Genomic DNA, 45,391 nt, shown 5'->3' with positions numbered 1-45,391 from the left:
ATGGCCATCGGGATGGATATTAATCGATATTGTTTTTGTAAACCAACCCATAAATGGTTTTTGACACCTACGCGGATCATTTCTCGAATTTTCAAAAAGTATATATTAAAAAAGGCTTCCATTTTTTCAATGGAAGCCTTTTTTCTATCTGTAATTAAATTTCAGCTTTTTAATTAGAACCACCAATGGACAACGAGCCAATATCAATCAGTATCTAATATCAATGAATATCCACCGATATTTTCATCGGTCAAACCGTCATGATCTCATGTTCTTTTTTCACCAAGAGTTCATCGATTTTGGTGGAATAACCATCTGTGAATTTCTGGACAGTATCTTCTGCTCTTTTGATTTCATCTTCTGCAGCTCCGTCTTTTTGAAGTTTTCTAAGAGACTCGTTGGTTTCTTTTCTTACTGTCCTGATGGAAATTTTCCCTGATTCGCATTCATTTTTTGCCTGCTTTACCAGGTTTTTTCTTCTTTCCTCAGTCATTGGAGGAATCGTCAGGATGATGAGTTCTCCATTATTCTGAGGTGCAAGTCCAAGGTCAGAGTTGATGATAGATCTTTCGATTTCATTGATCAGGTTTCTTTCCCAAGGCTTGATTGCAAGTGTCCTTGCATCAGGCGTCGTGACCGAAGCCACCTGCTGCAGGGGAGTAGGTGAACCATAATAGGCTACCATCAGTCCATCAAGCAAGTTTGGCATTGCTTTTCCTGCTCTGATTTTCAATAATTCAGTGGAAGTGTGGTTGACTGCTTTTTGCATCAATTCTTTGGCTTCTTCCAAGTACATCTGAATTTCTTCCATAATTAATTCGGATTAGTTTGAAGTGATTAATGTTCCGATATCTTCTCCAAGGACAATTTTATCCAAATTGCCTGGCTTGTTCATGTCAAAAACGATGATAGGCAAGTTATTTTCCTGACAAAGGGTAAACGCCGTCATGTCCATGATGTTGAGGTTTTTGGCGTATGCTTCCTGAAAAGAAAGAGAGCTGTATTTGGTTGCGGTTTTGTCTTTTTCAGGATCTGCGGTATAGACGCCGTCAACTCTAGTACCTTTCAAGACCACGTCTGCTTCGATTTCTATCGCACGAAGTGCGGCAGTAGAGTCTGTAGTGAAATAAGGATTGCCGATTCCTGCTCCAAAAATAACTATTCTGCCTTTTTCGAGGTGTCGGATGGCTCTTCTTCTGATAAAAGGTTCGCAGACACTTTCTACTTTGATCCCTGACATTAATCGGGTAAACATACCAACTTGTTCGAGTGCACTCTGGAGTGCCATGGCATTGATCAAGGTTGCGAGCATGCCCATATAGTCCCCCTGCACACGGTCAATTCCAGCATTTTCTGCCTGAACACCCCTAAAGATGTTGCCTCCTCCGATGACGATAGCGAGTTCAACTCCCAATTCTTTTACCCTTTTGATTTCTTGGGCATATTGCTCTAGTCTTTTGGAATCAATACCGTAGTTTTTTTCTCCCATCAGCGCCTCGCCGCTTAGTTTCAGCAAAATCCTTTTATACTTCATTTTTGGTTTTTATATGTGAAAAAGACTAACTCAATCAGGTTGGTAAATTGATAAATCCGACAAATATAAAGTCTTACTTTAGAAATGAAAACCTGTTTTTTCTAAAATTGGATTAGGACCTGATTTTTCTCTACGCTTTGTCCTTTTTTGATTTTGATGGCTTTGACGGTTCCGTCTCCCGGAGATTTGAGGATATTCTCCATTTTCATGGCCTCGAGTATGAGTACGGCATCTCCTTTCTTAACCTCATCCCCCTCTTTGACTTTGATGTCAAAAATCAATCCAGGCATTGGTGCTTTGATATCCTTGGCTACTTTATTATGGAGGTTATTCATTCCAAGTTTTTCCAACAAAAGGTCGAATTTATCCTTGAGCGTTATTTCACAGGGTTTGTTGTTGAGCTTGAGTTTGACAGTTTTGGTTTCAATATCAAGACTTACCACTTCTAAGTTAAAGGATTTGTCATTGTAGATGACATTGTAGTGTCTTTCATTAATCTGGGATATATCCCAATCAAGGATATTCCCGTTAACAACAACTGTTTCTTTTGCTTTTTCTACTTCAAAAACCGAATTCTTGATATTAACTGAATACATTTCCTTTATTTTGCGCTAAATATACAATTAATCTTCAAAAAGCATTTTCATGGATTTCAATAAACCCAAAGCACTTTTGGCCATTTCTATTTTTTTGATTTGGTCTTGTCAGAGTTCCAAGCCCGTGTCAGATCAAGTTGCAGAAGTACCTTCATCGCAATTAGAAATCGAAACTAATAGATCGGATTCAAATGATGCTTCACAGCTAAAAGAATTGATTCCGGCATTAGAAAATAGAATTGCTTCCTATAAAGCTTCTGACACAAGATACTTTGACCTTTTACATACAGCGTTGGATTTGTCCTTTGACTATCAGAAGGAATGGGTAAATGGAGTCGCTGTCCTGACTTTTAAGCCCTATTTTTACCCTCAGCGTGAACTGGTCCTTGATGCACAGGATTTTGACATTCATGGTTTTTTATTATTAGAAAAAGGGAAAGAGAGTGAGTTAAATTTCCGCTATAATGGACAAACTGTTACAGCATATTTACCTCAAACATACACTTCCAAAGACACCATCACAGTCAGGATAAAATACACTGCCAAACCAAACGAAAACCCTGAACTAGGGAGTGCAGCCATTACTGACACCAAAGGGTTATACTTTATCAATGCTCGGGGGGAAGATCCCAATAAGCCCACTATGATTTGGACGCAAGGGGAATCCGAGCATAACTCCAAGTGGTTTCCTACGATTGATTCCCCCAATGAGAGAATGACTCAGGAAATCAAAATGACGGTCGATAAAAAACTAAAGACAATCAGTAATGGTCTTTTGAAATCAAGCAAAGTAAATGCTGACGGGACAAGAACTGACCATTGGGTGATGGACTTGCCACATGCACCCTATTTGGCAGCAGTGATTGTTGGCGATTTTGTAGAGATCAAAGATAATTGGGAGGGAATGCCTGTGAGTTATTATGTGGAAAAGGAATTTGAAGAAGGAGCCAAAACGGTTTTTCAAAACACGCCAGAGATGATTGGGTTTTTCTCAAAAATCCTCTGTGTACGGTATCCTTGGCAAAAGTATGATCAGGTTGTAGTCCGGGATTTTGTCTCCGGGGCCATGGAAAACACTACCATTTCGGTATTTATGGAAGACCTGAATTTGGATGCTAGGGCCGCTATAGATTCAGAATGGGATGGCATTATCGCGCATGAGCTTTTTCACCAATGGCTAGGGGATTATGTCACCAATGAATCATGGGCAAATCTTACTTTGAATGAAGCTTTTGCCAATTACTCCGAATACCTCTGGTTTGAATATAAAGATGGAAAGGATGATGCTGACATGCATCATATTTCTGAAATGGAAATGTACTTTGATGAATCCAAGGAGAAGCAAGTTGATTTGATCCGGTTTTATCACAATGATTCAGAAGACATGTTTGACAGCCATTCTTATGCAAAAGGAGGCAGAATACTTCATATGCTTAGAAGACACATTGGAGATGAAGCATTCTTTGCAGGTGTAAAACTTTATTTGAACAAACATGCATTTTCAAGTGTGGAAGTTCATGACCTTAGATTGGCTTTTGAAGAAGTTACCGGCCAAGACCTTAATTGGTATTTCAATCAGTGGTTTCTTTCCTCAGGCCATCCAACACTCGAATATGAAATAGATTACAGTCAGCCTGGGAACCTTCTGTTAACTGTTTCCCAAAAGCAAGATCTTACTTCCACTCCTTTATATAAAATACCTTTCAAAGTGAGCTGGTATCATGAGGGTAAAAGACATGAAAAAGAATTGGTTTTGGATAAGGCGTGGCAGCAATTTGCGATAGAAAACAAAGTCCCTTTAAAAGAATTGTACTTTGATGAGGCCATGGAATTACTTGCAGAAAAAAAATCCTCAAGGGGCGTAGATCACTTCAAAAAGCAATTTAGTATTTCGTCATTGGGAGTGTCAAGGTTTGAAGCACTCGACAGTCTGGCAAATATTTTTGCAGATGACCCCGAGGTTGCTTCTTTGGTAGGTAGAGCATTGAATGATCCGTTTTATGCGATCAGAGAAGCTGCGATCATGCACATAGCCCAACATCCGGATTGGTTGTTGGAGATTTCCGATTTGGAAGATCGTCTATTGGAAATGGCAGAAACGGATCCCAAGAATACTGTAAAGCAAGGGGCAATCGAAATGCTAAGTTTGCTAGATCCTGACAAATATGCCCCTAAGTTTATGGAGTGGATGGAGCATCCTTCTTACTATGTGGCAGGAGCGGCTTTGGCCGCATACTTGGAAAATGAAAACAACGCAGATAGAGTAGAAATCGCAAACCGATTTGAATCTGAGAAAAACATCAGGCTGGTTGTTCCTGTAGCTGAATATTACATCACAAACCTTATCAGTGGGAAAGCGGAATGGTTTCACAACAATCTAGAATTGCAGGGTGGACAATCACTTTACTATTTTCTAGGTTATTACAGTGAATACTTTGTACAAAATCCGGGTGAAGGAAAAGAAAAAGCAATAAATAATTTATATACCATTGCAAAAGAAAATAACTCAAATTATGTCAGGATCGGAGCCTTTATGGGCTTATTCGGATTTATCGATGAGCCTGGGGTTTTGGATAAGGCTAAAGAGTTATATTCTCTGGAGAAGGATGATTTAGCTAAAAGATATGAGGAATTTTTCCTCTCTCAGTACCTTGAAGAAAATTAAATGGTTGATTTTAATGTGATTAAAGTAGGCATCTAAAAAATACTTTGAAATTTTCAAACATAATTTTGAATGTTTAGGAAAAGGGTATAATTTTGCCATCCGTTAAGAATACAAAAATCAAAATTAGGTTTAAATCTTGACCAAAATCAGTTGGGGGAATACCAAAGCGGCCAACTGGGACGGACTGTAAATCCGTTGACTTATGTCTTCACAGGTTCGAATCCTGTTTCCCCCACAAGTGTGAATTGCAAAATATTTTATTACTTTTGCACAGCATTTCAAAAGCGGGAGTAGCTCAGTTGGTAGAGCGGCAGCCTTCCAAGCTGCAGGTCGCGGGTTCGAGCCTCGTCTCCCGCTCTATGCTTTTAATAAAGCAGGGCAAATGTTACCAGCCGACGTAGCTCAGGGGTAGAGTACTTCCTTGGTAAGGAAGGGGTCACGGGTTCAATTCCCGTCGTTGGCTCTGAAACATTGAAAAATTAAAATAATTATATAACCTTAACTAAAACAGAGGATTTTCACGCATGGCAAAAGCAACCTTTGACCGTTCAAAACCGCACGTTAACATCGGTACGATTGGTCACGTAGACCATGGAAAGACAACTTTGACTGCTGCCATTACTACCGTTTTGGCGAAAAAAGGTCTTTCTGAATTAAGAGATTTTTCTTCCATTGATAACGCTCCGGAAGAAAAAGAAAGAGGAATTACTATCAATACTTCTCACGTTGAATATTCAACCGAGAAAAGACACTACGCTCACGTAGATTGTCCTGGACACGCTGATTATGTGAAAAACATGGTTACCGGTGCTGCTCAGATGGACGGTGCTATATTAGTAGTAGCTGCAACTGATGGACCTATGCCTCAGACAAGAGAGCACATCCTTCTTGCTCGTCAGGTAGGTGTTCCAGCACTTGTTGTATTTATGAATAAAGTGGATATGGTGGATGATCCTGAGCTTCTTGAGCTTGTGGAAATGGAAATCAGAGAACTTCTTTCATTCTATGATTTTGATGGAGATAATATTCCTGTAATCGCAGGTTCTGCTCTTGGTGCACTTAACGGTGATGCCAAGTGGGAATCTACTGTTATGGAATTGATGAATGCTGTGGATGAGTTCATTCCAATCCCTGAGCGTTTGATCGACAAAGATTTCTTGATGCCGGTTGAAGACGTATTTTCAATCACAGGTCGTGGTACTGTTGCAACAGGTAGAATCGAAAGAGGTGTAATCAACTCTGGAGACGCTGTTGACATCATCGGTATGGGTGCTGAAGGATTGAAGTCTACTGTAACTGGTGTTGAAATGTTCCGTAAGATCCTTGATAGAGGAGAAGCAGGTGATAACGTTGGTCTTTTGTTGAGAGGTATTGAAAAATCCCAAATCAGAAGAGGTATGATTATCTGTAAGCCAAACTCTGTGAAGCCTCACGCTCTTTTCAAGGCTGAAGTTTACGTTCTTTCTAAAGAAGAAGGTGGACGTCATACGCCATTCTTCAACAAATATCGTCCACAGTTCTACTTAAGGACTACAGACGTAACTGGAGAAATTATGCTTCCTGAAAACGTGGAAATGGTTATGCCAGGTGACAACGTGACTATTGAAGTTAACTTATTGAATAAAGTAGCACTTGAGAAAGGTCTTCGTTTTGCTATCCGTGAAGGAGGTAGAACTGTAGGTGCCGGTCAGGTGACTGAAATTCTTGACTAAGAGTCTTAGAATTTATAAATTTTCAAATGCGATCCTGAATATTTTTTAGGATCGCATTTGTATCTTATCCCACTTCTGACTACCTTTGCGTTCCTTTTGGGGACTTAAAATTCTACGGGCATAGTTCAATGGCAGAATAGCGGTCTCCAAAACCGTTGATGGGAGTTCGAATCTCTCTGCCCGTGCACAAAATGTAGTAAACCATGAATATTAAGAGTTTTGTTATCGAATCAATCGACGAAATGAAAAACAAGGTCACTTGGCCTTCATACTCGTTTCTACAAAACAGTGCTGTTTTGGTAATAGTCGCATCTCTCATTTTTGCCTTGGTTATTGGGGCTATTGACTTGGGATTCGAGAATTTGATGAAATGGTTTTACGATCTATTCTAATTGAATAATACTGATGGCTGAACATAAGTGGTACGTACTTAGGGTGGTAGCCGGGCAAGAGAAAAAAACCAAGTCTTACTTGGATAATGAAATTGTCCGTCAAAAACTTGAGGATTATATTCCTGAGGTCTTGATTCCCTCCGAGAAAGTTTACGAAATGCGTAATGGTAAAAAGAGAGTTCGAGAAAGAAATTTCTTTCCGGGCTATGTTTTGATCAATGCGGATTTGACACACGGCGAAGCCAATCATGTAATTACAAGTATCCCGGGTGTCATCGGTTTCTTAGGATCAAACCAGGGGGGAGCTTCCAAAACCCCTGAACCATTACGCCAATCTGAAATCAACAGAATCTTAGGACGAGTTGAAGAGATTGACGAGTTTGCCGTGAAACTTGATACACCATTTATAATTGGAGAGACTGTCAAAGTAATGGATGGTCCTTTCAGTGGTTTCTCGGGGATTATTGAAGAGGTGTTTGAAGACAAGAAGAAATTGAATGTTATGGTCAAGATCTTCGGTCGAAATACACCGGTAGAATTAAACTTTATACAAGTAGAAAAACAAGATTAAGAAATGGCTAAGGAAATCACAGGTTATGTGAAATTACAGGTGAAAGGTGGCCAGGCAAATCCATCACCTCCGGTTGGTCCGGCTCTTGGTTCCAAGGGTTTGAACATTATGGAGTTCTGTAAGCAATACAATGCCCGTACCCAAGATAAAATGGGTCAGGTATTGCCTGTTTTGATTACTGTTTTCTCTGACAAAACATTTGAATTCGTAGTAAAAACTCCTCCTGCTGCAAATATGTTGCTTGAGGCTGCGAAGGTAAAAAGTGGTTCTGCAGAGCCAAACAGGAAAAAAGTAGGATCTGTTACCTGGGATCAGGTAAAAGAAATTGCGCAGGTGAAAATGCCTGACTTAAACGCTTTCAAAGTGGAATCTGCCATGAAAATGATTGCAGGTACTGCTAGAAGTATGGGTATCACTGTTTCGGGTAAAGCCCCTTGGGAGGTATAATAATACAACTATGGCTAAGTTAACAAAAAAGCAAAAAGAAGCTCTTTCTAAGTACGACTCAAGCCAGCTGTACTCCCTAGAGGAAGCTTCTTCTATCGTCAAAGATATTACCAACTCTAAATTTGATGCTTCTGTTGATATTGATGTCCGACTGGGCGTTGATCCAAGAAAAGCAGATCAAATGGTAAGAGGTGTAGTGGCATTGCCACATGGCACAGGTAAAGACGTAAAAGTATTGGTGTTGTGTACGCCTGACAAAGTAGAAGAAGCTAAAGAAGCTGGTGCAGATTATGTAGGTCTTGATGACTATATAGCCAAAATTGAAGGCGGTTGGACTGACATTGATGTCATTATAACTATGCCGAATGTGATGGCTAAAGTTGGTAGACTTGGTAGGATTTTGGGTCCAAGAGGCTTGATGCCCAATCCGAAATCCGGTACAGTTACTTTAGATGTTGGAAAAGCAGTTAAAGAAGTAAAAGCAGGTAAGATCGATTTTAAAGTAGATAAATTCGGGATTATTCATGCCAGTATTGGTAAAGTTTCTTTCAACCCTGAGCAACTTCAGGAGAACGCAAAGGAATTGATCAATACTATTTCAAAGCTAAAACCATCTTCTTCTAAAGGAACATATTTCAGGAGCATTCATTTGTCAAGCACACAATCTCCTGGAGTTAAAGTAGACAAAGGAAGTTTTCAAGGTATTTAATCATGACTAGAGAAGAAAAATTAGAAATAATCGATGGTCTTACCGAGAAGTTTAAGGAAAATCCCTACTTCTACGTCACTGATGCTTCAGGGTTTACAGTGGCACAGGTAAATGCCTTCAGAAGAGCTTGCTTTGATAAAGGTGTTGAGTATAAGGTTTTCAAAAATACGTTGATCAAAAAGGCGTTAGAAAATCTTGATACAGACTACACTGAATTTTCAGAGGTGGCTTTAAAAGGATTCTCAGGTATTATGTTCTCCAAAGAGAGTGGTAATCTTCCTGCTAAAGTGATCCTTGATTTCAGAAAAAAACTTGGTAAGAAAGAAGTAAGACCTTTATTTAAAGGTGCTTCAATAGATTCAGGAATATTCCTTGGCGAAGGTCAGTTAGATACACTATCTACCTTGAAATCCAAGCAAGAACTTCTTGGAGATGTTATTGCTCTTCTTCAATCTCCTGCAAAAAACCTTATCTCTGCCCTTCAAAGTGGACAGAATACATTGGCAGGCCTTGTTAAGACACTTTCTGAAAAGGAATAAAAAAATGCAGTTATCAAATCAGTTAAAAAAAAATCAACAATTTAAATATTAATACAATGGCAGATCTTAAACAACTTGCTGATCAGTTAGTAAACTTGACTGTAAAAGAAGTAAAAGAATTGGCTGATATATTGAAGGACGAATATGGCATCGAGCCTGCAGCTGCTGCTGTTGCTGTTGCCGCTCCTGCTGGTGGTGCCGGTGCCGGTGCCGCTGAAGTAGAAGAAAAAACCTCTTTTGATGTAATCTTGAAAGCTGCAGGCGGTCAGAAATTGGCTGTTGTTAAGCTAGTGAAAGAATTGACCGGTCTTGGCTTGAAAGAAGCTAAAGAATTGGTTGATAGCGCTCCAAAAGCTGTGAAAGAAGGTATCGCTAAAGATGAGGCTGATGCTTTGAAGAAGTCTCTTGAAGAAGCTGGTGCGGAAGTAGAGATTAAATAATTTGAAAAACCTTTCCTTCTAGGTAAAGGTTACGAATTAGGACCTGACTGCATAGTCAGGTCTTTTCCTGTTTGTGCACAGGTAATAAATTGCACTATTCTAAGCGAAAATTGTCGCATTTAGTTATCATTATCACTAAAACTTATACTGCCTTGGCTATCCAGAATCAAACCGTAAGGAAAAGTTTCTCATCTATTAAGGTAGTCAAAGACTATCCGGATTTCTTAGATATCCAATTACAATCTTTCAAAGACTTTTTCCAATTGGATACTCCAGCTGAAAGAAGAAGACAGGATGGTCTGTTCAAGGTGTTTTCTGAGAATTTTCCGATTTCGGATTCTCGTGAAAATTTTACCCTTGAATTTATTGACTACGCAGTCGATCCTCCCAAATATAGTGTGGAGGAATGTATTGACCGTGGACTTACCTACTCCGTTCCTTTAAAAGCAAAATTGCGACTTCTTTGTCATGATGAGGACAACGAGGATTTTGAAACAATCGAACAAGAAGTTTTCTTAGGAAATCTTCCTTACATGACTGAAAAAGGATCTTTCGTCATCAATGGAGCTGAAAGAGTCATTGTATCCCAGCTTCATAGATCGCCGGGAGTTTTCTTTGCCCAGAGCAAACATACCAACGGTACTAAATTATATTCAGCTAGAATTATTCCTTTCAAAGGTAGCTGGATTGAATTTGCCACAGACATCAACAATGTTATGTATGCTTACATTGACAGGAAGAAGAAATTTCCTGTGACGACTTTGTTGAGAGCTATTGGTTTTGGTTCTGATAAGGAGATCCTCGACCTGTTCGGTCTTTCTGAAGAAATAGATGCTACAAAAAATAACCTCAAAAAAGTTTCCGGAAGAAAATTGGCTGCTAGGGTGCTTCGTACCTGGGTAGAGGATTTTGTGGATGAAGATACTGGTGAGGTAGTTTCAATTGATAGAAATGAAGTTTTGTTGGAAAGGGATTCCATTCTGACAGATGAAGATATATCCATGATTTTGGAATCAGGAGCTAAGTCTATCATTCTCCACAGAGAGGATGTAAACGTAGCTGACTTCTCCATTATCTATAATACACTTCAAAAGGATAATTCAAATTCTGAAAAAGAAGCGGTAGAAGTGATCTACCGTCAATTGAGGAATACTGAAGCTCCTGATGAGGCAACTGCTCGTGAGGTTATTCACGGACTATTCTTCTCAGACAAGAGATATGATCTTGGTGAAGTAGGTAGATACAGAATAAACAAAAAATTAGGATTACAGATTGATCCTGAAAAAATTGTTTTGACAACTGAGGATATCATCAGTATTGTGAAGTACTTGATCGGTTTGATCAATTCTAAAGCAGTAGTCGATGATATTGATCACTTGAGCAATAGAAGAGTACGTACAGTTGGTGAGCAATTGTACAGTCAGTTTGGGGTTGGACTTGCCCGTATGGCAAGAACAATCAGAGAAAGAATGAACGTCCGTGACAATGAAGATTTCAAGCCTGTTGATTTGATCAATGCGCGTACACTTTCTTCTGTGATCAACTCTTTCTTTGGAACCAACCAACTCTCTCAGTTCATGGATCAGACCAATCCACTTGCGGAACTAACTCACAAGAGAAGGTTATCAGCATTGGGTCCGGGCGGTCTTTCTAGAGAAAGAGCAGGATTTGAAGTACGTGACGTTCACTACACGCACTACGGTCGTTTGTGTACTATCGAAACTCCAGAGGGTCCAAACATTGGATTGATTTCCTCTCTTTGTGTTCACGCTAAAGTGAACTCTATGGGTTTCCTCGAAACCCCATATAGAAAAGTGAAAGAAGGTAAAGTAAGCATGAATGCCAATGATATTGTTTTCTTGACTGCAGAAGAAGAGGATGACAACAACATTGCGCAGGCGAATGCCCCATTGGATGCCAATGGAGTCTTTATCAATGAAAAAGTAAAAGCAAGATTTGAAGGTGATTTCCCAGTCTTAGAACCAAAGGAAATCAGTTATATGGATGTTGCTCCTAATCAGATTGTATCAGTTGCAGCATCTTTGATTCCTTTCTTGGAGCATGATGATGCCAACCGTGCCTTGATGGGATCTAACATGCAACGTCAAGCCGTACCATTATTGAAGCCTGAGGCTCCGATTGTCGGGACTGGTTTGGAAGCAAAAGCAGCTACAGATTCTAGATCTTTGGTATTGGCAGAAGCAAACGGTGTAGTAGAATACGTCGATGCAAGCAAAATCACGATCAAATATGACCTTACTGAAGATGATCTTTTGGTCAATTTCAGTGATGAGTATAAGACGTATGAATTGGTAAAATTCAGAAGAACCAACCAAGATACTACCATTAACCTTACTCCTTTGGTATTAAAAGGAGAAAAGGTACTTAAAGGTCAGGTTCTTGTCGAAGGTTATTCAACCAATAACGGTGAGTTGGCTTTGGGTAAAAACCTGATGGTCGCTTACATGCCTTGGCAAGGTTATAACTTCGAAGATGCGATTGTAATTTCCGAAAGAGTAGTAAGAGAGGATGTATTTACTTCAATTCACATTGAAGAATTCCAACTTGAAGTAAGAGATACCAAAAGGGGTGAAGAAGAATTGACTTCTGAAATTCCAAACGTTTCTGAAGAGGCTGTGAAAAACCTTGATGAAAATGGAATCATCAGAGTTGGTGCTGAAGTGAAGGAAGGAGATATCATCATAGGTAAAATCACTCCAAAAGGCGAAACTGATCCAACTCCTGAAGAGAAATTATTGAGAGCGATCTTTGGAGACAAAGCAGGCGACGTAAAAGATGCTTCTTTGAAAGCTTCTCCATCATTGAATGGGGTTGTAATCGAAACCAAACTCTTTTCAAGACCTAAGAAAGACAAAGATCTTAGAGCTAAATCAAAAGCAGAGGTAGAAAAACTGAAAGGGAAATATGCAAAAGACCTTTTGGGAATCCGTGCGAGAATGATTAACAAGTTGGTTACGCTCCTTGACGGAAAAACTTCTCAAGGAATCAGACATAAGTTCGGTGATGAGATCATCAGCAAGGGAGTTAAGATCAATTTGAAAAATATTGAGCAAAATCTTTTCCCTGCTAAAAATCCATACAGAGATGAGTCTAACTACAATGTATCTGAAGAGGCAAACCTTATTTCTGATATCATTTTGGATGATTGGACAGAAGATGCACACACCAATGTGTTGATCCAAAAACTGGTTAAGAACTATGTGAATTCAAGAAATGAAATCTCGGGTAGATTCAAGAGAGATAAATTTACCCTTGAAGTGGGTGACGAACTTCCTGCCGGTATTGTTCAGCTTGCAAAAGTTTATGTTGCCAAAAAGCGTAAACTGAAAGTTGGTGATAAAATGGCAGGTCGTCACGGTAACAAAGGTATTGTAGCCAGAATCGTAAGAGAGGAAGATATGCCTTTCTTGGAAGATGGTTCTCCAATGGATATCGTACTTAACCCACTTGGTGTACCTTCTAGGATGAACATTGGGCAGATTTATGAAACTGTTCTTGCTTGGGCAGGTATGAAACTTGGGAAAAAATACGCAACCCCAATTTTTGACGGCGCAACAATGGAAGAAGTTTCTCATGAGCTGGATTTGGCCGGATTACCTTCTTATGGCAGGACCTATCTTTATGATGGTCTATCTGGTAAAAGATTTGATCAGCCGGTGACAGTAGGGATTACTTACATGTTGAAGCTTGGCCACTTGGTGGATGACAAGATGCACGCAAGGTCAATCGGTCCATATTCTTTGATCACGCAGCAGCCTTTGGGTGGTAAAGCCCAATTTGGTGGTCAGCGTTTTGGAGAAATGGAAGTTTGGGCATTGGAAGCATTTGGAGCATCCCATGTGTTGCAAGAAATTTTAACTGTGAAATCTGATGACGTGGTTGGTAGAGCCAAGGCGTACGAGGCGATAGTAAAAGGTGAAAACCTTCCTAAGCCAAATATCCCTGAATCCTTCAACGTATTGGTTCATGAGCTGAGAGGTCTTGCACTAGAGATTACCCTTGATTAATAAAATTTCAATGGGCCGCAAGGCCCTTCACATACTCTTCGACAATTATGGCGTTCAGAAAAAACAAAAAACTAAACAACGACTTTTCCAGAGTCACTATTAGTTTGGCCTCTCCAGAATCCATTCTGGATAGTTCACATGGTGAAGTAACGCAGCCCGAAACAATCAACTACAGAACTTACAAGCCTGAAATGGGTGGTTTGTTCTGCGAGAGGATTTTCGGTCCTGTAAAAGACTGGGAATGTCATTGTGGAAAATATAAACGCATAAGATATAAAGGTATCATCTGTGACAGATGTGGTGTTGAAGTTACTGAAAAGAAAGTAAGAAGAGAGAGAATGGGACACATCGAATTGGTGGTGCCTGTTGCTCACATTTGGTACTTCAAATCCCTTCCCAACAAAATCGGATACCTATTGGGTCTTCCAACCAAAAAATTGGATCAAATTGTCTATTATGAAAGATATGCGGTCGTTCAAGCTGGTTTAAAAGCAGAAGACGGAGTGCAATATCTTGACTTCTTGACTGAAGACGAGTACCTGGATATCATGGATAAGCTTCCAAAAGAGAACCAGATGCTTGATGATGACGATCCAAATAAATTTATTGCCAAAATGGGTGCAGAAGCAATTGAAATGCTTTTGTCCAGATTGGATTTGGATGACTTGTCATATAGCTTGAGACATCAGGCAGCTACAGATACTTCTCAGCAAAGAAAAGCTGAAGCTTTGAAAAGATTGAAAGTTGTAGAAGCTTTTAGAGAAGCAAGGACCCGAATCGAAAACCGTCCTGAGTGGATGGTGGTAAGAATGGTTCCTGTTATTCCACCAGAATTGCGTCCATTGGTTCCTTTGGATGGCGGTAGGTTTGCTACCTCTGATTTGAATGACCTTTATAGAAGGGTCATCATCAGAAACAACCGTCTTAAGAGATTGATCGATATCAAAGCTCCTGAAGTCATTTTGAGAAATGAAAAAAGGATGCTTCAAGAAGCTGTCGATTCCTTATTTGACAATTCAAGAAAAGTAAATGCCGTAAGATCGGATGGTAACCGTGCTTTGAAATCTCTTTCAGATATGTTGAAAGGTAAGCAAGGCCGTTTCCGTCAAAACTTGCTCGGTAAAAGGGTTGATTATTCAGGTCGGTCGGTTATCGTCGTTGGACCTGAATTGAAGCTACATGAGTGCGGTCTTCCAAAAAATATGGCCGCTGAGCTTTTCAAACCATTCATCATCAGAAAACTGATAGAAAGAGGTATTGTAAAGACAGTAAAATCTGCCAAGAAAATTGTTGACAGAAAGGATCCTGTAGTATGGGATATTCTTGAAAACGTATTGAAAGGACACCCTGTATTGCTAAACCGTGCTCCAACTTTGCACAGGTTAGGTATCCAGGCTTTCCAACCAAAATTGATCGAGGGAAAAGCAATCCAGCTTCACCCATTGGTGTGTACTGCATTCAACGCCGATTTTGACGGTGATCAGATGGCGGTCCACGTACCACTTGGACATGAGGCGATATTGGAAGCTTCCACTTTGATGCTTTCTTCACATAACATCCTTAACCCTGCCAACGGAGCGCCTATCACGGTTCCTTCTCAAGACATGGTTCTTGGATTGTACTATGTTACCAAAGGAAAGAGATCTACTCCTGAAGAAATTGTTCTTGGAGAAGGAATGACCTTCTACGGAGAAGAAGAAGTGATCATCGCATTGAATGAAGGTACTATTTCCCAGCATGCCTTTGTTAAGTGTAAAGTTCAGGTAAGAGAAGATAGCGGTGAATTAGTTGAGAAAATCATTGAAACTGTAGCCGGTAGATTGATTTTCAATCAATTTGTTCCTGAGGCGGTAGGTTTTGTCAATGAATTGTTGACCAAGAAAAAGCTACAGCAAATCATTTCAGAAGTTGTTAAGATTTGTGGTGTTTCAAGAACAGCACAATTTCTTGATGATATCAAACACCTTGGTTTCCAAATGGCGTATGCCGGCGGATTATCCATGGGATTGAACGATGTCATTATTCCTGTTGAAAAAGATCCATTGATTGCTAAAGCAAAAGACGAGGTTGATCAGGTTTGGAACAACTACCTGATGGGTTTGATCACAGACAACGAGAGATATAACCAAGTAATCGATATTTGGACAAGAACGAATTCCTTCCTGACCAATATTCTGATGAAACAGATGGAAGAGGATAAGCAAGGATTCAATGCCATCTATATGATGATGCACTCAGGAGCCCGAGGTTCTAGAGAGCAGATTCGTCAGTTGGGCGGTATGAGAGGATTGATGGCTAAGCCACAGAAAAACCTTCAAGGTTCTGTCGGTGAAATCATCGAAAACCCGATTCTTTCCAACTTCAAAGAAGGACTTGATGTATTGGAATACTTCATCTCTACTCACGGTGCACGTAAAGGCCTTGCCGATACTGCATTGAAAACTGCAGATGCGGGTTATTTGACAAGAAGACTCGTGGACGTTGCTCAAGACATGATCATCTCCGAAGAGGATTGTGGTACATTGAGAGGACTAGTCGTTCAGGCATTGAAGGACAATGACGAAATCGTTGAACCGCTTTCTGAAAGAATCTTAGGTCGAGTTTCTGTACACGATGTGTATGATGCGGTGACTGAAGAACTTGTCGTTCCTGCGGGAATTGAAATCACTGAGGAGATTGCAAGAAAAGTAGACGAATCTACTATAGAGGAAGTCGAAATTAGGTCAGTACTTACTTGTGAAACAAGAAGAGGTGTCTGCGCGAAATGCTACGGACGTAACCTTGCAACAGGCAGGATGGTACAAAACGGTGAATCTGTCGGTGTAATTGCCGCACAGTCAATCGGAGAACCGGGTACGCAGTTGACTTTGAGAACTTTCCACGTAGGTGGTACAGCATCTAATATTTCCGTTGAAGCGAGCATCACTGCCAAATTTGAAGGTGTTGTAGAATTTGATGAGGAATTGAGATGGATCGACACTACTACCAAAGATGGTGAACCAGTTTCAATGGTTATGGGTAGATCAGGTGAGATCAAGATCAATGATGCTAAATCCGGAAAAACCTTGGTTTCAAATCACGTGCCTTACGGTGCTACTTTGAATGTGAAGGATGGTCAAAAAATCGGTAAAGGTGAAGCGCTTTGTAAGTGGGATCCATACAATGCCGTAATTCTTTCTGAATTTGACGGTGAAATCGAATTTGACTCTATTATTGAAGGTATCACTTTCAAGGAAGTTGCTGATGATCAGACTGGATACAGAGAGAAAGTTATCATTGACACGAAAGATAAAACCAAAAACCCTGCTGTCGTTGTAAACTACGGTTCAGACGAAAGCAAGTTTTACAATATTCCTGTTGGTGCTCACTTGGCTGTTGAAGCCGGTGAAGTGGTGAAGTCAGGTCAAATCTTGGTAAAAATCCCGAGATCTGTTGGTAAAACCAGAGACATCACCGGTGGTCTTCCAAGAGTTACAGAATTGTTTGAAGCTAGAAATCCTTCCAACCCTGCTGTTGTTTCTGAAATTGATGGTGTTGTAACCTATGGTGGTATCAAAAGAGGTAACCGTGAGATCTTCATCGAATCTAAGGATGGCGTGAAGAAAAGATATATGGTTTCTCTTTCCAAGCATATTCTGGTTCAGGAAAACGACTTTATCCGCGCAGGTGAAGCTTTGTCAGATGGAGCTATCACCCCAAGTGATATCCTTTCTATCAAAGGGCCAACTGCAGTACAGGAATATTTGGTAAATGAAATCCAGGAAGTTTACAGACTTCAAGGTGTAAAAATCAATGACAAACACATCGAGGTTATTGTAAGCCAGATGATGCAGAAAGTTGAAATCCTTGATGCAGGTGATACGGGATTCCTTCAAAACCAGATTGTAGATAAGTGGGCATTCAGAGAAGAAAATGACACTATTCTTGATAAAAAAGTTGTAATGGATCAAGGTGATTCTTCTACATTGAAGCCTGGTATGATCATTACCTCAAGAAGACTGAGAGATGAAAACTCAAGCTTGAAGCGTAAGGATTTGAAACTTGTTCAGGTGAGAGATGCTGAAACAGCAGTTTCTCAACCAACCTTGCAAGGTATCACTGCCGCTTCTTTGGGAACTGAAAGCTTTATCTCGGCTGCTTCCTTCCAAGAGACTACCAAGGTATTGAGTGAAGCTGCCATCAGAGGTAAGCGTGATGAGTTGTTGGGCTTGAAAGAAAACGTAATTGTAGGACATTTGATCCCTGCAGGTACCGGACAAAGAGGATTCGCTGAGATCATTGTAGGATCTCAGGAGGATTATGACAGACTTTCTGCAGAGAAAGAAAGGTCATTCAACAAATCCAGAGAAACAGTTAGATAGAAATAATTAATTCAAACTTAAAAGGCCTGTATCTCCATACAGGCCTTTTTTCATCAAAATAACATTACCATGGAAGACGCTAAAAAACCGATAATTGATCAACAAATCAATGTGGAGCTTTCAGAAGAAGTTGCAGAGGGTATTTACAGTAATCTTGCTATGATAGCCCATTCCAATTCAGAGTTCGTAATAGATTTTATCAGATTGATGCCCGGAGTTCCCAAAGCAAAAGTAAAATCGAGGATCATCATGACGCCAGATCACGCAAAAAGACTTTTGGCAGCATTAAAGGATAACATAAATAAATACGAGCAGGCTTTTGGAAAAATAGAGGGAGGTTCAGAAGGACCAAGCTTTCCATTAAACTTCGGGGGAAACTTTGGAGAAGCATGACAAAAATATAACAGCTTAATTTTGTTTGTTTTACCTATTTGCATACCTTTGCAGTCCAAAATTCACAAGTTAAAGGAAGAAAAATAAATTTTATCAGTTAATGCCTACTATACAACAGTTAGTAAGAAAAGGTAGAACCACCCTTGAGACCACATCCAAATCGAGAGCTTTGGATTCTTGTCCTCAAAGGAGAGGTGTTTGTACCAGAGTGTACACTACCACGCCTAAGAAGCCTAACTCAGCGATGAGGAAAGTGGCCAGGGTAAGATTGACGAATGGTAAAGAGGTAAACGCCTACATTCCAGGTGAAGGTCACAATTTGCAAGAGCACTCTATCGTATTGATCAGAGGTGGTCGTGTGAAGGATCTTCCAGGTGTACGTTACCACATTATCAGAGGTGCATTGGATACTGCAGGAGTAAAAGACCGTAAGCAAGGTCGCTCTAAGTACGGTGCTAAGAGACCTAAGCCAGGTCAAGCTGCTAAAGGCGCCCCAGCAAAAGGTGCTCCAGCAAAAAAGAAATAATAAAAACTAGTTAAAGAAATGAGAAAAGCGAAACCAAAGAAGAGATATATTCTTCCTGATCCGAAGTTCGGCGATACCTTGGTAACCAAGTTCGTCAACTGTCTGATGGTAGATGGTAAGAAGAGTATTGCTTACAAAATCTTCTACGACGCAGTCGAGAAGGTAGAATCAAAAGTAGGTGAGAACGGTCTTGAGGTTTGGAAAAAAGCGCTTAACAATATAACTCCAGCCGTAGAGGTGAAGAGTCGTAGAGTTGGTGGTGCTACATTCCAGGTTCCAATGGAAGTTAGACCTGAAAGAAAAACGTCCCTAGGTATTAAGTGGATGATCACTTATGCTAGAAAAAGAGGTGAGAAGACAATGATGGACAGGCTTGCAGGTGAGATCATCTCTGCTTCAAAAGGCGAAGGTGCTGCAGTGAAGAAGAAGGATGATACCCACAGAATGGCTGAAGCAAACAAGGCATTCTCACATTTTAGATTTTAATCAGTAATGGCAAGAGATTTAAAATACACTAGGAACATTGGCATTGCCGCGCATATTGATGCCGGTAAAACAACTACTACAGAACGCATACTCTACTATTCAGGTGTCAGCCACAAAATCGGTGAGGTTCACGATGGTGCGGCCACAATGGACTGGATGGCACAAGAGCAGGAAAGAGGTATCACCATTACTTCTGCTGCGACCACCGTGTTTTGGAATTACAGAAATAATAAATACCAAGTTAACATTATCGATACTCCAGGCCACGTTGATTTTACCGTAGAGGTAAATCGTTCCTTGAGAGTTTTGGATGGGCTTGTTTTCCTTTTTAGTGCTGTTGATGGTGTTGAGCCTCAGTCAGAAACTAACTGGAGACTTGCCGATAACTACAAAGTAGCCCGTATCGGTTTTGTTAACAAAATGGATCGCTCAGGTGCAAATTTCCTTGAGGTGTGTAAGCAGGTTAAGGAAATGTTGGGAAGCTATGCAGTTCCACTGCAGCTTCCTATCGGCGCAGAAGAGAACTTCAAAGGAGTAGTCGACCTAATCAACAACCGAGGGATAGTTTGGAATGAGGATGACAAAGGAATGACTTTTACAGAAGTTCCTATTCCTGATGACATGCTTGAAGAAGTGGCTGAATACAGAGAGCACCTACTCGAAGCAGTGGCTGATTACGATGAGTCATTAATGGAGAAATTTTTTGATGATCCGGATTCCATCACAGAATCTGAGATTCTTTCAGCTTTGAGAAGAGCAACCATAGACATGAAAATTGTACCAATGGTTTGTGGTTCCTCATTCAAGAACAAAGGCGTGCAAACTATGCTTGATCTTGTGATGGAATTGCTTCCTTCTCCTTTGGACAAAGATGATATCGTTGCTACAGGACTTGATTCTGAAGAAGAAGTTGTCATCAGACCTGACGAAAAAGAACCATTTACAGGATTGGCTTTTAAAATTGCAACTGACCCATTTGTTGGTCGCCTTTGCTTTGTAAGAGCGTATTCAGGTATTTTGGAATCTGGTTCATACATTTTTAATAGCCGATCAGGTAATAAAGAGCGTATTTCTAGAGTATTCCAAATGCACGCCAATAAGCAAAACCAGATCGAGAGATTGGTAGCCGGTGATATTGGTGCAGTCGTTGGTTTCAAAGATATCAAGACAGGAGATACTCTTTGCGATGAAAAACGCAAAGTTGTACTTGAGTCTATGGTTTTCCCAGAGCCTGTTATCGGATATGCTATTGAGCCAAAAACTCAGGCAGACGTTGATAAACTAGGTATGGCAATCTCTAAATTGGTTGAAGAAGATCCAACTTTACAGGTTCATACTGATCAGGAAACTGGACAGACCATTCTTAGAGGTATGGGCGAACTCCATTTGGAAATCATCATTGACCGACTAAAGAGAGAATTTAAAGTTGAGATCAATCAAGGTGCGCCTCAGGTTGCTTATAAAGAAGCTCTTTTTGGTTCTGTTGAACACAAAGAAGTTTATAAGAAGCAGACAGGTGGTAAAGGTAAATTTGCCGACATCTTATTTGAACTTGGACCTAAGGATCCTGATCCGGTTACCAATGAAATTAAGGCCGGACTTGATTTCGTAAATGGTATCGTCGGTGGAGTTATTCCAAGAGAATTTATTCCAGCCATTCAGAAAGGTTTCAATGAAGCAATGAAGAATGGTCCATTAGCCGGATATCCAATTGAATCTATGAAGGTTAGGTTGTTTCATGGCTCTTTCCACGACGTTGATTCTGATGCCCTTTCTTTTGAATTGGCTGCGAGAATTGGGTTCAAAGAAGCGGCTAAGAAATGTAGGCCTCAATTACTTGAGCCTATCATGGGAGTTGAGGTGGTGACACCGGATGAATACACAGGTCCAATTACTGGTGACTTGAACAGAAGAAGAGGAATGATGAAAGGAATGGATACCAAAGGTACTTCCACTGTCATCAAAGCCAATGTTCCTTTGTCTGAGTTATTTGGATATGTTACCGACTTGAGAACAAATTCTTCAGGTAGAGCTTCTGCATCTTTGACATTCTCTCACTACGAGCCGGTGCCAAATAACATTGCAGAAGGTGTGATTGCAAAAGTAAAAGGTGAGAAAGCCTAAATTTTGACAGAAAATGAATCAGAAAATCAGAATAAAATTGAAATCTTACGATCATAGCCTGGTGGATAAGTCATCTGAGAAGATCGTAAAGGCGGTAAAAGCAACCGGTGCAATTGTGGTTGGGCCTATTCCTTTGCCTACTAAGAAAGAAAAGTTTACTGTGTTGAGTTCACCTCACGTAAACAAGAAGGCTAGAGACCAATACCAACTTTGTACATACAAAAGATTGGTAGATATCTACAGCAACAGTTCTAAAACCGTCGATGCATTGATGAAGATCGAACTTCCTAGTGGAGTTGATGTTGAAATCAAAGTCTGACGGAAAATCAACACATTGATGAAAAACCTGTACCAATCCGGTGCGGGTTTTTCTTTTGCCCCTTTAAAATTGAAAGTGTCTTTGGGAGTTTGTAGGTTATTTAGGCCTACCACCAAATTTATTTTCGTAAATAATTGAAAATATTAAAGTTGGGATTTGTAAGCTGAGGGAAAAATCCTAACTTTGCAGTCCTTAAAAAAGCACCTAAGCACATAAAGGCTTGGGTTTCAAGATTATTATACAACAGAAGATGTCTGGAATAATAGGTAAAAAAGTAGGAATGACTAGCATTTTCAGTGCCGATGGACGAAATGTCGCATGCACGCTAATAGAAGCTGGTCCTTGCGTAGTGACGCAAGTAAAAAATGTTGATACAGACGGGTACAACGCTGTTCAATTGGCATACGGTGAGCGTAAAGAAAAAAACACGCCAAAACCGCTGATGGGCCACTTTAAAAAAGCAGGCACCACACCAAAGCAGAAAGTTGTTGAATTCAGAGACTTCAGAATCGAATTTGAAGGTCAGGTTGATCTAGGGAAGACAGTGAAAGCTGACGAAGTATTTATTGAAGGAGACTTCGTAGATGCTATTGGAACTTCCAAAGGTAAAGGTTTCCAAGGTGTAGTAAAGCGTCATGGTTTTGCCGGTGTCGGTGGTGCAACCCACGGTCAGCATAACAGAGCGAGACACCCTGGTTCAATTGGTGCTTGTTCATGGCCATCCAGAGTATTCAAAGGAATGAGAATGGCTGGTAGAACTGGAGGAGATAGAGTGAAGGTGATCAATTTGAGAGTCTTGAGAATCTATCCTGACAAGAATCTATTACTAGTAAGCGGTTCTATCCCAGGTCCAAAAAATTCTTTCGTTATTCTAGAGAAGTAAGAAAATGGAATTAGCAGTATTAAAATATAACGGTGAAGACACAGGTAGGAAAGTTACTCTTTCTGATGACATTTTCGCGATCGAACCCAATGATCACGCGATCTACCTGGATGTAAAGCAATATTTGGCGAACCAAAGACAAGGTACTCACAAAGCCAAAAATAGGAATGAAATTTCCGGGTCTACTAAGAAGATCAAAAAGCAAAAAGGCACCGGTGGAGCTAGAGCAGGATCTATCAAGTCACCATTATTCAGAGGTGGGGGTAGGGTTTTTGGACCAGTTCCAAGAGACTATTCATTCAAATTGAATAAAAAGCTGAAGCAATTAGCCAGAAAGTCTGCTTTGACTTATAAGGCGAAAGAAAATAGTGTAATGGTTTTGGAAAACTTCTCATTTGATGCTCCAAAAACAAAGACATATATAGCCATGTTGAATGGACTTTCATTGTCTGATAAGAAAACCCTATTGGTTCTTCCAGAAGTTAGCAAGAACGTTTATTTGTCTAGCAGAAACTTGCAGAAGGCCAAAGTTATGGCTGTAGAAAATGTAAATACTTATGAATTGTTGAATGCTGACAATTTGGTATTGTGCGAAGGTTCAGTAAGTATGTTAGAAACCCTTTTATTAAAGTAAGAAGATGGCAACACTTAAAAAACCTTTGATTACCGAGAAGATTTCAGCAATGAATGAAAAAGGTGTTTATGGATTTGCAGTTGAAAAAACCGCAACCAAGCCTGAAATCAAAAGAGCCGTAGAAAAAATGTATGGAGTGAAAGTTGTGGATGTCCGTACCATGAGGTATGCGGGCAAGCCTAAGACTAGATATACCAAAACAAAAATTGTTTCTGGCTTTAGCGCTCCTTATAAAAAAGCAATCGTGAAGGTTGCGGAAGGTGAAATAATTGATTTTTACGGAGAAATTTAATTGAATCAGAATCATGGCAGTTAGAAAATTAAAACCTGTAACACCAGGGACCAGATTCAGAGTAGCGCCGGCATTTGATGAGATTACTACATCAAAGCCTGAGAAATCTCTTTTGGCTCCGAAACCAAAGTCAGGTGGTAGAAATAACACCGGTAAGATGACCAATAGATATATTGGTGGTGGACACAAGCAAAGACTTAGAATTATTGACTTCAAAAGAAACAAATTTGGTGTTCTTGCTGAGATTGTTTCTGTAGAATATGATCCAAACAGAACAGCCCGTATTGCTTTGTTGCAATATGCCGATGGTGAAAAAGCGTATATCATCGCACCAAATGGAATTAAAGTCGGACAGACTATAATTTCAGGCGAAAGCGTAGCTCCTGAGATCGGAAATGCGATGCATCTTGTTAATGTGCCCTTGGGTACCATTGTCCATAACATTGAGCTTAAGCCTGGAAAGGGTGGAGCAATGGCACGTAGTGCAGGTGGTTATGGTCAGGTAGTAGCAAGAGATGGTAAGTATGTGACTATCAAATTGCCTTCAGGCGAAATGAGACTCGTTCTCGGAACTTGTATGGCCACTGTAGGTACTGTTTCCAATGCTGACCATATGAATGTGGTCCTTGGTAAAGCTGGTAGGAACCGTTGGTTAGGAAGAAGACCTAGAACAAGGGGTGTCGCAATGAACCCTGTCGATCACCCAATGGGTGGTGGTGAAGGTAGATCTTCCGGAGGTCATCCCAGATCTAGGAAAGGTTTACTTGCCAAAGGCAAGAAAACCAGAAGCCCTAAAAAGTATTCTAACAAATTCATTATCAGTAAAAGAACCAAATAGATATGGCACGTTCATTAAAAAAAGGTCCTTATATAGAGCACCACTTATTGAAAAAAGTGGATGTAATGAACGAGACCGGAAAAAAATCTGTCATCAAGACATGGTCAAGAAGATCAATGATTTCTCCGGATTTCGTAGGCCATACATTCGCTGTGCATAATGGCAATAAGTTTATACCCGTATTTGTTACAGACAACATGGTAGGACATAAGCTTGGAGAATTTGCACCTACTAGAAACTTTAGGGGTCACATTGCCAAGAAAGATAAAGGAAAGAGATAATCATGGAAGCAATAGCAAGATTAAACAACGTTCCTACTTCTCCTCGCAAAATGCGATTGGTAGTCGACCTTGTAAGAGGAAAAAGAGTAGGACAGGCATTAAGTATTTTGAAGTTCACTCCCAACAGTGGAGCTGCAAGAATCGAGAAACTCCTACTTTCTGCTGTAGCCAACTGGCAGGCGAAAAATCCGGATGAGAAGATTGAAGAAGCTGATTTGTTTCTAAAGACAATCTTCGTAGACGAAGGACGCATGCTCAAAAGACTTAGACCTGCACCGCAGGGAAGAGCTCACAGAATTCGTAAAAGATCGAATCATGTAACTCTTATTGTAGATTCCTACAGTACAGATGTTACCGCTGATCAAGTTGAAACAACAGAAAAATCTAATTAAAATCAGACTATGGGACAAAAAGTAAACCCAATTGGTTTTAGACTTGGTGTAATCAAAGGTTGGGATTCCAACTGGTATGGCGGAAAAGATTTCGCTGAAAAGCTGTATGAAGATCAGCAGATCAGGAAATATGTAAACGCTAGGATTCCAAAAGGAGGAATCTCAAAAGTTATCATTGAGAGAACTTTGAAGAGAATCACTCTAACCATCCACACTGCCCGTCCTGGAGTAGTAATAGGAAAAGGTGGAGCCGAAGTTGATAAGCTTAAAGAGGAATTGAAAAAATTGACCAACAAAGATGTTCAAATTAACATTTTTGAAATTAAACGTCCTGAAATGGATGCCAAATTGGTCGGTGAATCTATCGCACAACAACTACAGGCACGTATCTCATTCAGAAGAGCAATGAAGCAATCTATTGCTGCGACAATGAGAGTGGGTGCAGAAGGGATCAAAGTAAAACTTTCAGGTAGATTAGGCGGAGCCGAAATGGCTAGATCTGAAATGTACAAAGAAGGTAGAATTCCTTTGCATACATTAAGAGCCGACATCGACTATGCCGTTTCTGAGGCTAATACTGTTTATGGAATCATCGGCATCAAGGTGTGGATATTCAAAGGTGAAGTTTACGGGAAGAGAGATTTATCTCCAAACGTAGGTGCAGCCAGCGAGCCAAAAACCAATGCTTCTGCAGCAGCGAGAGGAAAGCGAAGAGAAGGTGGTCCAAAGAGAAGAAAGAGAAATAACTAATTTTCACCCATAAGTGAGAAATCATGTTACAGCCGAAAAGAACGAAATTTAGAAAAATGCATAAGGGTAGAGTCAAAGGACTTGCTCAAAGGGGTCACGAACTTTCTTTTGGCAACTTTGGTATCAAATCCCTCGAGCCAGGATGGATAACTTCCCGTCAGATAGAAGCAGCTCGTATTGCTATGACGAGAGCGATGAAAAGAGAAGGTCAGGTTTGGATCAGGATTTTTCCTGACAAACCGATCACCAAAAAACCTGCAGAGGTTCGTATGGGTAAAGGTAAAGGTGCTCCTGAGTATTGGGTTGCCGTCATTAAACCTGGAACTATCCTTTTCGAAGCAACGGGTGTTACTCTTGAAGTAGCGAATGAAGCTTTGAGGTTAGCACAACAGAAACTTCCAGTAAGTACAAGATTCGTAGTACGTAGAGATTACGTAGGATAATAGAAACTATGAAAAACGCAGAAATAAAATCACTTTCCGAAAGTGAAATCTTGGAACGCATAGCCGCTGAGCAGGTCAATTTATCTAAATTGAACTTTGCCCATGCTATCTCTCCAATTGAAAATCCTAATAAAATTAAGGAGTCAAGGAAATTGATCGCAAGATTAAAGACAACCTTGACCGCAAAACAACTAGCTAAATAATATTAAGATGGCTACTGCTGAGAGAAATCTTCGTAAAGAAAGAACAGGTAAGGTAGTTAGCAACAAAATGGACAAGTCCATAACTGTAGCTGTAGAAAGAAAGGTTAAACATTCGATCTATGGTAAGTTTGTTGCTAAGACTACAAAATTTATGGTTCATGACGAGAAAAATGAGGCTAATGAAGGCGATACTGTCAGAATAAGCGAAACTCGTCCGCTGAGTAAGAACAAACGTTGGAGATTGGTTGAAATAATAGAAAAGGCTAAATAATCATGATACAACAAGAATCCAGACTAGGTGTAGCGGATAATTCAGGTGCCAAAGAGGTGCTCGTAATCCGTGTATTGGGAGGTACCAAAAAAAGGTATGCCTCCATTGGTGATAAAGTTGTCGTAACTGTTAAGTCTGCACTTTCTTCCAGCAGTATGAAAAAAGGTACCGTTTCAAAAGCGGTTATCGTGAGAACGAAGAAAGAAATCAGAAGAAAAGACGGTTCATATATCAGATTCGAAGATAATGCAGCTGTGCTTTTGAACAACAATGATGAGCCAAGAGGAACCCGTATTTTCGGTCCTGTTGCCAGAGAGTTGAGAGAGAAGCAATTTATGAAGATTGTGTCTTTAGCCCCAGAAGTATTGTAATCATGGAAAGAAAATTCAACAAGCAACCAAAATTGCATGTCAAAACCGGAGATGCTGTAAAAGTATTAGCAGGTGATGATAAAGGCAAATCAGGTAAAATACTTTCTGTCGATCCTACCAAAAGAAGAGCGATAGTAGAAGGTATCAATATGGTAACTAAGCACGTTAAGCCAACTGCATCGAATCCGCAAGGAGGAATTGAAAAAAGAGAGGCTTCCTTAGATCTAAGTAATCTGATGCTTGTAGATCCTAAAACAGGAGAAGCTACAAGGACAGGAAGAAAAGAAAATGACAAAGGTAAATTAGTTAGGTATTCTAAGAAAACTGGGGAGGTAATCAATGGCTAATCCTAGAGTAAAAGATAGATATATGGCTGAAATAGTTCCTTCAATGAAGGAGAAATTTCAGTACAGTTCAGTGATGGAAGTTCCTAAATTGACAAAAATAGTAATCAACAAAGGGATCGGAGCGGCAGTTGCTGACAAGAAGTTGGTAGATCAAGGTGTTGAAGAACTTTCCTTGATTGCCGGTCAAAAAGCAGTATCAACCAAAGCAAAAACTTCAGTTTCTAACTTTAAGTTGAGAGAAGGAATGCCGATTGGGGCTAAAGTTACTTTGAGAGGCAATAAGATGTATGAATTCCTTGATCGATTGATGACAATTGCTCTTCCAAGAGTAAGAGATTTCAAAGGAATCAATGACAAAGGATTTGATGGAAGAGGTAATTATACCCTGGGTGTAACCGAGCAAATCATTTTCCCTGAAATCAGCATCGAAAAGGTGAACAAAATTTCTGGCATGGATATCACTTTTGTGACTTCGGCCAAGACAGATGAAGAAAGCTATGCTTTGTTAAAAGCTTTTGGAATGCCTTTTATTAACAAAAATAATTAAGAAATATTATGGCAAGAGAGTCACTAAAAGCCCGCGAGCGTAAGAGAGAAAGTCTTGTAGCTAAATATGCTAAAAAACGTGCTGCATTAAAAGCAGCGGGGGATTTTGCAGGATTGGATAAATTACCGAAAAATTCTTCACCTGTCAGGTTACACAACAGGTGCAAATTAACAGGTCGTCCAAAGGGATATATGAGGAAGTTTGGCATCAACAGGGTAACCTTTAGAGAAATGGCTTCGGCAGGTAAAATTCCGGGAATTACTAAGTCTAGCTGGTAAAATTTTAACAAGAATTTTTATTCTTAAAATCATTGTGTAACTTTGCACTCCCTTAGCGGGAAAGTGCAGTTAGACTTATATAATTATGACTGATCCAATAGCTGATTATCTGACAAGATTGAGAAATGCCATCAAGGCAACTCATAGAATCGTTGAGATGCCTGCTTCTAACATAAAGAAGGAGATCACGAAGGTGCTTCATGATAAAGGTTATATTCAAAATTATAAATTTGATGAAAATGGTCCTCAGGGCATCATCAAAATAGCTTTGAAATATAATCCATCGACAAAGCAAAATGCCATCGTAAACCTGAGTAGAGTTAGTAAGCCAGGTCTAAGAAAATATGTAAAACATGAAGATCTTCCAAGAGTTATCAACGGCCTTGGAATTGCTATCCTCTCTACTTCCAAAGGTGTAATGACCGATAAAGAAGCACGCACTGAAGGTGTTGGAGGAGAAGTACTTTGCTACGTTTATTAATATACCGTCATGTCTAGAATAGGTAAAAAACCAATAAATATACCTGCGGGTGTTACTGTAGACGTAACTGCATTCAATGCTGTTACTGTTAAAGGTCCCAAAGGTACTCTAAGTAGGGATGTGAATCCCGACATTGCTGTGAAGGTTGAGGGTAATGAAATTATCCTTGAAAGACCTACAGAATCTAAGAGACATAAATCACTTCACGGTCTATACAGGTCCCTAATTAACAATATGGTAATCGGTGTATCTGATGGATACAAAAAAGACCTGGAACTTGTTGGGGTGGGTTATAAGGCGTCTAATCAAGGACAAGTTCTTGAACTTTCCTTAGGTTATTCACACAACATCTTTTTTGCGCTTCCTGAGTCCGTCTCTTTAAAGACCGAAACTCCTAAAGGTAAAAACCCTCTTATTACATTGGAAGGGATTGATAAAGAATTGGTTGGTCAAATTGCTGCCAAGATTAAATCATTGCGTAAAGTAGAGCCTTATAAAGGTAAGGGTGTACGCTTTGTCGGAGAAATTGTTAGACGTAAGGCTGGTAAAACTGCCGGTAAAAAATAATTAATATGGCCTTTAATAAGAGTTTAAGAAGACTTAGAATCAAAAGAAGTATAAGAAGAAAAATCTCTGGTACTGATTCAAGACCTCGTTTGTCTGTATTCAAAAGTAATACCGGTATTTACGCACAGCTTGTGGATGATCTTAAGGGTCATACGCTTGCACATGCTTCTTCCAAAGAATTGGGTTCTGTTAACAACGCAAACGTTACAGTTTCCAAAGAAGTGGGTAAAAAATTAGCTGAAAGAGCTGTAGCAAATGGTGTCTCCGAAGTTGTTTTCGATAGAGGTGGATACTTATATCATGGAAATGTTAAAGCTCTTGCAGATGGTGCAAGGGAAGGTGGCCTTAAATTTTAAAAGATATTATGTCTCAGGTAAAAAGAAAACCAATTAGGGCAACAGATACTGAATTAAAAGAGAAAGTTGTTGCTATCAACCGAGTTGCCAAAGTAGTAAAAGGTGGTAGGAGATTTTCATTCTCTGCTATAGTTGTAGTAGGTGATGGTGCTGGTGTTGTAGGTTACGGACTTGGCAAAGCCAACGAAGTTACTGATGCAATTACTAAAGGCATTGAAGATGCAAAAAAGAACCTTGTGAGAGTTCCTGTTTTGAAGGGTACTATTCCTCATGAGCAGTTAGGAAAGTTCGGTGGAGGTTTTGTCCTTATCAAACCTGCTGCTGCCGGTACCGGTGTAATTGCAGGTGGTGCGATGCGTGCTGTTTTGGAAAGTGCTGGAGTAACCGACGTATTGGCAAAATCGAAAGGTTCTTCAAATCCACACAACGTGGTAAAAGCTACTATTGATGCCTTGGTACAGTTGAGAGATGCTATCGCGGTTTCTCAACAAAGAGGAGTTAAAATGTCAAAAGTCTTTAACGGTTAATAAAATGGGAAAAATCAGAATCACTCAGATAAGAAGTACCATAAAAAGACCAAAAGATCAAAAGGCTACAATCGTAGCCCTTGGACTTGGTAAAATCAACAAGAGTGTAGAGATTGAAAGCAATCCTGCAATCGCTGGTATGGTTAGAAAAGTTAGTCACCTTGTAAAAGTGGAGGAAGCTTAATTATGAAATTACATACACTAAAACCTGCAGAAGGTTCGGTAAAATCTTGCAAGAGAATCGGACGTGGAACAGGATCAGGAAGAGGCGGAACCTCTACAAGAGGTCACAAAGGTGCCAAATCCCGTTCAGGATATAAATCAAAGCTAGGATTTGAAGGTGGTCAGATGCCACTTCAAAGACGAGTTCCTAAGTTTGGATTCAAAAGCCTAAACACTGTAACTAACAAGCCACTAAACCTGGATGTTCTCCAAAATTTGGCCACTGAATTTAATTTAGAAATAATTTCATTTGATACCTTGGTAGAACATGGATTGGTTTCTAGAAAAGATGTTGTAAAAGTGTTAGGTAGAGGCGAACTTACAGCCAAATTAAATGTAAGTGCTCACCTATTCTCTGCTTCTGCTGTAGAAGCTATTGAAAAAGTAGGCGGAACAGTAACCAAGCTTTAAATAAATGAAAAAGTTTTTCTCAACAGTTAAGAATATCTTTTCTATTGAAGATCTAAGGATCCGGATAATAAATACAATAGGTTTTCTTGTTGTGTTTAGACTTGGTTCTTTTATAGTATTGCCAGGTGTAGATCCTTCTAAACTTGGCGATGCTCCGGAAGGTATTTTCGGCTTAATTGATACATTCCTTGGTGGCGCTTTCAGTAACGCTTCCATTTTTGGTTTAGGTATTATGCCCTATATCTCTGCTTCAATTGTGCTACAGTTATTGACTGTTGGAGTTCCGTATTTTCAGAAACTTCAGAAAGAAGGAGAATCAGGTAGAAAGAGAATTAACCAGTTCACTAGAGTACTTACCATCTTGATTACCATTGCTCAGGGGGTTGGTTATATTACCGCAACCATTCTCCCAACAGGAGCTGTAATGGTGGGAACTACCCTCTTCATGTTCAGTTCTTTGGTTCTCTTAACTGCAGGTACAATGTTCTGTATGTGGCTCGGAGAGAAGATTACTGAGAAAGGTATAGGGAATGGTATTTCCATGCTGATTATGATTGGGATTATCTCAAGATTCCCTGGAGCAATTATCGCAGAAGTTGTTTCAAAAGGTACTTCAGGAATGTTATTGTTATTGATTGAAGCAGCAGTTTTGTTCTTTGTGGTGCTTGGTGTTGTAGCCATGACAGAAGCTACGAGAAGGATCCCCGTTCAATATGCAAAGCAAGTTGTGGGTGGTAAAGTTTATGGTGGACAAAGGCAGTATATACCTATAAAGGTGAATGCGTCTGGTGTAATGCCTATTATCTTTGCACAGTCACTGATGTTCTTACCTGCTCTTATTGCTCAGATTTGGTCTTCAGAAAATGATATTGCCAACTATATTGGAAGCACTTTCAGTGACTTTACTTCTTGGCAGTATAACCTAGTTTTTGCAACTATGATCATTCTATTCACTTTCTTCTACACGGCGATTACGGTCAATCCTGAGCAAATTGCAGAAGATTTGAAAAGGAATGGAGGATTTGTGCCCGGGATCAAACCAGGTGCCCCAACTTCAGATTTCATTGATAATATCATATCAAGAATAACGCTTCCGGGATCCATCTTACTATCCTTGATTGCAATATTACCTGCCTTTGCAATTATTGCGGGAGTTGGTGGTGAGTTTGCTCAATTTTATGGAGGTACTTCACTCTTGATTATGGTCGGTGTGATCATGGATACTTTAAGACAAATAGAAAGTTATTTGTTGATGAGGCACTATGAAGGAATGATGAAGAGTGGAAACATGAAAAATAATCCTACTAACTACGCAGCAGCGGTATGATTCATTATAAAACTTCCGAGGAAGTTCAGATAATCAAACATGGTGCTCAGATTTTAGGAAAGGCTCACGGTGAAGTGGCCAAACATATTAAAGAAGGGGTAAAGACCTCTTTTCTTGACAAAATAGCAGAAGAATACATCAGAGATAACGATGGTGTACCCTCATTCAAAGGTTACAACGGATTTCCTTCCGCCTTATGTATTTCAGTTAATGAAGTAGTGGTGCACGGATTTCCTAGTAATTATGTTTTGAAAGATGGCGATATAATCTCAGTAGATTGTGGAGTCTTTCACCAAGGTTTTCATAGCGATAGCGCTTATACTTACCCTGTCGGTGATATTTCTCCACAAGTATTGTCCTTGCTCAAAACAACAAAGGAATCTCTTTACTTAGGTATCGAGAAGGCTGTATTTGGAAATAGGATTGGAGATATTGGATATACCATTCAGAAATATGTTGAAGCCAAAGGTTACACTGTTGTAAGGGAATTGGTCGGCCACGGTTTAGGCCGAAACCTGCATGAGACACCTGAAGTGCCCAATTACGGTAAAAAGGGAAGTGGCCCTCTTCTTAAAAGCGGGATGGTAATCGCCATCGAGCCCATGATCAATCTTGGTACAAGGAATATTGTTCAAGAAAGTGATGGCTGGACAATAAGAACAGCTGATAGGAAACAATCAGCCCATTATGAACATACAGTGGCAATCTTTGAGGATAGAACCGAGATTTTGACTACACACCAATATATAGAAGAAAATTTCAAATTCTAAGTATGGCAAAACAGACATCTATTGAACAAGATGGAACTATCGTAGAAGCATTGTCCAATGCAATGTTTAAAGTGGAATTGGAAAATGGACATCAATTAATAGCCCATATTTCCGGTAAAATGAGAATGAATTATATCAAGATCCTTCCGGGTGATAAAGTAAAATTGGAGCTTTCCCCCTACGATCTTTCAAAAGGTAGAATCGTTTACAGATACAAATAAAATGTCATGAAAGTAAAGACATCAATCAAAAAGAGAAGTGTTGATTGTAAGGTTGTCAGAAGAAATGGAAAACTTTACGTCATCAACAAGAAAAATCCTAAGTTTAAACAAAGACAAGGTTAATCATTATGGCAAGAATTGCAGGTGTTGACATACCAGACAACAAGCGTGGTGAGATCGGCTTGACCTACATCTTCGGAATAGGTAGAAGTTCAGCGAGATCCATCCTGACTAAAGCGGGAATTTCTTTTGACAAGAAAGCAGGTGAGTGGGATGATGATGAATCAACCGCTATCAGAACAATCATAGCTGAGGAAATCAGAACCGAAGGCGCATTGAAATCTGAAATTCAATTGAACATTAAGAGATTGATGGATATTGGATGTTACAGAGGTTTGAGGCATAGAAAGGGTCTTCCTGTTCGTGGTCAGAAAACCAAGAATAATGCTAGAACAAGAAAAGGTAAGAGAAAGACTGTTGCTAACAAGAAAAAAGCAACTAAATAAATCTTGAAGTAGATTATGGCTCAGAAAAGAAACGATAAAGCTAAAGGTAAAAAAAGAGTTGTTAAAGTAGAGGCGGTGGGCCAAGTGCACATCAAAGCTTCTTTTAACAACATCATCATCTCTATTACCAATAATTCTGGTCAAGTGATCTCTTGGGCTTCTGCCGGTAAAATGGGATTCAGAGGCTCCAAAAAGAACACTCCTTATGCTGCACAAATGGCCGCTCAAAATTGCGGACAGGTAGCATATGACCTTGGATTGAGAAAAATTGAGGTTTTTGTAAAAGGACCAGGTGCAGGACGTGAGTCTGCGATCAGAACTTTGCAAAATGTAGGATTAGACGTAACAACCATCGTGGATGTGACTCCACTACCGCACAATGGATGTCGTCCTCCAAAACGTAGAAGAGTATAATTTCTTAAAGAAGATATATAATGGCAAGATATACAGGTCCAAAGGCAAAGATCGCCAGAAGATTCGGTGAGCCTATCGAAGGATACAGCAAAGCTCTCCAAAAGAAAAATTACCCTCCCGGAATGCACGGAAGAGGTAGAAGAAAAAAACAGTCTGAATATGCTATCCAACTTGCTGAAAAGCAAAAGGCGAAGTACATCTATGGTGTATTGGAAAGACAGTTTGCTAAAATGTTTAATATTGCTTCTAGAAAGCAGGGAATTACAGGTGAAAACCTTCTCCAGTTATTGGAATCTAGATTAGACAATACAGTATTCAGATTAGGTATCGCGCCAACAAGAAGAGGTGCTAGACAACTTGTCTCTCACAAACATATTCTTGTCAATGGCGAGTTAGTCAACATTCCGTCCTACACCTTAAAGCCCGGTGATGTTGTTGCTGTCAGAGAGCGTTCTAAGTCTCTTGAAGCAATTTCTACTAGTCTTGCTGGTAGAAGCAATCGTTATTCATGGTTAGAGTGGGATAACGCCTCTTTAGCAGGTAAGTTTGTATCGATCCCAAGTAGAGATGATATTCCTGAGAATATCAAGGAACAATTGATCGTCGAACTTTACTCGAAATAATAATCTTTCAGACTTAAACAGAACTATTGATATGTCCATATTAGCATTTCAAATGCCCGAGAAAGTGGTAATGGAAAAAGCCGATGATTTTCACGGTCTATTCACCTTTAAGCCTCTTGAAAAAGGCTACGGGGTCACCATCGGTAATGCCTTGAGGAGAATACTTTTGTCCTCATTGGAAGGTTATGCGATCACTTCTGTGAAGCTTCCTGGGGTAGTACATGAGTTTTCTACAATTGAGGGCGTTGTTGAAGATGTTACTGATATCATTCTGAACCTCAAGCAAGTCAGATTTAAAAAAGTCCACGACTCCATTGACGGGAAGATAACTGTTGAAGTTAAAAACCAACCTGTTGTCACTGCGGGAGATATCGCCAAATTCACCTCTTCCTTCGAAGTTTTGAATCCGGAGTTGATTATCTGTCACCTAGATAACACCAAAAGTTTCGAAATTGAATTGACAGTTGAAAAAGGCAGGGGGTACCTTCCTGCAGATGAATCAAAACCAAAAGAACAAATCTTTGGAGTGATTCCTATTGATGCGATTTTCACTCCCATAAAGAATGTGAAATACAGTGTCGAAAATACAAGGGTTGAACAAAAGACTGACTTTGAAAAGTTGATCTTGGAAGTAACCACAGACGGATCTATCCACCCGGAAAAAGCGCTTCAGGAATCAGCAAAAATTCTAATTCAACATTTCATGTTGTTTTCAGATCAGACCATGGTCTTGGATTCTACCGGAATATCTGAACCTGAGCCAATTGATGAGGAATTCTTGCACATGAGAAAACTTCTTAAAACTCCCTTGAGTGATTTGGATCTATCCGTAAGAGCTTTCAACTGTTTGAAGGCAGCAGATGTAAGAACCCTAGGTGACCTTGCCAAATTAGAGATTTCAGACATGATGAAATTTAGAAACTTTGGCAAGAAATCACTAGCTGAATTAGAGCAGTTAATCCAAGAAAAAAGTTTGACCTTTGGAATGGATTTGGCTAAGTATAAACTTGATGAAGAATAATTTAAAATGAGACACGGTAAGAAATTTAACCACCTTGGCAGGACAGCGAGTCACAGGAAAGCAATGCTTTCTAACATGGCAACTTCCCTGATTCTTCATAAGCGTATATCTACGACGCTTGCTAAGGCAAAGGAGCTAAGAAAATATGTAGAGCCTCTGATCACCAGAGCCAAAGAAGATACAACACACAATAGAAGGATAGTTTTCTCCTATCTTCAAAACAAAGAAGGAATCAAAGCCTTATTTGGAGATGTTGTAGAAAAAGTCGGAGCTAGAGCCGGTGGTTACACAAGAATCATCAAAACAAGTTTCCGATTGGGTGACAATGCAGAAATGTGTATCATAGAATTGGTTGATTTCAATGAATTGATGTTGAAAGACGCCCAGCCAGCTAAAAAGACCACAAGAAGAAGCAGAAGAAGTACTCCTAAACCTACTGATTCTGTTGAAGCTCCGGCTCCTAAGGCTGAAGAAAATAAGGATGAAAATACTGGTGAGTAATTTATGTCAGGTATTTTAAATATAAAGGGATTGGACTTTGGTTCAATCCCTTTTTTTATTTCCTCCTCAATTAACCAAGGCTAATACTTCAAAAATCCTTACCTTTGGCAAGTCCAAAAAAATAAGATGAATAAACAAAAAGCTACCCTTCTTTTGGCTGACGGTGCCATTTTCCATGGAACATTAATTGGAAGTAATGGTACCAACGGCGGTGAAATTTGTTTCAATACAGGCATGACCGGATACCAAGAAATCTATACAGATCCTTCTTATACCGGTCAAATTGTTGTTACCACCACATCCCATATCGGTAATTATGGTGTGATAGATTCCGAAATAGAATCTGATCATCCAACTATTTCGGGTATTGTGGTAAACAGCTTCTCGGAAGTATACAGCAGGCTTGATGCAACTGGCTCTTTGCAGGATTATTTGGTCAATTACGGGATTACAGGAATTGCCGATATTGATACCAGAAAGTTGGTAAGACACCTGCGATCTAAAGGCGCTATGAATGCTATTATCAGTTCGGAGTTTGAAGATGATCTTGCAGGTTTAAAAGCCGAATTGAATAAAATTCCGGACATGAATGGTTTAGAACTTTCCTCCCAAGTTTGCACTGATGTTCCTTATTTTTTCGGAAATGACACTGCAGCTATTAAGGTGGCCTGTCTTGATTTTGGGATCAAAAGAAATATTTTAAGAAACCTTGCTGACCGCGGCGTTTATTGTAAGGTTTTCCCTGCTAAAACGACTTTGGCAGAAATGGAATCCTGGAATCCAGATGGTTATTTTCTATCCAATGGTCCTGGAGATCCAGCTGTTATGGATTATGCCGTGAAGACAACAAAAGATATCCTTGCAACCAATAAACCGCTTTTTGGTATTTGTCTTGGTCATCAGATTCTAGCTGAGGCCTGTGGCATTTCCACTTACAAAATGCACCATGGTCACCGCGGATTGAACCACCCTATCAAAAACCTCTTAACTGGCAAAAGTGAAATCACTTCACAAAATCATGGTTTTGTCGTCAACAGAGAAGATGTAGAAAAAAGTGACATAGTGGAAATGACGCATGTTCATTTAAACGATAACACTGTGGCCGGAATCAAATTAAAAAATCAACCCGCTTTTTCAGTTCAATACCATCCCGAATCATCTCCCGGGCCACATGATTCAAGGTACTTGTTTGATGAATTTATCTCTTTAATCAATAAAAACTAATAACTCTTAAACCTTTAACATTATGACATTGATTCAATCGATTCATGCAAGACAAATTTTAGACTCCCGAGGTAATCCAACCATCGAAGTTGATGTGTATACCGAAAATGGAGCATTCGGAAGGGCTGCCGTACCTAGTGGTGCCTCTACAGGGATCAATGAAGCTGTTGAGCTTCGTGATGGAGATAAAAGTAAATACCTTGGAAAAGGAGTCTTAAAGGCTGTTTCTAATGTGAATGATGTTATCGCTCCAGAGCTTTTGGGAATGAGTGTTTTTGAACAAAATTTTATAGATCAGATCATGATCGATCTGGACGGAACTCCCACCAAAGGCAAACTAGGTGCAAATGCCATTTTAGGTGTTTCACTCGCAGTGGCTAAAGCCGCAGCTATGGAAGCCGGTCAACCCCTCTATAGATATATAGGTGGTGTCAATGCCAATACGCTACCTGTTCCCATGCTGAATATCATTAACGGCGGTTCTCACTCCGACGCTCCTATTGCATTCCAGGAATTTATGGTAAGACCTGTCGGTGCTTCAAGTTTTTCAGAAGCCATCAGGATGGGCTCAGAGATTTTTCACCATCTGAAAAAAATCCTTCATGACAAAGGACTGAGCACTGCTGTAGGGGATGAGGGTGGTTTTGCTCCCAATTTCTCTGGAGGAACTGAGGAGGCTTTGGCTTGTGTATTGGATGCGATCAAAAATGCTGGCTACAAAGCCGGTGATGATGTAACTATAGCTCTTGATTGTGCAGCGACAGAATTTTACAAAGATGGAAAATACGACTATACCAAATTTGAAGGTCCAAACGGAAAAATCAGAACCAGAGAAGAGCAAGTTGAATATTTGACTGAATTGACTCAAAAGTATCCAATCGATTCTATTGAAGACGGTTTCTCAGAGGACGACTGGGCTGGTTGGGCTATGCTTACTGCCAAAATCGGAGACAAAGTCCAATTGGTAGGAGATGATGTTTTCGTAACCAATGTTAAATTCCTCGAAAGAGGTATCAAGGAAAAATCCGCCAATTCCATTTTGGTTAAAGTAAACCAGATTGGGACATTGACAGAAACTTTAAAGGCAGTAGCAATGGCTCACAAGGCAGGATTTACAGCTGTCATGTCTCATAGATCTGGCGAAACCGAAGACTATACGATCGCTGATTTGGCTGTTGCAACCAATTGTGGTCAAATCAAAACAGGTTCTGCTTCCCGTTCAGACAGAATGGCCAAATACAATCAATTGCTAAGAATTGAAGAGCAATTAGGAGATTCGGCTATTTTTCCAGGTAAAAAGAAATAATTGAGTTATTCAAATAAAAAAAGCAGCTAAGAAGCTGCTTTTTTTATGTCCTTTCCAGACTTATCAATCTCATTTCTATACCGGGAATGTCTTCAATAAATAATAAAATCTGTGTTTCTGAAAATGCTATAACTTCATATTTGATGAGCCTATTTGAACTCCCAATATTTTCAGTTATTTCAATAATTATTTTACCATTTTTCAGGTAAGGCTCATTCCATTGAGAATTTTTGAGTGGGCGGTTGATCGGATCGTCTCTGTGGGAAAATTTGTTTCTGTTATATTTTCGTGAAAGCTTGAACGAATAATTATTGGCGTTCAATAGGTTTTTAAATTCTTCAATGTCCAGTTTCTGCGACCGATATAATATAGCTGAGTAGGCGGTTGTTTTTGAAAATATATTATTTTCCTGGGTTTCATTGAGAAACAAAATGTGACTCCCTCCCCTCATTGAGGTTTCAGTTTTTAGTTTTCGCAAGGCGCGGTTGTTAACAGAGTTGATTGCTGAAATAACTGTAACGCCTTTTGCTTTGGCGAATACGGTACCTATTTTTTCAAATTCTTCACTTATTTCAGACTCGGTAATTGTCTCAATTTCATCAGGGTTGGTATAATTTTGAAGCTTCCAATATCGATCAACTTGAGCCATGGATATAGAGCAAACCAAACTCAGGGTAAATAATAGGGATAATTTTTTCATAAGTAATTTTTTTAAATATAATTAAAACTTAGTCTTAAAACGAATAGAAATGTTTTGAGTTTCTCAAAATCTTACTATCTGTGATGAATTCGCCTTAAATTGTTTTCACCCTTATTCTAATATGTTGAAAGAGGTAGTTTTAAAAAATGGTCTGAATAACTTTGAGCAAAATGTCGATTCAATTAGGTCAAAAAAGATTATTCATAAAAAATTGTTATATGATCTTCATTGTGCGAAATTGAATCAAGTAAAGTAAATTCAAATGAAATGATTTAACTTTAAATTTATTTGATTTGACTATATTCAGACTATGGAATCTTTGGAGAAATATATTTCAATTAACCCTGATATTCGGTTTGGAAAACCTTGTATAGTAAATACAAGGATCGCCGTTATCGATATTTTGGAATGGTTGGCCTCAGGAATGACATATGAAGAAATCTTGGAGGATTTTCCTAGCTTAACAAGAGAGCATATATTAGCCGCCTTAAATTTTGCAGCAAAAAGGGAAGGGATTACAAAAATTTCAATTCAATAAATTTGAAACTTCTTGTAGATGATAACCTTTCATGGCGTTTAGCGAAAGCTCTTGAAAATTTTTTTCCTGGATCTAAGCACGTCCGAGCTATACCGGAACTTGTTTGGCCGGCTAAAGATCAAGAAATATGGGATTATGCCATACGTAATCACTTTATCATTTTGACAAATGATGATGACTTTTACAAGTTGGCTATCTTAAGGAAAAAGACTCCGAAAGTTATAATATTTAGAAAAGGTAATACCAGTACTGCTAATTTATTTAAGCTTTTGGTCCAGAAAATTCCTGAAATAGAGAGTTTTGTTGAAAATGAAGATTATTCAATATTTGAAATTAGGTAGTAAAATCACCCAATCAAGTTTCCCTCCTCATCCCAAACTGCCACCGTTGCCCTATCCTCAGGTTTTAAGTAAAGGGGAATATATTTTTCCTCGTATGCAAATCCGTGCTTTTTCATAACTTCTTCCGGAACACCGTCCCAGACATTCGGTTTATTTCCGACATATCCCAAATAGTTGAACCCGATTTCAGAAGTAAAATATCCTGTTGAAGTAAGGTTTCTAAGCATATTGAAGAATTTGACCCCGCCTTCCATCTCTGGTTTTGCTTTTTCAGGCCATGCGATGAGTTCAATGATTTCCATTCTTTCTGTTTCGGAAAGATCAAGGAATTTCTTGCCATAATTATCATCGCTATAGTGATCGAGCCACATCAATCCGCCTCGCATTGGAGTTTGATATCCGACATAATCCTTCATCATAAACTCAATGAAATCGGGAACGCCGGCGTCTGTCGCACTTCCGGAATTCTCACCTGCAGGCATGATTATATTTACCAGGACATCCAATTTTTTTCTTTCCTCTTCAGTAAAGAAGGTTTCGGAATGTAACTTTTCGTCTCTGATTTTTTCCGCTTCGGTGCGGCCCCCATTTGTGCCACCGGATATTTGCGGGCTCAGATCAGCTGCTTTATCCTCTGGCTTGCAATTGGTCAAAAGGAATCCGGATGCCAATGACCCGGCAAAAAGGAGTTTGAGGTTGTCTCTTCTGTTCATAGCTCCTGAATTATATGTTTTTCTTTTTCAATTCACTGATGATAAAATCTGAGGTTCTCCATGACAAGGCCAAAATGGTCCAAGTAGGGTTTTTGTCAGCTTGGGAAACAAAAGGCCCTGCATCCACTACAAATAGGTTTTTACAGTCATGGGCTTGGCTGTTGCTGTTCAAAACAGAAGTAGCAGGATTATTCCCCATTCTCGTGGTTCCTACTTCGTGGATGATTCTTCCCGGTCCGGCTAAACCATACATGGTATCGGCTCCGGGTTTCTCTCCCAACAGAACCGCACCGGAATTGGTCAGAATTTCCTCAAAGGTATCCTGCATGTGTTTCGCCTGCTTGATTTCTTGGTCAGACCATTTGTAATGGAATCGAAGCACCGGTATGCCGAATTTGTCAACCACATTTGGGTCGATTTCACAATAATTGGTTTCCCTTGGAATACTTTCTCCCCTACCTGACATACCCACCATTGAGCCATAGGATCTTCGGATGTCTTTTTTCAACCCCTCACCATAGCCACCGTTTGGACTTGGATTGCCAAATTCATCCTTCACATATTTCCTCATGGTATCCATCGAAAAACCTATGCCATAAGACGGCATGGACATTCCTCCCCAATATTCTATATGATAACCCCGTGCAAAATCAAGATTTTTATTGTCCAGCCACCAAGGTGTATAGACGTGCATGCCACCGACTCCATCTTCGTTGTACCTTTCTCTATCGATGAGATCGGGAAGAATTCCCATTCTGTCAGCCCCAGTAGAATCATGCAGGTATTTTCCCACCACTCCACTGCTGTTTCCAATACCGTTTGGATGTGATTTGGACTTCGAGTTCATCATAATCCTGGATGATTCGCAGGCAGATGCGCCAAGTACAACCACTCTGGATTTAAGCTTATATTCTTTCATGTCCACCTTACTGATGTAGGATACACCGGTAGCTTTTCCAGCATCATCGGTAGTGACCGCGCGGACCATGGCATTGGTATATAATTCTACCTTGCCTTTTTTCATGGCAGGTTTGATCAATACCGTTCCCGAAGAAAAATCAGCATAAGCTTGACATGCACGGTTGCATTGGTTACAGAAAAAGCAAACACCTCTTTCATTGTTGATCGGGCGGGTAAGCATCGAAAGCCTTCCGGGAATTATGGGCATATTCGCTTTTTTTGCGCCTTTCATGATATACATTTCGTGGAGTCTAGGCTTTGGAGGAGGTAGAAAAAAACCATCAGGCTCATTATATATTCCTTCTTTGGAGCCAAAAACACCAATGAGTTTATCCACTTTGTCATAATAAGGTTTGACATCATCATAGCCAATCGGCCAATCATCTCCCATGCCATCTATGCTACTTCTTTTGAAATCATTAGGTCCAAATCGGAGGGAAATCCTACCCCAGTGGTTAGTTCTGCCGCCGACCATTCTCGACCTGAACCAGTCGAACTGAGTGCCCTTTACATTGGTATAGGGTTCACCTTCTATGTCCCATCCGCCGATTGCCTGGTCAAAATCCCCCGAAGGCCTGATCCTGGTACCGCTGCCTCTTCTTGGAGATTCCCAAGGTGGTCTCATCTGGGTACGGTCTTCCTCTTTTGCAGGGTCAAAATCACCTCCTGCTTCCAAAACGGCCACAGAAAGGCCCGCTTCAGAAAGAATTTTGGAAGCCATACCGCCACCGGCTCCGGAACCTACGATAATGACATCATAAGCTTCTCCGGTAGATTTGATTTCAAAACTCATGTTTTATAAAATTTTTATGTTTGTCTTACAAGTTAAATAAAAAAATATAAAATTTACAAACCTCCAATTTGGATAAATATAGAAACTCGTGGTTTTCTGAAGATAAATTTTGAGTACCTATTTCAAAATCTAGGGTTCTCTTGTTTTCCAGTTATTCCCCAATGTGGTGAGATGGTCAATTAAGGAAGCGATCGTATCAAATTTGAGTGTATCTGTACTTATCCTTAGATAAAAACCAATTTGATTGCCTTCTGTTTTGATTGTAATGGAATTGATCTCGGGACTGATTTTATTTTTTCGCAAAGCTAGCCTTACCCATTTCGCCATTTCTTCAGGACCATCCATGTGGGGATATTGACATTCTGCCGAATCCCGCACTTTGCCATCAGATTTGTCAAAATGAAGCCGATCATTGGGAAGCAGCAGGTCTATTTTTGATTGGAGGATCAGGTCTTCGGGACTTCCACAGACTAATGGCAAGCCACATTGCATCAGCCAAAATTCATCTGCTGTATCTATGGCAATATCAAGATCATGTGTTACCACGAGTACAGCTTTTTTTTCCTTCTTTGCGATATCGCGAAGCAGGTGCATGATTTCAAACCTGTTGATGAGGTCTAAGTGCGCAGTCGGTTCGTCCAAAATTAAAATTTCCCCATCCTGTGCCAAAGCCCTTGCGATCATGACTTTCTGTAATTGCCCGTCGCTGAGTTCACTCATGGGCCTGTCCTCGATATAGTTGATATGCGTTGAGTGGATAGCCGTATCAATTTTTTGCTGATCTTCCATGGATAAATTACCCAACCAACCGGTGTGTGGGATTCTTCCCAAAGCCACAACTTGTTTCACGGTAAGATTTGCGCTGTTGATTTTTTCTGTGAGAACTACGGCGATTTTTTTGGATAAATCCTTAACTGAGAATGAATGGGTTGGTTTTTTATCCAAATAAACCTGATTTTTCAAAGCAGGAATTTGTCCCATGATGGTCTTGATTAATGTGGATTTGCCTACTCCATTTGGGCCAAGGAGACAGGTGAGTTTTCCTTTTTCTAAAGAAAAGGAAATATGGTCTGCAATGACATTGGATTTGCTGCCTTTTTTATAACCTAATGAAAGGTCTGTTGCCTGCAATATGGAATTTTGAATTGACAAGGTTAATTATTTTAGTTACGGTTTTTCAAATCTCAAATCTCAAATTTCAAGTCTCCAATCTCAAATCTTCCTAAAATTCTTTACTGAAATTCCTTCTCAAAATCAACCAAATGACCATAGGAGCACCTACCAAAGAAGTGACGGCATTGATAGGCAAAGTCTGGGCGCTGCCGGGTAACTGACTGATCGTATCGCAAGCCAACAATACTGCGGCCCCGATCAACGCAGAAGCCGGAAAAAGAATGCGGTGATCCCCAGTCTTGAAAACCAGCCTCGCCATATGTGGAACGGCAATGCCAATAAAAGCGATGGGCCCACAAAATGCCGTCACCGAACCTGCCAAAATCCCTGTGCTGACAATCATCGCCCAACGCAGCCGGTGGACATTGATTCCCATACTTTCCGCATAAGCTTCTCCGAGCAGCATGGCATTGAAAGATTTGAGATTGACCAAAAGAGGAACCAAACCTAACAAAACAGCAACAAGAAATGCAATCAACTGATCTGGTTGGGTACTGCCGAGACTTCCCATTGACCAAATGGTGAACATTTTCAATTGGTCAGCACCCGAAAAATACGACAATACTGAAATCAAAGCCGAAACTGCCGAGCCAAACATCAAGCCCACAATCAGCAATGTCATGCTGTCTTTTACTTTCCAAGCGGTGAGGCTCATCAGCAAAAGAACCAGAATGGATCCTAAAGTGGCAGAAAATACAACAGCCCAAATCCCAAAACCACCTGAATACATGGACCAGCCAAAAGCTGATCCTGCCATAATCAACAAAGCTACCCCCAACCCGGCCCCTGAACTGACACCCAATACATAGGGGCCTGCCAAGGGATTTCTGAAAAATGTCTGCATTTGTAGCCCGCTCAGTGAAAGCCCGATTCCGGCCAAAATGGCGGTAAAGGCTTTGGGTACCCTGTAGCCAATTACGATGGTTTCCCAAGAGCCTTTTGAAAATTCTCCCCCTATAAACCTTCCAATCACTTCCTGAATTGGAATCAAAACTGACCCACTCGCCAGATTGACTGCGAAAAGCAGTAAGCATACCAACAAGCCAATCAGAAAAAGAAAATAGGTGGGTTTATTTTTCATCCAGTTTGGTGTAAAAATAGAGTGAATATCCCGGTAAAAGTTCCGGGTGAAGGATTTTGATCAAATCCTGAAGAATCAAATCTGGTCTCAAATATCCCAATTCAAAGTATTCCAATCCTCCGGTTGGGCCTTTTTTGAGGGTGTAGGTGTAGATGTTGCCCTGCTTGAAGGCATCGAAATGGGCATATCTCGGGTCTGCACTTTCCATTTCTTTCAATGTTTTGAAATCTGCAGCACCCAACC

Annotated in this window: 57 protein-coding genes and 4 tRNA genes (1 of these 61 running past the window's edge); 52 read left to right on the top strand and 9 right to left on the bottom strand. The window is 40.0% G+C overall.

The window, feature by feature from the left end:
- Nucleotides 1–250: 250 nt before the first annotated feature.
- From frr to M3O96_RS02920, 3 genes are all read right to left on the bottom strand, one after another.
- A complete protein-coding gene (frr, locus tag M3O96_RS02930; protein WP_249718587.1) occupies nt 251–811 on the bottom strand; it encodes a ribosome recycling factor in 561 nt (186 codons plus the stop codon).
- A gap of 12 nt (nt 812–823) precedes the next feature.
- Nucleotides 824–1,534, bottom strand: coding sequence for a UMP kinase (gene pyrH / locus M3O96_RS02925; RefSeq protein ID WP_249718585.1), 711 nt, complete (start codon nt 1,532–1,534; stop codon nt 824–826).
- A 101-nt stretch (nt 1,535–1,635) separates the two neighbouring features.
- Complete coding sequence (locus tag M3O96_RS02920) at nt 1,636–2,130, bottom strand: acyl-CoA carboxylase biotin carboxyl carrier protein subunit (RefSeq protein WP_249718583.1); 495 nt, start codon at nt 2,128–2,130, stop codon at nt 1,636–1,638.
- A 49-nt stretch (nt 2,131–2,179) separates the two neighbouring features.
- Between M3O96_RS02920 and M3O96_RS02915 the strand changes: the two genes are divergently transcribed.
- The 50 genes from M3O96_RS02915 to eno all read left to right on the top strand — a co-directional run bounded on the left by M3O96_RS02915 (nt 2,180) and on the right by eno (nt 38,849).
- The gene (locus M3O96_RS02915; protein WP_249718581.1) at nt 2,180–4,795 is read left to right on the top strand and encodes a M1 family metallopeptidase; all 2,616 of its coding nucleotides are present in this window, start codon (nt 2,180–2,182) and stop codon (nt 4,793–4,795) included.
- Nucleotides 4,796–4,947: 152 nt separating this feature from the next.
- Nucleotides 4,948–5,030, top strand: a tRNA-Tyr gene (locus tag M3O96_RS02910).
- 49 nt (nt 5,031–5,079) lie between these two features.
- Nucleotides 5,080–5,152, top strand: a tRNA-Gly gene (locus M3O96_RS02905).
- A 34-nt stretch (nt 5,153–5,186) separates the two neighbouring features.
- Nucleotides 5,187–5,258 (top strand) — tRNA-Thr (locus tag M3O96_RS02900).
- Between the two features lie 61 nt (nt 5,259–5,319).
- Nucleotides 5,320–6,507: an elongation factor Tu gene (tuf, locus tag M3O96_RS02895; RefSeq protein ID WP_249718579.1), complete on the top strand. Its 1,188-nt coding sequence runs from the start codon at nt 5,320–5,322 to the stop codon at nt 6,505–6,507.
- 114 nt (nt 6,508–6,621) lie between these two features.
- Nucleotides 6,622–6,692: transfer RNA gene (locus M3O96_RS02890), tRNA-Trp, on the top strand.
- 18 nt (nt 6,693–6,710) lie between these two features.
- The gene (gene secE / locus M3O96_RS02885) at nt 6,711–6,899 is read left to right on the top strand and encodes a preprotein translocase subunit SecE (RefSeq protein WP_106566657.1); all 189 of its coding nucleotides are present in this window, start codon (nt 6,711–6,713) and stop codon (nt 6,897–6,899) included.
- Between the two features lie 13 nt (nt 6,900–6,912).
- A complete protein-coding gene (gene nusG, locus M3O96_RS02880; protein WP_249718577.1) occupies nt 6,913–7,470 on the top strand; it encodes a transcription termination/antitermination protein NusG in 558 nt (185 codons plus the stop codon).
- Between the two features lie 3 nt (nt 7,471–7,473).
- Entirely contained in the window at nt 7,474–7,917 is a 444-nt protein-coding gene (rplK, locus tag M3O96_RS02875) for a 50S ribosomal protein L11 (protein ID WP_113924092.1), read from the top strand.
- A 10-nt stretch (nt 7,918–7,927) separates the two neighbouring features.
- A complete protein-coding gene (rplA, locus tag M3O96_RS02870; RefSeq protein ID WP_249718575.1) occupies nt 7,928–8,626 on the top strand; it encodes a 50S ribosomal protein L1 in 699 nt (232 codons plus the stop codon).
- Nucleotides 8,627–8,628: 2 nt separating this feature from the next.
- Nucleotides 8,629–9,165 (top strand): 50S ribosomal protein L10, encoded by a 537-nt coding sequence (gene rplJ / locus M3O96_RS02865; protein ID WP_249718574.1) that lies wholly within the window; start codon nt 8,629–8,631, stop codon nt 9,163–9,165.
- Nucleotides 9,166–9,221: 56 nt separating this feature from the next.
- Nucleotides 9,222–9,605, top strand: coding sequence for a 50S ribosomal protein L7/L12 (gene rplL, locus M3O96_RS02860; RefSeq protein ID WP_249718572.1), 384 nt, complete (start codon nt 9,222–9,224; stop codon nt 9,603–9,605).
- 152 nt (nt 9,606–9,757) lie between these two features.
- On the top strand, nt 9,758–13,633 hold the full coding sequence (gene rpoB, locus M3O96_RS02855) for a DNA-directed RNA polymerase subunit beta (RefSeq protein ID WP_249718570.1): 3,876 nt from the start codon (nt 9,758–9,760) through the stop codon (nt 13,631–13,633).
- A 47-nt stretch (nt 13,634–13,680) separates the two neighbouring features.
- Nucleotides 13,681–17,994 (top strand): DNA-directed RNA polymerase subunit beta', encoded by a 4,314-nt coding sequence (gene rpoC / locus M3O96_RS02850; protein ID WP_249718568.1) that lies wholly within the window; start codon nt 13,681–13,683, stop codon nt 17,992–17,994.
- A 69-nt stretch (nt 17,995–18,063) separates the two neighbouring features.
- Nucleotides 18,064–18,387 (top strand): DUF3467 domain-containing protein, encoded by a 324-nt coding sequence (locus tag M3O96_RS02845; protein ID WP_249718566.1) that lies wholly within the window; start codon nt 18,064–18,066, stop codon nt 18,385–18,387.
- Nucleotides 18,388–18,487: 100 nt separating this feature from the next.
- Entirely contained in the window at nt 18,488–18,913 is a 426-nt protein-coding gene (gene rpsL, locus M3O96_RS02840) for a 30S ribosomal protein S12 (RefSeq protein WP_113924099.1), read from the top strand.
- An 18-nt stretch (nt 18,914–18,931) separates the two neighbouring features.
- A complete protein-coding gene (gene rpsG, locus M3O96_RS02835) occupies nt 18,932–19,399 on the top strand; it encodes a 30S ribosomal protein S7 (protein ID WP_113924100.1) in 468 nt (155 codons plus the stop codon).
- 6 nt (nt 19,400–19,405) lie between these two features.
- Nucleotides 19,406–21,523, top strand: a complete 2,118-nt coding sequence (fusA, locus tag M3O96_RS02830; RefSeq protein WP_249718564.1) for an elongation factor G — start codon at nt 19,406–19,408, stop codon at nt 21,521–21,523.
- 13 nt (nt 21,524–21,536) lie between these two features.
- Nucleotides 21,537–21,842 (top strand): 30S ribosomal protein S10, encoded by a 306-nt coding sequence (gene rpsJ, locus M3O96_RS02825; protein WP_249718562.1) that lies wholly within the window; start codon nt 21,537–21,539, stop codon nt 21,840–21,842.
- A 250-nt stretch (nt 21,843–22,092) separates the two neighbouring features.
- A complete protein-coding gene (gene rplC / locus M3O96_RS02820) occupies nt 22,093–22,725 on the top strand; it encodes a 50S ribosomal protein L3 (protein ID WP_249718561.1) in 633 nt (210 codons plus the stop codon).
- Nucleotides 22,726–22,729: 4 nt separating this feature from the next.
- Nucleotides 22,730–23,359: a 50S ribosomal protein L4 gene (rplD, locus tag M3O96_RS02815; RefSeq protein ID WP_249718559.1), complete on the top strand. Its 630-nt coding sequence runs from the start codon at nt 22,730–22,732 to the stop codon at nt 23,357–23,359.
- A 4-nt stretch (nt 23,360–23,363) separates the two neighbouring features.
- Nucleotides 23,364–23,651: a 50S ribosomal protein L23 gene (gene rplW / locus M3O96_RS02810; RefSeq protein WP_249718558.1), complete on the top strand. Its 288-nt coding sequence runs from the start codon at nt 23,364–23,366 to the stop codon at nt 23,649–23,651.
- Nucleotides 23,652–23,664: 13 nt separating this feature from the next.
- Nucleotides 23,665–24,489 (top strand): 50S ribosomal protein L2, encoded by an 825-nt coding sequence (rplB, locus tag M3O96_RS02805; RefSeq protein WP_249718556.1) that lies wholly within the window; start codon nt 23,665–23,667, stop codon nt 24,487–24,489.
- Between the two features lie 2 nt (nt 24,490–24,491).
- The gene (gene rpsS, locus M3O96_RS02800) at nt 24,492–24,770 is read left to right on the top strand and encodes a 30S ribosomal protein S19 (RefSeq protein ID WP_113924105.1); all 279 of its coding nucleotides are present in this window, start codon (nt 24,492–24,494) and stop codon (nt 24,768–24,770) included.
- A gap of 2 nt (nt 24,771–24,772) precedes the next feature.
- The gene (gene rplV, locus M3O96_RS02795; protein WP_249718554.1) at nt 24,773–25,162 is read left to right on the top strand and encodes a 50S ribosomal protein L22; all 390 of its coding nucleotides are present in this window, start codon (nt 24,773–24,775) and stop codon (nt 25,160–25,162) included.
- A 9-nt stretch (nt 25,163–25,171) separates the two neighbouring features.
- Nucleotides 25,172–25,912, top strand: coding sequence for a 30S ribosomal protein S3 (rpsC, locus tag M3O96_RS02790; protein ID WP_249718552.1), 741 nt, complete (start codon nt 25,172–25,174; stop codon nt 25,910–25,912).
- A 23-nt stretch (nt 25,913–25,935) separates the two neighbouring features.
- Nucleotides 25,936–26,355 (top strand): 50S ribosomal protein L16, encoded by a 420-nt coding sequence (gene rplP, locus M3O96_RS02785; RefSeq protein ID WP_113924108.1) that lies wholly within the window; start codon nt 25,936–25,938, stop codon nt 26,353–26,355.
- 8 nt (nt 26,356–26,363) lie between these two features.
- Nucleotides 26,364–26,558 carry a 50S ribosomal protein L29 gene (gene rpmC, locus M3O96_RS02780; protein ID WP_249718550.1) on the top strand — a complete coding sequence of 65 codons (195 nt, stop codon included), beginning with the start codon at nt 26,364–26,366 and terminating at the stop codon, nt 26,556–26,558.
- 7 nt (nt 26,559–26,565) lie between these two features.
- Complete coding sequence (gene rpsQ / locus M3O96_RS02775; RefSeq protein WP_249718548.1) at nt 26,566–26,829, top strand: 30S ribosomal protein S17; 264 nt, start codon at nt 26,566–26,568, stop codon at nt 26,827–26,829.
- Between the two features lie 2 nt (nt 26,830–26,831).
- Nucleotides 26,832–27,200 (top strand): 50S ribosomal protein L14, encoded by a 369-nt coding sequence (gene rplN, locus M3O96_RS02770; protein ID WP_219290795.1) that lies wholly within the window; start codon nt 26,832–26,834, stop codon nt 27,198–27,200.
- 2 nt (nt 27,201–27,202) lie between these two features.
- Nucleotides 27,203–27,547, top strand: coding sequence for a 50S ribosomal protein L24 (gene rplX / locus M3O96_RS02765; protein WP_249718547.1), 345 nt, complete (start codon nt 27,203–27,205; stop codon nt 27,545–27,547).
- On the top strand, nt 27,540–28,094 hold the full coding sequence (gene rplE, locus M3O96_RS02760; protein WP_249718545.1) for a 50S ribosomal protein L5: 555 nt from the start codon (nt 27,540–27,542) through the stop codon (nt 28,092–28,094). The genes rplX and rplE overlap by 8 nt, the downstream gene beginning before the upstream one ends.
- 8 nt (nt 28,095–28,102) lie before the next feature.
- Complete coding sequence (gene rpsN / locus M3O96_RS02755; RefSeq protein WP_249718544.1) at nt 28,103–28,372, top strand: 30S ribosomal protein S14; 270 nt, start codon at nt 28,103–28,105, stop codon at nt 28,370–28,372.
- 85 nt (nt 28,373–28,457) lie between these two features.
- Nucleotides 28,458–28,853 (top strand): 30S ribosomal protein S8, encoded by a 396-nt coding sequence (gene rpsH / locus M3O96_RS02750; protein WP_249718542.1) that lies wholly within the window; start codon nt 28,458–28,460, stop codon nt 28,851–28,853.
- A 9-nt stretch (nt 28,854–28,862) separates the two neighbouring features.
- Nucleotides 28,863–29,420 carry a 50S ribosomal protein L6 gene (gene rplF, locus M3O96_RS02745; RefSeq protein WP_249718539.1) on the top strand — a complete coding sequence of 186 codons (558 nt, stop codon included), beginning with the start codon at nt 28,863–28,865 and terminating at the stop codon, nt 29,418–29,420.
- A 5-nt stretch (nt 29,421–29,425) separates the two neighbouring features.
- Nucleotides 29,426–29,776, top strand: a complete 351-nt coding sequence (gene rplR / locus M3O96_RS02740; RefSeq protein ID WP_249718538.1) for a 50S ribosomal protein L18 — start codon at nt 29,426–29,428, stop codon at nt 29,774–29,776.
- 8 nt (nt 29,777–29,784) lie between these two features.
- Complete coding sequence (rpsE, locus tag M3O96_RS02735; RefSeq protein WP_113924118.1) at nt 29,785–30,303, top strand: 30S ribosomal protein S5; 519 nt, start codon at nt 29,785–29,787, stop codon at nt 30,301–30,303.
- A gap of 4 nt (nt 30,304–30,307) precedes the next feature.
- Nucleotides 30,308–30,487: a 50S ribosomal protein L30 gene (gene rpmD / locus M3O96_RS02730; RefSeq protein WP_249718536.1), complete on the top strand. Its 180-nt coding sequence runs from the start codon at nt 30,308–30,310 to the stop codon at nt 30,485–30,487.
- Between the two features lie 2 nt (nt 30,488–30,489).
- On the top strand, nt 30,490–30,936 hold the full coding sequence (gene rplO / locus M3O96_RS02725; RefSeq protein WP_249718534.1) for a 50S ribosomal protein L15: 447 nt from the start codon (nt 30,490–30,492) through the stop codon (nt 30,934–30,936).
- Between the two features lie 4 nt (nt 30,937–30,940).
- The gene (gene secY / locus M3O96_RS02720; protein ID WP_249718532.1) at nt 30,941–32,263 is read left to right on the top strand and encodes a preprotein translocase subunit SecY; all 1,323 of its coding nucleotides are present in this window, start codon (nt 30,941–30,943) and stop codon (nt 32,261–32,263) included.
- Nucleotides 32,260–33,033 carry a type I methionyl aminopeptidase gene (gene map / locus M3O96_RS02715; RefSeq protein WP_249718529.1) on the top strand — a complete coding sequence of 258 codons (774 nt, stop codon included), beginning with the start codon at nt 32,260–32,262 and terminating at the stop codon, nt 33,031–33,033. The genes secY and map overlap by 4 nt, the downstream gene beginning before the upstream one ends.
- 2 nt (nt 33,034–33,035) lie before the next feature.
- Nucleotides 33,036–33,254 (top strand): translation initiation factor IF-1, encoded by a 219-nt coding sequence (gene infA, locus M3O96_RS02710; RefSeq protein ID WP_009034195.1) that lies wholly within the window; start codon nt 33,036–33,038, stop codon nt 33,252–33,254.
- Between the two features lie 6 nt (nt 33,255–33,260).
- Nucleotides 33,261–33,377 carry a 50S ribosomal protein L36 gene (rpmJ, locus tag M3O96_RS02705; RefSeq protein ID WP_081624975.1) on the top strand — a complete coding sequence of 39 codons (117 nt, stop codon included), beginning with the start codon at nt 33,261–33,263 and terminating at the stop codon, nt 33,375–33,377.
- A 5-nt stretch (nt 33,378–33,382) separates the two neighbouring features.
- Nucleotides 33,383–33,760 carry a 30S ribosomal protein S13 gene (gene rpsM, locus M3O96_RS02700; RefSeq protein WP_249718527.1) on the top strand — a complete coding sequence of 126 codons (378 nt, stop codon included), beginning with the start codon at nt 33,383–33,385 and terminating at the stop codon, nt 33,758–33,760.
- A 15-nt stretch (nt 33,761–33,775) separates the two neighbouring features.
- Nucleotides 33,776–34,174, top strand: coding sequence for a 30S ribosomal protein S11 (gene rpsK / locus M3O96_RS02695; RefSeq protein WP_084118500.1), 399 nt, complete (start codon nt 33,776–33,778; stop codon nt 34,172–34,174).
- Nucleotides 34,175–34,194: 20 nt separating this feature from the next.
- The gene (gene rpsD / locus M3O96_RS02690; RefSeq protein ID WP_249718524.1) at nt 34,195–34,797 is read left to right on the top strand and encodes a 30S ribosomal protein S4; all 603 of its coding nucleotides are present in this window, start codon (nt 34,195–34,197) and stop codon (nt 34,795–34,797) included.
- A 31-nt stretch (nt 34,798–34,828) separates the two neighbouring features.
- Nucleotides 34,829–35,818: a DNA-directed RNA polymerase subunit alpha gene (locus M3O96_RS02685; RefSeq protein ID WP_249718522.1), complete on the top strand. Its 990-nt coding sequence runs from the start codon at nt 34,829–34,831 to the stop codon at nt 35,816–35,818.
- A 6-nt stretch (nt 35,819–35,824) separates the two neighbouring features.
- On the top strand, nt 35,825–36,319 hold the full coding sequence (gene rplQ / locus M3O96_RS02680; RefSeq protein WP_249718521.1) for a 50S ribosomal protein L17: 495 nt from the start codon (nt 35,825–35,827) through the stop codon (nt 36,317–36,319).
- Between the two features lie 126 nt (nt 36,320–36,445).
- Entirely contained in the window at nt 36,446–37,543 is a 1,098-nt protein-coding gene (gene carA, locus M3O96_RS02675) for a glutamine-hydrolyzing carbamoyl-phosphate synthase small subunit (RefSeq protein ID WP_249718519.1), read from the top strand.
- A 22-nt stretch (nt 37,544–37,565) separates the two neighbouring features.
- Nucleotides 37,566–38,849 carry a phosphopyruvate hydratase gene (gene eno / locus M3O96_RS02670; RefSeq protein WP_249718517.1) on the top strand — a complete coding sequence of 428 codons (1,284 nt, stop codon included), beginning with the start codon at nt 37,566–37,568 and terminating at the stop codon, nt 38,847–38,849.
- 43 nt (nt 38,850–38,892) lie between these two features.
- Here the strand turns inward: eno and M3O96_RS02665 are convergent, their stop codons facing one another.
- The gene (locus tag M3O96_RS02665; RefSeq protein WP_249718515.1) at nt 38,893–39,549 is read right to left on the bottom strand and encodes a hypothetical protein; all 657 of its coding nucleotides are present in this window, start codon (nt 39,547–39,549) and stop codon (nt 38,893–38,895) included.
- A gap of 310 nt (nt 39,550–39,859) precedes the next feature.
- On the opposite strand from M3O96_RS02665, the gene M3O96_RS02660 reads away from it, so the two are divergent.
- On the top strand, nt 39,860–40,087 hold the full coding sequence (locus M3O96_RS02660) for a DUF433 domain-containing protein (RefSeq protein ID WP_249718513.1): 228 nt from the start codon (nt 39,860–39,862) through the stop codon (nt 40,085–40,087).
- A 2-nt stretch (nt 40,088–40,089) separates the two neighbouring features.
- The gene (locus M3O96_RS02655) at nt 40,090–40,428 is read left to right on the top strand and encodes a DUF5615 family PIN-like protein (protein ID WP_249718511.1); all 339 of its coding nucleotides are present in this window, start codon (nt 40,090–40,092) and stop codon (nt 40,426–40,428) included.
- A 5-nt stretch (nt 40,429–40,433) separates the two neighbouring features.
- Here the strand turns inward: M3O96_RS02655 and M3O96_RS02650 are convergent, their stop codons facing one another.
- From M3O96_RS02650 to M3O96_RS02630, 5 genes are all read right to left on the bottom strand, one after another.
- Nucleotides 40,434–41,141, bottom strand: coding sequence for a gluconate 2-dehydrogenase subunit 3 family protein (locus M3O96_RS02650; RefSeq protein ID WP_249718509.1), 708 nt, complete (start codon nt 41,139–41,141; stop codon nt 40,434–40,436).
- 10 nt (nt 41,142–41,151) lie between these two features.
- Entirely contained in the window at nt 41,152–42,894 is a 1,743-nt protein-coding gene (locus M3O96_RS02645; protein ID WP_249718507.1) for a GMC oxidoreductase, read from the bottom strand.
- A gap of 129 nt (nt 42,895–43,023) precedes the next feature.
- Nucleotides 43,024–44,046, bottom strand: coding sequence for an ABC transporter ATP-binding protein (locus tag M3O96_RS02640; RefSeq protein WP_249718505.1), 1,023 nt, complete (start codon nt 44,044–44,046; stop codon nt 43,024–43,026).
- Between the two features lie 70 nt (nt 44,047–44,116).
- Nucleotides 44,117–45,148: an iron chelate uptake ABC transporter family permease subunit gene (locus M3O96_RS02635; RefSeq protein WP_249718503.1), complete on the bottom strand. Its 1,032-nt coding sequence runs from the start codon at nt 45,146–45,148 to the stop codon at nt 44,117–44,119.
- Nucleotides 45,138–45,391, bottom strand: the end of a protein-coding gene (locus M3O96_RS02630; RefSeq protein WP_249718501.1) for an ABC transporter substrate-binding protein. The gene runs 961 nt beyond the window's last position; only the last 254 of its 1,215 coding nucleotides appear in the window; the start codon falls outside the window, past its right edge; it ends in the stop codon at nt 45,138–45,140. Before M3O96_RS02630 ends, M3O96_RS02635 begins: the two co-directional genes overlap by 11 nt.

Source organism: Aquiflexum sp. TKW24L (assembly GCF_023502205.1).
GTDB lineage: Bacteria > Bacteroidota > Bacteroidia > Cytophagales > Cyclobacteriaceae > Cognataquiflexum.
The sequence above is the reverse complement of the archived record's forward strand: the minus strand, read 5'-3'. Positions and strand labels throughout refer to the sequence as shown.

Excerpts from the sequence above, each read along its gene's own strand:
- secY (WP_249718532.1), top strand. The coding sequence starts at position 30,941 with ATGAAAAAGTTTTTCTCAACAGTTAAGAATATCTTTTCTATTGAAGAT.
- rplQ (WP_249718521.1), top strand. The coding sequence starts at position 35,825 with ATGAGACACGGTAAGAAATTTAACCACCTTGGCAGGACAGCGAGTCAC.
- rplC (WP_249718561.1), top strand. The coding sequence starts at position 22,093 with ATGTCTGGAATAATAGGTAAAAAAGTAGGAATGACTAGCATTTTCAGT.
- rpsC (WP_249718552.1), top strand. The coding sequence starts at position 25,172 with ATGGGACAAAAAGTAAACCCAATTGGTTTTAGACTTGGTGTAATCAAA.
- rpsH (WP_249718542.1), top strand. The coding sequence starts at position 28,458 with ATGACTGATCCAATAGCTGATTATCTGACAAGATTGAGAAATGCCATC.
- rpsK (WP_084118500.1), top strand. The coding sequence starts at position 33,776 with ATGGCTCAGAAAAGAAACGATAAAGCTAAAGGTAAAAAAAGAGTTGTT.
- rpsS (WP_113924105.1), top strand. The coding sequence starts at position 24,492 with ATGGCACGTTCATTAAAAAAAGGTCCTTATATAGAGCACCACTTATTG.
- rplB (WP_249718556.1), top strand. The coding sequence starts at position 23,665 with ATGGCAGTTAGAAAATTAAAACCTGTAACACCAGGGACCAGATTCAGA.
- M3O96_RS02645 (WP_249718507.1), bottom strand. The coding sequence starts at position 42,894 with ATGAGTTTTGAAATCAAATCTACCGGAGAAGCTTATGATGTCATTATC.
- nusG (WP_249718577.1), top strand. The coding sequence starts at position 6,913 with ATGGCTGAACATAAGTGGTACGTACTTAGGGTGGTAGCCGGGCAAGAG.
- rpsQ (WP_249718548.1), top strand. The coding sequence starts at position 26,566 with ATGGCTACTGCTGAGAGAAATCTTCGTAAAGAAAGAACAGGTAAGGTA.
- rpsL (WP_113924099.1), top strand. The coding sequence starts at position 18,488 with ATGCCTACTATACAACAGTTAGTAAGAAAAGGTAGAACCACCCTTGAG.
- tuf (WP_249718579.1), top strand. The coding sequence starts at position 5,320 with ATGGCAAAAGCAACCTTTGACCGTTCAAAACCGCACGTTAACATCGGT.
- M3O96_RS02660 (WP_249718513.1), top strand. The coding sequence starts at position 39,860 with ATGGAATCTTTGGAGAAATATATTTCAATTAACCCTGATATTCGGTTT.
- rplR (WP_249718538.1), top strand. The coding sequence starts at position 29,426 with ATGGCCTTTAATAAGAGTTTAAGAAGACTTAGAATCAAAAGAAGTATA.
- rpoC (WP_249718568.1), top strand. The coding sequence starts at position 13,681 with ATGGCGTTCAGAAAAAACAAAAAACTAAACAACGACTTTTCCAGAGTC.
- rplE (WP_249718545.1), top strand. The coding sequence starts at position 27,540 with ATGGCTAATCCTAGAGTAAAAGATAGATATATGGCTGAAATAGTTCCT.
- rplO (WP_249718534.1), top strand. The coding sequence starts at position 30,490 with ATGAAATTACATACACTAAAACCTGCAGAAGGTTCGGTAAAATCTTGC.
- rpsN (WP_249718544.1), top strand. The coding sequence starts at position 28,103 with ATGGCAAGAGAGTCACTAAAAGCCCGCGAGCGTAAGAGAGAAAGTCTT.
- M3O96_RS02920 (WP_249718583.1), bottom strand. The coding sequence starts at position 2,130 with ATGTATTCAGTTAATATCAAGAATTCGGTTTTTGAAGTAGAAAAAGCA.
- rplV (WP_249718554.1), top strand. The coding sequence starts at position 24,773 with ATGGAAGCAATAGCAAGATTAAACAACGTTCCTACTTCTCCTCGCAAA.
- M3O96_RS02665 (WP_249718515.1), bottom strand. The coding sequence starts at position 39,549 with ATGAAAAAATTATCCCTATTATTTACCCTGAGTTTGGTTTGCTCTATA.
- carA (WP_249718519.1), top strand. The coding sequence starts at position 36,446 with ATGAATAAACAAAAAGCTACCCTTCTTTTGGCTGACGGTGCCATTTTC.
- rplP (WP_113924108.1), top strand. The coding sequence starts at position 25,936 with ATGTTACAGCCGAAAAGAACGAAATTTAGAAAAATGCATAAGGGTAGA.
- rplA (WP_249718575.1), top strand. The coding sequence starts at position 7,928 with ATGGCTAAGTTAACAAAAAAGCAAAAAGAAGCTCTTTCTAAGTACGAC.
- M3O96_RS02915 (WP_249718581.1), top strand. The coding sequence starts at position 2,180 with ATGGATTTCAATAAACCCAAAGCACTTTTGGCCATTTCTATTTTTTTG.
- infA (WP_009034195.1), top strand. The coding sequence starts at position 33,036 with ATGGCAAAACAGACATCTATTGAACAAGATGGAACTATCGTAGAAGCA.
- rplX (WP_249718547.1), top strand. The coding sequence starts at position 27,203 with ATGGAAAGAAAATTCAACAAGCAACCAAAATTGCATGTCAAAACCGGA.
- fusA (WP_249718564.1), top strand. The coding sequence starts at position 19,406 with ATGGCAAGAGATTTAAAATACACTAGGAACATTGGCATTGCCGCGCAT.
- frr (WP_249718587.1), bottom strand. The coding sequence starts at position 811 with ATGGAAGAAATTCAGATGTACTTGGAAGAAGCCAAAGAATTGATGCAA.
- rplK (WP_113924092.1), top strand. The coding sequence starts at position 7,474 with ATGGCTAAGGAAATCACAGGTTATGTGAAATTACAGGTGAAAGGTGGC.
- rpsD (WP_249718524.1), top strand. The coding sequence starts at position 34,195 with ATGGCAAGATATACAGGTCCAAAGGCAAAGATCGCCAGAAGATTCGGT.
- rpsJ (WP_249718562.1), top strand. The coding sequence starts at position 21,537 with ATGAATCAGAAAATCAGAATAAAATTGAAATCTTACGATCATAGCCTG.
- map (WP_249718529.1), top strand. The coding sequence starts at position 32,260 with ATGATTCATTATAAAACTTCCGAGGAAGTTCAGATAATCAAACATGGT.
- rpmJ (WP_081624975.1), top strand. The coding sequence starts at position 33,261 with ATGAAAGTAAAGACATCAATCAAAAAGAGAAGTGTTGATTGTAAGGTT.
- secE (WP_106566657.1), top strand. The coding sequence starts at position 6,711 with ATGAATATTAAGAGTTTTGTTATCGAATCAATCGACGAAATGAAAAAC.
- rplL (WP_249718572.1), top strand. The coding sequence starts at position 9,222 with ATGGCAGATCTTAAACAACTTGCTGATCAGTTAGTAAACTTGACTGTA.
- rpmD (WP_249718536.1), top strand. The coding sequence starts at position 30,308 with ATGGGAAAAATCAGAATCACTCAGATAAGAAGTACCATAAAAAGACCA.
- rpsE (WP_113924118.1), top strand. The coding sequence starts at position 29,785 with ATGTCTCAGGTAAAAAGAAAACCAATTAGGGCAACAGATACTGAATTA.
- M3O96_RS02685 (WP_249718522.1), top strand. The coding sequence starts at position 34,829 with ATGTCCATATTAGCATTTCAAATGCCCGAGAAAGTGGTAATGGAAAAA.
- rplD (WP_249718559.1), top strand. The coding sequence starts at position 22,730 with ATGGAATTAGCAGTATTAAAATATAACGGTGAAGACACAGGTAGGAAA.
- M3O96_RS02845 (WP_249718566.1), top strand. The coding sequence starts at position 18,064 with ATGGAAGACGCTAAAAAACCGATAATTGATCAACAAATCAATGTGGAG.
- M3O96_RS02650 (WP_249718509.1), bottom strand. The coding sequence starts at position 41,141 with ATGAACAGAAGAGACAACCTCAAACTCCTTTTTGCCGGGTCATTGGCA.
- M3O96_RS02635 (WP_249718503.1), bottom strand. The coding sequence starts at position 45,148 with ATGAAAAATAAACCCACCTATTTTCTTTTTCTGATTGGCTTGTTGGTA.
- rpsM (WP_249718527.1), top strand. The coding sequence starts at position 33,383 with ATGGCAAGAATTGCAGGTGTTGACATACCAGACAACAAGCGTGGTGAG.
- rplF (WP_249718539.1), top strand. The coding sequence starts at position 28,863 with ATGTCTAGAATAGGTAAAAAACCAATAAATATACCTGCGGGTGTTACT.
- rplJ (WP_249718574.1), top strand. The coding sequence starts at position 8,629 with ATGACTAGAGAAGAAAAATTAGAAATAATCGATGGTCTTACCGAGAAG.
- rpsG (WP_113924100.1), top strand. The coding sequence starts at position 18,932 with ATGAGAAAAGCGAAACCAAAGAAGAGATATATTCTTCCTGATCCGAAG.
- pyrH (WP_249718585.1), bottom strand. The coding sequence starts at position 1,534 with ATGAAGTATAAAAGGATTTTGCTGAAACTAAGCGGCGAGGCGCTGATG.
- eno (WP_249718517.1), top strand. The coding sequence starts at position 37,566 with ATGACATTGATTCAATCGATTCATGCAAGACAAATTTTAGACTCCCGA.
- rplN (WP_219290795.1), top strand. The coding sequence starts at position 26,832 with ATGATACAACAAGAATCCAGACTAGGTGTAGCGGATAATTCAGGTGCC.
- rpmC (WP_249718550.1), top strand. The coding sequence starts at position 26,364 with ATGAAAAACGCAGAAATAAAATCACTTTCCGAAAGTGAAATCTTGGAA.
- rplW (WP_249718558.1), top strand. The coding sequence starts at position 23,364 with ATGGCAACACTTAAAAAACCTTTGATTACCGAGAAGATTTCAGCAATG.